The 55184-nt window shown below is 67.5% G+C and carries 55 protein-coding genes (1 of these 55 running past the window's edge); 32 read left to right on the top strand and 23 right to left on the bottom strand.

The window, feature by feature from the left end; translation table 11 throughout:
• Nucleotides 1-80: 80 nt before the first annotated feature.
• The 5 genes from ACSF9G_RS19690 to ACSF9G_RS19670 form a co-directional block, all read right to left on the bottom strand.
• On the bottom strand, nucleotides 81-590 hold the full coding sequence (locus ACSF9G_RS19690) for a GNAT family N-acetyltransferase (RefSeq protein ID WP_436643826.1): 510 nt from the start codon (nucleotides 588-590) through the stop codon (nucleotides 81-83).
• 114 nt (nucleotides 591-704) lie between these two features.
• A complete protein-coding gene (gene typA / locus ACSF9G_RS19685; protein WP_436643825.1) occupies nucleotides 705-2543 on the bottom strand; it encodes a translational GTPase TypA in 1839 nt (612 codons plus the stop codon).
• A gap of 197 nt (nucleotides 2544-2740) precedes the next feature.
• Nucleotides 2741-3880 carry a site-2 protease family protein gene (locus ACSF9G_RS19680; RefSeq protein WP_436643824.1) on the bottom strand — a complete coding sequence of 380 codons (1140 nt, stop codon included), beginning with the start codon at nucleotides 3878-3880 and terminating at the stop codon, nucleotides 2741-2743.
• A 134-nt stretch (nucleotides 3881-4014) separates the two neighbouring features.
• Nucleotides 4015-5625: an FMN-binding glutamate synthase family protein gene (locus ACSF9G_RS19675; protein ID WP_436644044.1), complete on the bottom strand. Its 1611-nt coding sequence runs from the start codon at nucleotides 5623-5625 to the stop codon at nucleotides 4015-4017.
• Between the two features lie 160 nt (nucleotides 5626-5785).
• On the bottom strand, nucleotides 5786-6016 hold the full coding sequence (locus tag ACSF9G_RS19670) for a DUF1127 domain-containing protein (RefSeq protein WP_436643823.1): 231 nt from the start codon (nucleotides 6014-6016) through the stop codon (nucleotides 5786-5788).
• Between the two features lie 148 nt (nucleotides 6017-6164).
• On the opposite strand from ACSF9G_RS19670, the gene ACSF9G_RS19665 reads away from it, so the two are divergent.
• Complete coding sequence (locus tag ACSF9G_RS19665; RefSeq protein ID WP_436643822.1) at nucleotides 6165-8141, top strand: BTAD domain-containing putative transcriptional regulator; 1977 nt, start codon at nucleotides 6165-6167, stop codon at nucleotides 8139-8141.
• Nucleotides 8142-8159: 18 nt separating this feature from the next.
• Here ACSF9G_RS19665 and ACSF9G_RS19660 read toward each other — a convergent pair whose 3' ends face one another.
• Nucleotides 8160-9416: an argininosuccinate synthase gene (locus ACSF9G_RS19660; RefSeq protein WP_436644043.1), complete on the bottom strand. Its 1257-nt coding sequence runs from the start codon at nucleotides 9414-9416 to the stop codon at nucleotides 8160-8162.
• A gap of 204 nt (nucleotides 9417-9620) precedes the next feature.
• On the opposite strand from ACSF9G_RS19660, the gene ACSF9G_RS19655 reads away from it, so the two are divergent.
• Together ACSF9G_RS19655 and ACSF9G_RS19650 are read left to right on the top strand one after the other, a co-directional pair.
• Nucleotides 9621-10232 (top strand): 2-hydroxychromene-2-carboxylate isomerase, encoded by a 612-nt coding sequence (locus tag ACSF9G_RS19655; RefSeq protein ID WP_436643821.1) that lies wholly within the window; start codon nucleotides 9621-9623, stop codon nucleotides 10230-10232.
• A 58-nt stretch (nucleotides 10233-10290) separates the two neighbouring features.
• The gene (locus ACSF9G_RS19650; RefSeq protein ID WP_436643820.1) at nucleotides 10291-10941 is read left to right on the top strand and encodes a LysE family translocator; all 651 of its coding nucleotides are present in this window, start codon (nucleotides 10291-10293) and stop codon (nucleotides 10939-10941) included.
• 38 nt (nucleotides 10942-10979) lie between these two features.
• Here the strand turns inward: ACSF9G_RS19650 and ACSF9G_RS19645 are convergent, their stop codons facing one another.
• From ACSF9G_RS19645 to ACSF9G_RS19635, 3 genes are all read right to left on the bottom strand, one after another.
• Nucleotides 10980-11438 carry a hypothetical protein gene (locus ACSF9G_RS19645; protein ID WP_436643819.1) on the bottom strand — a complete coding sequence of 153 codons (459 nt, stop codon included), beginning with the start codon at nucleotides 11436-11438 and terminating at the stop codon, nucleotides 10980-10982.
• Nucleotides 11435-12721, bottom strand: coding sequence for a dual-specificity RNA methyltransferase RlmN (gene rlmN, locus ACSF9G_RS19640; protein ID WP_436643818.1), 1287 nt, complete (start codon nucleotides 12719-12721; stop codon nucleotides 11435-11437). The genes ACSF9G_RS19645 and rlmN overlap by 4 nt, the downstream gene beginning before the upstream one ends.
• Before the next feature lie 142 nt (nucleotides 12722-12863).
• Nucleotides 12864-13931, bottom strand: a complete 1068-nt coding sequence (locus ACSF9G_RS19635; RefSeq protein WP_436643817.1) for an alpha/beta hydrolase family protein — start codon at nucleotides 13929-13931, stop codon at nucleotides 12864-12866.
• A 145-nt stretch (nucleotides 13932-14076) separates the two neighbouring features.
• On the opposite strand from ACSF9G_RS19635, the gene ACSF9G_RS19630 reads away from it, so the two are divergent.
• Nucleotides 14077-15099, top strand: coding sequence for a helix-turn-helix domain-containing protein (locus ACSF9G_RS19630; RefSeq protein ID WP_436643816.1), 1023 nt, complete (start codon nucleotides 14077-14079; stop codon nucleotides 15097-15099).
• Nucleotides 15100-15121: 22 nt separating this feature from the next.
• Here the strand turns inward: ACSF9G_RS19630 and ACSF9G_RS19625 are convergent, their stop codons facing one another.
• Nucleotides 15122-15628 carry an invasion associated locus B family protein gene (locus ACSF9G_RS19625; protein WP_436643815.1) on the bottom strand — a complete coding sequence of 169 codons (507 nt, stop codon included), beginning with the start codon at nucleotides 15626-15628 and terminating at the stop codon, nucleotides 15122-15124.
• A 333-nt stretch (nucleotides 15629-15961) separates the two neighbouring features.
• Between ACSF9G_RS19625 and ACSF9G_RS19620 the strand changes: the two genes are divergently transcribed.
• Nucleotides 15962-16936 carry an NADPH:quinone oxidoreductase family protein gene (locus ACSF9G_RS19620; RefSeq protein WP_436643814.1) on the top strand — a complete coding sequence of 325 codons (975 nt, stop codon included), beginning with the start codon at nucleotides 15962-15964 and terminating at the stop codon, nucleotides 16934-16936.
• A 23-nt stretch (nucleotides 16937-16959) separates the two neighbouring features.
• On the opposite strand, the gene ACSF9G_RS19615 is transcribed toward ACSF9G_RS19620, so the two are convergent.
• Nucleotides 16960-17337 carry a YkvA family protein gene (locus ACSF9G_RS19615; protein WP_436643813.1) on the bottom strand — a complete coding sequence of 126 codons (378 nt, stop codon included), beginning with the start codon at nucleotides 17335-17337 and terminating at the stop codon, nucleotides 16960-16962.
• Between the two features lie 133 nt (nucleotides 17338-17470).
• Between ACSF9G_RS19615 and ACSF9G_RS19610 the strand changes: the two genes are divergently transcribed.
• Entirely contained in the window at nucleotides 17471-18256 is a 786-nt protein-coding gene (locus tag ACSF9G_RS19610) for an SDR family NAD(P)-dependent oxidoreductase (protein WP_436643812.1), read from the top strand.
• 48 nt (nucleotides 18257-18304) lie between these two features.
• On the opposite strand, the gene ACSF9G_RS19605 is transcribed toward ACSF9G_RS19610, so the two are convergent.
• From ACSF9G_RS19605 to ACSF9G_RS19590, 4 genes are read right to left on the bottom strand one after another with little or no spacing between them, the layout of a single operon-like run.
• Nucleotides 18305-18607 carry a 4a-hydroxytetrahydrobiopterin dehydratase gene (locus ACSF9G_RS19605; protein ID WP_436643811.1) on the bottom strand — a complete coding sequence of 101 codons (303 nt, stop codon included), beginning with the start codon at nucleotides 18605-18607 and terminating at the stop codon, nucleotides 18305-18307.
• The gene (gene thpR / locus ACSF9G_RS19600) at nucleotides 18585-19154 is read right to left on the bottom strand and encodes an RNA 2',3'-cyclic phosphodiesterase (RefSeq protein ID WP_436643810.1); all 570 of its coding nucleotides are present in this window, start codon (nucleotides 19152-19154) and stop codon (nucleotides 18585-18587) included. Before thpR ends, ACSF9G_RS19605 begins: the two co-directional genes overlap by 23 nt.
• Nucleotides 19155-19181: 27 nt before the next feature.
• Nucleotides 19182-20240 carry an NADP(H)-dependent aldo-keto reductase gene (locus ACSF9G_RS19595; protein WP_436643809.1) on the bottom strand — a complete coding sequence of 353 codons (1059 nt, stop codon included), beginning with the start codon at nucleotides 20238-20240 and terminating at the stop codon, nucleotides 19182-19184.
• Nucleotides 20241-20282: 42 nt separating this feature from the next.
• A complete protein-coding gene (locus tag ACSF9G_RS19590) occupies nucleotides 20283-21059 on the bottom strand; it encodes an arylesterase (RefSeq protein WP_436643808.1) in 777 nt (258 codons plus the stop codon).
• On the opposite strand from ACSF9G_RS19590, the gene ACSF9G_RS19585 reads away from it, so the two are divergent.
• The 4 genes from ACSF9G_RS19585 (at nucleotide 21024) to ACSF9G_RS19570 (ending at nucleotide 25866) form a co-directional block, all read left to right on the top strand.
• Nucleotides 21024-21728 carry an ABC transporter ATP-binding protein gene (locus ACSF9G_RS19585; protein ID WP_436643807.1) on the top strand — a complete coding sequence of 235 codons (705 nt, stop codon included), beginning with the start codon at nucleotides 21024-21026 and terminating at the stop codon, nucleotides 21726-21728. The two genes, ACSF9G_RS19590 and ACSF9G_RS19585, sit on opposite strands and share 36 nt — an antisense overlap.
• Complete coding sequence (locus ACSF9G_RS19580) at nucleotides 21725-24295, top strand: ABC transporter permease (RefSeq protein WP_436643806.1); 2571 nt, start codon at nucleotides 21725-21727, stop codon at nucleotides 24293-24295. Before ACSF9G_RS19585 ends, ACSF9G_RS19580 begins: the two co-directional genes overlap by 4 nt.
• Nucleotides 24296-24505: 210 nt before the next feature.
• Complete coding sequence (locus ACSF9G_RS19575; RefSeq protein WP_436643805.1) at nucleotides 24506-25255, top strand: Bax inhibitor-1/YccA family protein; 750 nt, start codon at nucleotides 24506-24508, stop codon at nucleotides 25253-25255.
• Nucleotides 25256-25326: 71 nt separating this feature from the next.
• On the top strand, nucleotides 25327-25866 hold the full coding sequence (locus ACSF9G_RS19570) for a GNAT family N-acetyltransferase (RefSeq protein ID WP_436643804.1): 540 nt from the start codon (nucleotides 25327-25329) through the stop codon (nucleotides 25864-25866).
• Between the two features lie 410 nt (nucleotides 25867-26276).
• On the opposite strand, the gene ACSF9G_RS19565 is transcribed toward ACSF9G_RS19570, so the two are convergent.
• Nucleotides 26277-26615, bottom strand: coding sequence for a DUF2794 domain-containing protein (locus ACSF9G_RS19565; protein WP_436644042.1), 339 nt, complete (start codon nucleotides 26613-26615; stop codon nucleotides 26277-26279).
• 490 nt (nucleotides 26616-27105) lie between these two features.
• Here ACSF9G_RS19565 and htpG point away from each other — a divergent pair, with 490 nt between their 5' ends.
• On the top strand, nucleotides 27106-29022 hold the full coding sequence (gene htpG / locus ACSF9G_RS19560) for a molecular chaperone HtpG (protein WP_436643803.1): 1917 nt from the start codon (nucleotides 27106-27108) through the stop codon (nucleotides 29020-29022).
• An 84-nt stretch (nucleotides 29023-29106) separates the two neighbouring features.
• Here htpG and ACSF9G_RS19555 read toward each other — a convergent pair whose 3' ends face one another.
• Both ACSF9G_RS19555 and acnA read right to left on the bottom strand, forming a co-directional pair.
• Nucleotides 29107-29877, bottom strand: coding sequence for a DUF1223 domain-containing protein (locus ACSF9G_RS19555; RefSeq protein ID WP_436643802.1), 771 nt, complete (start codon nucleotides 29875-29877; stop codon nucleotides 29107-29109).
• Between the two features lie 214 nt (nucleotides 29878-30091).
• Nucleotides 30092-32806, bottom strand: coding sequence for an aconitate hydratase AcnA (gene acnA / locus ACSF9G_RS19550; RefSeq protein ID WP_436643801.1), 2715 nt, complete (start codon nucleotides 32804-32806; stop codon nucleotides 30092-30094).
• 217 nt (nucleotides 32807-33023) lie between these two features.
• On the opposite strand from acnA, the gene ccmA reads away from it, so the two are divergent.
• The 7 genes from ccmA to ACSF9G_RS19515 all read left to right on the top strand — a co-directional run bounded on the left by ccmA (nucleotide 33024) and on the right by ACSF9G_RS19515 (nucleotide 38750).
• A complete protein-coding gene (gene ccmA, locus ACSF9G_RS19545; RefSeq protein ID WP_436643800.1) occupies nucleotides 33024-33695 on the top strand; it encodes a heme ABC exporter ATP-binding protein CcmA in 672 nt (223 codons plus the stop codon).
• Nucleotides 33692-34363, top strand: coding sequence for a heme exporter protein CcmB (gene ccmB, locus ACSF9G_RS19540; protein ID WP_436643799.1), 672 nt, complete (start codon nucleotides 33692-33694; stop codon nucleotides 34361-34363). The genes ccmA and ccmB overlap by 4 nt, the downstream gene beginning before the upstream one ends.
• 164 nt (nucleotides 34364-34527) lie before the next feature.
• Nucleotides 34528-36561, top strand: a complete 2034-nt coding sequence (locus ACSF9G_RS19535; protein WP_436643798.1) for an acyltransferase family protein — start codon at nucleotides 34528-34530, stop codon at nucleotides 36559-36561.
• A 13-nt stretch (nucleotides 36562-36574) separates the two neighbouring features.
• Complete coding sequence (locus ACSF9G_RS19530; RefSeq protein ID WP_436643797.1) at nucleotides 36575-37306, top strand: heme ABC transporter permease; 732 nt, start codon at nucleotides 36575-36577, stop codon at nucleotides 37304-37306.
• A 21-nt stretch (nucleotides 37307-37327) separates the two neighbouring features.
• Entirely contained in the window at nucleotides 37328-37486 is a 159-nt protein-coding gene (ccmD, locus tag ACSF9G_RS19525) for a heme exporter protein CcmD (protein ID WP_436643796.1), read from the top strand.
• Entirely contained in the window at nucleotides 37483-38121 is a 639-nt protein-coding gene (locus ACSF9G_RS19520) for a DsbE family thiol:disulfide interchange protein (protein WP_436643795.1), read from the top strand. Before ccmD ends, ACSF9G_RS19520 begins: the two co-directional genes overlap by 4 nt.
• Before the next feature lie 71 nt (nucleotides 38122-38192).
• On the top strand, nucleotides 38193-38750 hold the full coding sequence (locus ACSF9G_RS19515) for an NUDIX domain-containing protein (protein WP_436643794.1): 558 nt from the start codon (nucleotides 38193-38195) through the stop codon (nucleotides 38748-38750).
• 5 nt (nucleotides 38751-38755) lie between these two features.
• Here the strand turns inward: ACSF9G_RS19515 and ACSF9G_RS19510 are convergent, their stop codons facing one another.
• The 5 genes from ACSF9G_RS19510 to ACSF9G_RS19490 form a co-directional block, all read right to left on the bottom strand.
• A complete protein-coding gene (locus tag ACSF9G_RS19510) occupies nucleotides 38756-39349 on the bottom strand; it encodes a septation protein A (RefSeq protein ID WP_436643793.1) in 594 nt (197 codons plus the stop codon).
• A gap of 90 nt (nucleotides 39350-39439) precedes the next feature.
• Nucleotides 39440-40615, bottom strand: coding sequence for a signal recognition particle-docking protein FtsY (gene ftsY / locus ACSF9G_RS19505; protein WP_436643792.1), 1176 nt, complete (start codon nucleotides 40613-40615; stop codon nucleotides 39440-39442).
• Complete coding sequence (gene mtaB / locus ACSF9G_RS19500) at nucleotides 40612-41895, bottom strand: tRNA (N(6)-L-threonylcarbamoyladenosine(37)-C(2))-methylthiotransferase MtaB (RefSeq protein WP_436643791.1); 1284 nt, start codon at nucleotides 41893-41895, stop codon at nucleotides 40612-40614. Before mtaB ends, ftsY begins: the two co-directional genes overlap by 4 nt.
• 14 nt (nucleotides 41896-41909) lie before the next feature.
• Nucleotides 41910-42776, bottom strand: coding sequence for a diaminopimelate epimerase (gene dapF, locus ACSF9G_RS19495; protein ID WP_436643790.1), 867 nt, complete (start codon nucleotides 42774-42776; stop codon nucleotides 41910-41912).
• A gap of 111 nt (nucleotides 42777-42887) precedes the next feature.
• Nucleotides 42888-43538, bottom strand: a complete 651-nt coding sequence (locus ACSF9G_RS19490) for a hypothetical protein (protein WP_436643789.1) — start codon at nucleotides 43536-43538, stop codon at nucleotides 42888-42890.
• A 122-nt stretch (nucleotides 43539-43660) separates the two neighbouring features.
• Between ACSF9G_RS19490 and ACSF9G_RS19485 the strand changes: the two genes are divergently transcribed.
• The 14 genes from ACSF9G_RS19485 to ACSF9G_RS19420 form a co-directional block, all read left to right on the top strand.
• The gene (locus tag ACSF9G_RS19485) at nucleotides 43661-44299 is read left to right on the top strand and encodes a class I SAM-dependent methyltransferase (protein WP_436643788.1); all 639 of its coding nucleotides are present in this window, start codon (nucleotides 43661-43663) and stop codon (nucleotides 44297-44299) included.
• A 210-nt stretch (nucleotides 44300-44509) separates the two neighbouring features.
• On the top strand, nucleotides 44510-46018 hold the full coding sequence (locus ACSF9G_RS19480; RefSeq protein WP_436643787.1) for a DEAD/DEAH box helicase: 1509 nt from the start codon (nucleotides 44510-44512) through the stop codon (nucleotides 46016-46018).
• Between the two features lie 28 nt (nucleotides 46019-46046).
• The gene (gene infA / locus ACSF9G_RS19475; protein ID WP_261615847.1) at nucleotides 46047-46322 is read left to right on the top strand and encodes a translation initiation factor IF-1; all 276 of its coding nucleotides are present in this window, start codon (nucleotides 46047-46049) and stop codon (nucleotides 46320-46322) included.
• Between the two features lie 248 nt (nucleotides 46323-46570).
• A complete protein-coding gene (locus tag ACSF9G_RS19470; protein WP_436643786.1) occupies nucleotides 46571-46768 on the top strand; it encodes a glutathione S-transferase in 198 nt (65 codons plus the stop codon).
• A gap of 14 nt (nucleotides 46769-46782) precedes the next feature.
• On the top strand, nucleotides 46783-48291 hold the full coding sequence (gene ffh, locus ACSF9G_RS19465; protein ID WP_436643785.1) for a signal recognition particle protein: 1509 nt from the start codon (nucleotides 46783-46785) through the stop codon (nucleotides 48289-48291).
• 81 nt (nucleotides 48292-48372) lie between these two features.
• Nucleotides 48373-48825 carry a 30S ribosomal protein S16 gene (gene rpsP, locus ACSF9G_RS19460; protein ID WP_436643784.1) on the top strand — a complete coding sequence of 151 codons (453 nt, stop codon included), beginning with the start codon at nucleotides 48373-48375 and terminating at the stop codon, nucleotides 48823-48825.
• A gap of 54 nt (nucleotides 48826-48879) precedes the next feature.
• Nucleotides 48880-49437 carry a ribosome maturation factor RimM gene (gene rimM, locus ACSF9G_RS19455; protein WP_436643783.1) on the top strand — a complete coding sequence of 186 codons (558 nt, stop codon included), beginning with the start codon at nucleotides 48880-48882 and terminating at the stop codon, nucleotides 49435-49437.
• Nucleotides 49434-50195 (top strand): tRNA (guanosine(37)-N1)-methyltransferase TrmD, encoded by a 762-nt coding sequence (trmD, locus tag ACSF9G_RS19450; protein WP_436643782.1) that lies wholly within the window; start codon nucleotides 49434-49436, stop codon nucleotides 50193-50195. The genes rimM and trmD overlap by 4 nt, the downstream gene beginning before the upstream one ends.
• Nucleotides 50196-50269: 74 nt before the next feature.
• The gene (gene rplS, locus ACSF9G_RS19445) at nucleotides 50270-50974 is read left to right on the top strand and encodes a 50S ribosomal protein L19 (RefSeq protein WP_436643781.1); all 705 of its coding nucleotides are present in this window, start codon (nucleotides 50270-50272) and stop codon (nucleotides 50972-50974) included.
• A 91-nt stretch (nucleotides 50975-51065) separates the two neighbouring features.
• Nucleotides 51066-51884 (top strand): class I SAM-dependent methyltransferase, encoded by an 819-nt coding sequence (locus tag ACSF9G_RS19440; RefSeq protein WP_436643780.1) that lies wholly within the window; start codon nucleotides 51066-51068, stop codon nucleotides 51882-51884.
• A gap of 309 nt (nucleotides 51885-52193) precedes the next feature.
• Entirely contained in the window at nucleotides 52194-53609 is a 1416-nt protein-coding gene (gene leuC, locus ACSF9G_RS19435) for a 3-isopropylmalate dehydratase large subunit (protein ID WP_436643779.1), read from the top strand.
• Nucleotides 53610-53889: 280 nt separating this feature from the next.
• Nucleotides 53890-54459, top strand: coding sequence for a hypothetical protein (locus ACSF9G_RS19430; protein ID WP_436643778.1), 570 nt, complete (start codon nucleotides 53890-53892; stop codon nucleotides 54457-54459).
• A 43-nt stretch (nucleotides 54460-54502) separates the two neighbouring features.
• The gene (locus tag ACSF9G_RS19425) at nucleotides 54503-54760 is read left to right on the top strand and encodes a hypothetical protein (protein WP_436643777.1); all 258 of its coding nucleotides are present in this window, start codon (nucleotides 54503-54505) and stop codon (nucleotides 54758-54760) included.
• Nucleotides 54761-54798: 38 nt separating this feature from the next.
• Nucleotides 54799-55184: the 5' portion of a metallopeptidase family protein gene (locus ACSF9G_RS19420; protein ID WP_436644041.1), read on the top strand. The gene runs 40 nt beyond the window's last position; only the first 386 of its 426 coding nucleotides appear in the window; the start codon lies at nucleotides 54799-54801; its stop codon lies beyond the right edge, outside the window.

Raw genomic sequence — 55184 nt, 5'->3', positions numbered from 1 at the left:
GCCACTTCATTCTCCGCTCATTCCCGCGTAAGCGGGAATCGCCCGCGGAAAGATCCGCGTTACCGGAGAGAACGGCCTGGCTACCGCCAGGCGAACGCGATCTTGGATAGCTTGGCGTCGCCGAAGGGCTCGAAGGTTCGCGCGATTTCTATGCCGCCGAGCGCCGAATAGAAGCGTCGCGCCTGCGTGTTCTCTTCGAGCGCCCAGACGACGAGCCCGTCAAGCCTGCTGGCACTAAGCGCCTTGCGCGCCTCGCGGAACACCCGTCGGCCCAGGCCGATGCCCTGATGGGTCGGCCGCAGATAGAGTTCGTAGATCTCGCCGCCATAGGCCAGTCGCTTGACCCTGTTCGGGCCGAGCGTCGCGTATCCGGCGACCTCGCCGTCGAACGCCAGGACGAGCGTCCCGGCTCCGCCGCGAGACGCCAGGCGGCTCCAGTAGGCCGGACCGCGCCGGGCCATCATCTTTTCCAGCGTCACCGCCGGAATGATGCCGCGATAGGCCGTCGTCCAAGCTTCGTCATGGACCTCCGAGATCCCTACGGCGTCTTTCGCAGTTGCCGGCCGAACATCGATGACGACGGTACTCATGGCTAGAGGGTAGCGCCGCGCCGTACCCCCGGCAATCGGTGACCGCGGTCAAATGGCCCCTCAAGCGGTTTTGTCGCCGAGGCGTTGCCTCAAAGCCGCAATGCCGACCCCACGTCAGGCCACGGCGCCGGCTTCGCGGGCCCGCTCCGCCCTCTTGCGCTCGTGCGGGTCGAGCAGGGCCTTCCGCAGACGGATGGACTCCGGCGTGACCTCGACCAGCTCGTCGTCGTCGATCCAGGCGAGCGCCTTTTCGAGCGTCATCCGGATCGGCGGCGTCAGCCTTACCGCCTCATCCTTCGACGTGGTGCGGATATTGGTGAGCTTCTTGCCCTTGAGCACGTTCACCTCGAGATCGTTCTCACGGGTGTGCTCGCCGACGATCATACCCTGATAGACCTTCCAGCCCGGCTCGATCATCATCGGGCCGCGATCCTCCAGGTTCCACAGCGCATAGGCCACCGCCTCGCCGGCCTCGTTGGCGATCAGCACGCCGTTGCGTCGGCCAGGCAGCTCGCCCTTGTAGGGCGCGTAACCGTGAAACAGCCGGTTCATCACCGCCGTGCCGCGGGTATCGGTCAGCAGCTCGCCCTGGTAGCCGATCAGCCCGCGCGTCGGCGCGTGGAAGACGAGCCGCTGGCGGTTGCCGCCCGACGGGCGCATCTCGATCATGTCGGCCCTGCGCTCGGACAGCTTCTGCACGACGACGCCGGCATGCTCCTCGTCGACGTCGATGACGACCTCCTCGATCGGCTCAAGAAGCTGATTCGAAGTCTCGTCGCGCTGCAGGACGACACGGGGACGCGACACGCCGAGTTCGAAGCCCTCGCGGCGCATCGTTTCGATCAGGATGGCGAGCTGCAATTCGCCGCGGCCCGACACGACGAAGGAATCGCGGTCTTCGGTTTCCTCGATCTTCAGCGCGACGCTGCCTTCGGCTTCCTTCAGCAGGCGGTCACGGATGACGCGGCTCGTCACCTTGTCGCCTTCGGTTCCGGCAAGCGGCGAATCGTTGACGCGGAAGGTCATGGACACGGTCGGCGGATCGATCGGCTGGGCCAGCAGCGGTATCTCGACCTCCGGCGCGCAGAAGGTATCGGCGACGGTGCCTTTTTCCAGTCCGGCGATGGCGATGATGTCGCCGGCCTCGGCGTGGTCGACGGCGGTGCGATCGATTCCGCGGAAGGCGAGGAGCTTGGAGACCCGGCCCTGCTCGATCAGTGTGCCGTCGCGCGACAACACCTTGATCGCCTGGTTCGGCTTGATCGAGCCGGACGTGACGCGGCCGGTGATGATGCGGCCGAGATACGGATTGGCTTCCAGGATCGTTCCGAGCAGGCGGAATGGGCCCTGTTCCACCTGCGGCGGGGCGACGTGCTTCTGCACCAGCTCGAACAGCGGCTGCATCGAGCCCTGCCCCTCGGCCGGCGGCTCCGGGCTATCGGCCATCCAGCCCTGCTTGGCCGAGCCATACAGGATCGGGAAATCGAGCTGTTCGTCGGTCGCGTCCAGCGCCGCGAACAGGTCGAACACCTCGTCGATGACCTCGTTCGGCCGGGCGTCGTGCTTGTCGACCTTGTTGATGGCGACGATCGGCTTAAGGCCGATCTTCAGCGCCTTGCCGACCACGAACTTGGTCTGCGGCATCGGGCCTTCGGCCGCGTCGACCAGAACGATCGCACCGTCCACCATGTTGAGGATGCGCTCGACCTCGCCGCCGAAATCGGCGTGGCCCGGCGTATCGACGATGTTGATGCGGGTATCCTTCCAGACGACCGACGTCGCCTTGGCCAGGATGGTAATGCCGCGCTCGCGTTCCAGGTCGTTGGAATCCATGACGCGCTCGGCGACGCGCTGGTTCTCGCGGAAGGCGCCTGCCTGCTGCAGCAGGCAGTCGACGAGGGTCGTCTTCCCATGGTCAACATGGGCGATAATGGCAATGTTGCGAAGTTGCATGATCTCTAAGCCAAAAAACGGGCAGCGACCATTAAGCCGCGCCCGCGCGTTGTGTTGCGCCGCAATATAGCGACTGTATGAGGAAACGGAAAGGCGAAAGGAAGACCCCGCTTATCTTTCCGACATCGGCGAACGTCGCAGTCGTCGCGGCCGCCTCCTCGTTCTTTCAATCAAACGGACGTCTGACACCCCGGCGATCAGACCGGCGGCACGCGGGGCACTGAGCCGCTTTCGGCGGGTTTGGCCGCCTCGCGTTTGTGCCAGTTGGCTTCGCCGAGCATCATCAGCTCGCCGATATTCTCCTGACTGACGTAGCCGATCAGCCGGTCGTCCCGGTCGGTGACGCCGAAGATCGCCGCGCCGGCCTGCTGCATGGCGTTGAGCGCCCTGTCGAGGCGCATGCCGCTGGTCACGGTCAGCGGCTTTCCCGTGGCCGCCTCCAGCACCGGCGTGCGCGAACCGGTCGCCTTCAGCGCGTGAATCATTTCCGAGCGCGTGAGGAAAGCCCGCAGATGCCCGCCGCCGTCGACGATCGGGAACTCGCTCTGGGTGGTGCGGATCAAGGCCTCGGCGGCATCGTCGACCGTCTCGTCGGGCCGCAACGTCTCGAAGGAGCGGATCATCGCATCGTCCACCCGGATCTTGCGCCCGAGCGCCATCAGCCCCTCGCTGGCGGCCTCCGCGGTCGCCGCGAGATAGACGAAGATCGCGATGAACACGAGGATCGCGTTGCCGCCGATGAGGCCCATGAAGCCGAAGAAGAAGGCGAGCGCCTGGCCGATCGAGGCGGCGACCTCGGTCGCGCGGAACCGGTCGAGCCGATAGGACAGCGCGGCCCGCAGCACCCGTCCGCCATCCATCGGGAAGGCCGGGATCAGGTTGAAGACGACGAGGAAGATGTTCACGGCGGCAAGCCGCTCGAAAAAGCCGATCTGCGGGTTCTCGACCTGCTGCAGCGCGGCGGGATCGGCGGGGAAGCCGAAGATGAGGATCAGGACGACGGCGATCACCACGTTCACCGCCGGCCCCGCCGCGGCGACGACGATCTCCTGCCCCGGCTTTTCCGGAAACCGCTCGAGACGGGCGAGCCCGCCGATCGGCAGCAGCGTGATGTCCTTCGTGCCGATGCCATAGTGGCGGGCGGCCATCGCGTGGCCGAACTCGTGCAGCACCACGCACAGGAACACCGCGGAAATGAAGAGAACACCCTCTATCGCCGCCGCCGCGCCACCCTGGATGTAGTGGGCGACGCCGATCCAGGCGAGCAGCAGCAGGAAGGTCAGATGGATGCGGACGTCGGTACCGGCGATCCGGCCGACGGTGAGGGACCAAGGCATGGGACGATCCTGGCGTTCTCTCTTCACCCCGGGGCGTTACCGGACACCCCGGGCAAAGATGTAGTTTACCTGGCCGCGCACGCAAATGCGCTCCCGTCCCGTCCGGCCGATTGTCACCCCGGGGCGGCCGATTGTCACCCCGGGGCGAAGGAGTCCACGCGCGCTTCGTGCCAGTACTTTCCGAGCGGCGTTTTCCGGCGACCATCGAGCAACGAACCGGGCTCGATGAAGGTGTAGAGCTCGTCTAGGCGCTTCGCCTCGACGGCATTGACGCGGCGGAAGATATGGGCCGGGTTTAGCTGGCCGGGATGGTCCAGCCCGGCGGCGCCGACGACCTCGGCCAGCGCGTGCAACGTCTCGCGCTGGAAATTGCGCACCCGCCGCGCCTTGTCCTCGACGACCAGGCCACGCTGGCGCAACGGATCGTGGGTGGTCACGCCCGTCGGGCACTCGCCGGTATGGCAGCGCATCGACATCACGCAGCCCAGCGAGAACATGAACGCGCGGGCCGCATTGCACCAGTCCGCGCCGACCGCCATGTTGGCCGCCAGGTAGTGGGCGGTCGACACCTTGCCGCTGGCCGCGAGCCTCACCTTGTCCCGCAGCCCGGTGCCGACCAGCGCGTTCCGCGCGAAGATCAGCCCCTCGCGAAGCGGCATGCCGATGTGGTCGGAGAATTCGACGGGCGCGGCGCCGGTGCCGCCCTCCGCCCCGTCGATGACGATGAAGTCGGCGAGGATGCCGGTTTCGTTCATCGCCTTGCAGATCGCCAGCAGCTCGTGCGGCTGGCCGATGCACATCTTGAAGCCGACCGGCTTGCCACCCGACATCTCGCGCAGCGTCGCGATGAACTCCATCATCTCGATCGGCGTCGAAAAGGCCGAATGGGCGGGCGGCGACAGGCAGTCCTGCCCTGTCGGCACCATGCGCGTCCTGGCGATTTCCGCGGTGATCTTCTCCGCCGGCAGCAACCCGCCGTGGCCCGGCTTGGCGCCCTGGCTGAGCTTGATCTCGATCATCTTCACCTGATCGGAGACCGCCTGCTCGGCGAAGCGCTTGGGATCGAAACGGCCGGCCTTGTCGCGACAGCCGAAATAGCCCGAGCCGAGCTCCCAGACGAGATCGCCGCCGTTCTTGCGATGATACGGGCTGATCGAGCCCTCGCCGGTGTCGTGATAGAAGCCGCCGAGCTTGGCGCCGAGATTGAGCGCCTCGATGGCGTTCGCCCCGAGCGCGCCGAAGCTCATCGCCGAGATGTTCAGGAGCGAGGCGGAATAGGGCTTGTCGCATTGCGGCCCGCCAACGTCGACGCGGAACGTTTTCGGATCGACATGGCGCGCGGCGATGGAATGGCTGAGCCACTCGTATTCGTCGCTATAGACGTCCAGCTCGGTGCCGAACGGATGGACGTCGACGTCGTCCTTGGCGCGCTGGTAGATCAGCGAGCGGTGCTCGCGCGAATAGGGGCGGCCTTCGAGATTGCTCTCGACGATGTACTGATGCAGGAACGGACGAAGTTCCTCCGAAACCCACCGCACCAGCGCGATCACCGGATAGTTGCGCATCAGCGAATGGCGGGTCTGGAACAGGCTCCAGATACCGACGCAGGTCAGGACGAGAAGCGGATAGAAGGCCCACCGCACATGCCAGCCCTTCGTCAGCAGGACGAAGGTGACCGCCGTCGCGATCACGATGGCGACAAATGTTCCGTAACGCGTCAGAAGCGTCACGGGATGGATGAGCATTGTCGTTCTGAGTTTCACGGGGCGTCTCCTCCGGCACATGGCGTCGACGTCGGCCGGCATTGCCGATGCGTCACTTTGTACCGGGAGGAAGTTGACTCAATATAAACCGCCCCGGAAGTGGCGCGTCCGGGGCGGTTGGCGTCGGGCGATGCCCGGAGACCTATCGAAGCGTCTCGAGGTAGCGGAGGACCCGCGGATTGGCTGACGATTCCGCGCCACTGGGTGCGGCAAATCCTATGTCCTTGCGGGTCCGCTCGTCGAGACCGGACAGGATCCTGCGGGTCCGGTAGAGGCGCCACCAGGCGAACACGCGCATCGCGGCACCGCGCAGATACCCGGCGACGTCGGCGGAGCGGACAGTCGGTTCGAGGACGGTGTTGGTGGCAGTCATCGCAATCTCCATCGCTTGATCGATGGACCCACTCTCTCCGATGTCCGTGAGCGCGCCGGCCGCCGAGACCCGAAAAAATGTGAAACACGGCCGCTGGCGCGTGAAAAATACGCTAAAAATGACGTTCGCGCTGCGCGGAGCGATCGAAGTGACCGGACGCGAAGACACCCAGTTGCACATCCGTACGTTCGGCGGCCTGGACGTGACGGTCGCCGGCGTGCCCGTGCGCGTGCCCACCCGCAAGGTGCAGCTGCTGCTCGTCGCGGTCGCGATGGCGACGGGAATGACCGCCAGCCGCGAGCGCCTGGTCGGCCTGTTGTGGAGCGACAGAAGCGACGCCCAGGCACGCGGCAGCCTGCGTCACGCGCTCGCCGCCCTGCGCAAGGCGCTGCCGGATCCCTCCGCCCTTCTGGCACCGTCGGGCAGCATCGGCCTCGATCCCGCGAAGACGGAATGTGACGCCGCGCGGTTTCTGGCGCTTGCATCGCGCGAGCCGGCGATGGCGGCGGACCTCTACCGCGGCCCGTTCCTTGCCGACTGCGACTTTCCCGACGTGGCCTTCGAGGAGTGGGCGCTCGCCGAGCGCCGCAGCCTGCACGCCAGGGCCCTCGCGCTCGTCGACGCCTTCGATCCCGCCGGCGCGACAGGCACCGCACGCGAGGCGGTCGCCGGGCTCGCCGGGCGCCTGCTCGAGACCGATCCGGCCTGCGAGGAGGCCCACCGGGCGCTGATCCGCCGCGATATCGCCGAGGGCCGCCGCAATGCGGCGTTGCGCCAGTACGAAGCCTGCCGACACGCAACCCTGGATGCGCTCGGCGCCGAGCCGGAGGAGATGACCCGCGCCCTGATCGAGGCGCCGGATCCGAAGGCGGGAGAGCCGGAAACCGGCCGCTCGGAAATTCGCCCGCCGGAGGGCGGTTCCGAGACATCGACCCATCCCTCGATCGTCGTGCTTCCGTTCAAGAACCTGTCGAGCGACCCCGAACAGGGTTTCTTCGCCGATGGCGTCGTCGAGGAGATCACCTCCGTCCTGTCGCGCATCCGCGACTTCTTCGTGATCGCGCGGCAGACGGCCGAAACGCTGCGCGACTCCACGATGGACACGCGCGAGATCGGCCGCGCGCTCGGCGTGCGCTATATCCTCGAGGGCGCGGTGCGGCGCTCCGGCGATCGGGCCCGCATCACCGTGAGACTGATCGACGCCGGCACCGGCACGCAGATCTGGTCGGACCGGTTCGACGGCGACGCCAAGGACGTCTTCGATTTCCAGGACGAGGTGGCCGCGTCGGTCGCCGGGGCGCTGCATCCCTCGTTGCGACAGGCCGAGATCGAGCGTGCGCTGCGCAAGCGGCCGGAGAACCTGCAGGCCTACGACCTGATCCTGCGTGCCTATCCGCATTTCTGGGCCCATACCAAGGCCGACAACGCGGAAGCCGCGGTCCTGTTCGAGACGGCGCTCGAAATCGAGCCGAGGAACGGCCTCGCCACGGCCATGCTGGCGTGGTGCCGGGTGCAGGACGTCGCCTACATGTGGAGCGAAGACCCGGAAACCGACCGGTCGGAGGGGATCGAACTGGCCCGTCGGGCGGCCGCCATGGCCGACGACGATCCCGCCACGATGGTCGCGGCGGCGGCGGCGCTGACGATCAGCTCGGCCGACTTCGCGCTGGCGCAGACGCTGCTCGAGCGCAGCCTTCGGATCGATCCGAACAACGCGTGGGGCTGGATGCGGCTCGGATGGCTCTATCACTACGACCATCGGACCGACGAGGCGATCGCCGCGTTCGACCGCGCGTTACGGCTGAGCCCCTACGACCCGTTCGCGTTCAACATTCTGGTCGGCAGCGGTGTCGCCCGCCAGATCCGGGGCGACTACAAGGAGGCGGTCGAGTTCGTCGAAGCGGGCCTGCGATCGCGGCCGACCATGCTGTGGGGCTATCGCGGCCTCGCCTCGACCGCCGCCACGGCCGGAGACATGGACAAGGCCAGGGCGGCGATGCGCAAGCTGCTGGAGGCCTATCCGGACCTTACGATTTCCAGCCTCAAGAAGGCCGTTCCGATGACCCTGCAGAAACACGGCGTCTACTGGGAAGGCTTGCGAAAGGCCGGACTTCCCGAGGAATAGCGTCTTCCGGCAACGGGCCTAACCTCGCCGCTTCCGTGCCGCCAGCGTGCGAAGCCGAAGCGCGTTGAGGCGGATGAACCCGGCCGCGTCCTTCTGGTCGTAGGCGCCGCGGTCGTCCTCGAAGGTCACCAGTTCTTCCGAATACAGCGACTGATCGCTCTTCCGGCCGACAATCGCCACGTTGCCCTTGTAGAGCTTCACGCGCACCGTGCCCTCGACGGTTTCCTGGCTCATGTCGCACGCGGCCTGGATCATCTCGCGCTCCGGCGAGAACCAGAAGCCGTTGTAGATGAGCTCGGCGTAGCGCGGCATCAGCTCGTCCTTCAGATGCGCCGCGCCGCGGTCCAGCGTAAGCGATTCAATTGCCCGATGGGCATGATGCAGGATCGTGCCGCCCGGCGTCTCGTAGACGCCACGGTTCTTCATGCCGACGAAACGGTTCTCGACCATATCGAGCCGGCCGATGCCGTTGTCGTGACCGAGCCTGTTCAGTTCGGTCAGAAGGGCCGCCGGGCTCATGGCCTTGCCGTCGATGGAGATGGCGTCGCCCTTCTTGAAGCCGATCTCGATATAGGTCGGCTTGTCGGGGGCCTCCTCGGGGCTGATCGTGCGCTGGTATACGTATTCTGGCGCTTCCTCGAACGGATCCTCGAGCACCTTTCCTTCCGAGGAGGAGTGCAGCAGGTTGGCGTCGACGGAGAACGGCGCCTCGCCGCGCTTGTCCTTCGGCACCACGATCTGATGCTTCTCGGCGAAGTCGATCAGGTCGGTGCGCGACTTGAAGTCCCATTCGCGCCACGGCGCGATCACCCGGATGTCCGGATCCAGCGCATAGGCCGACAGTTCGAAGCGAACCTGGTCGTTGCCCTTGCCCGTCGCGCCATGCGCGATGGCGTCGGCGCCGGTGGCATGGGCGATCTCGACCAGGCGCTTGGAGATCAGCGGCCGGGCAATCGAGGTGCCGAGCAGGTAGACGCCCTCGTAGAGCGCGTTCATGCGGAACATCGGGAAGACGTAGTCGCGCACGAATTCCTCGCGCAGGTCCTCGATGTAGATTTCCTTGATTCCGAGCATCTCGGCCTTGCGGCGCGCCGGCTCCAGCTCCTCGCCCTGACCGAGGTCGGCGGTGAAGGTCACCACCTCGCAGTTGTAGGTTTCATCGAGCCATTTCAGGATGATCGAGGTGTCGAGGCCGCCGGAATAGGCGAGCACCACCTTCTTGACGTCTGTCATAACTGTCCTCGTGACGCACCGGCAGGACCGGTATAGCCGGATTTTCTACAGGCCCGGCTTATAGGACGCCGCCCCCATTTTCCGCAAGCACGGCGCTGGCAGGGCCGCCATCAACGACGTCCGGTGGGACCGTCGCGGTCTGGTAGATCCCCGCGCTTGCCGGCCTGTCCGTTTCCTGCAACGGTCCGGTCGCCCCGACCCTATATCCCCGGTCGGATGTCGAACCCGCCCGTTCGGAGCCCAAAGATGCCGTCGATCGACTTCTGGTACGAGTTCGCCTCCAACTACTCCTATCTTTCGGCGGTACGGATCGAAGACCTGGCGAACAGGACCGGCGTCACCGTGCGCTGGCGGCCGTTCCTGCTCGGCCCCGTCTTCGCGGCGCAGGGCCTGAGCACCTCGCCCTTCAACATCTACCCCGTCAAGGGCCGCCACATGATCCGCGACATGGAGCGCCAGTGCGCGGCGATGGGCCGGCCGTTCCGGCTGCCGGATCCGTTTCCCCAGAACGGTCTGACCGCCGCCCGCATCGCCCTCGTCGCCATTGACGAAGGCTGGGGGCCGGCGTTCACCAACGCGGTCTATACCGTCGAATTCGTCGATGGCCGAGCGATCTCCGACAAGACCGTTCTCGTCGACATCGTGACGGGCCTTGGCCGCGATCCCGACGCCGTCTTCGCCGCCGCCGAGACGCCGGACAACAAGGCCCGGCTGAAGGTCCAAACCGAGGAGGCGCTGCGGATCGGCCTGTTCGGCGCGCCGACGTTCGTCACCGGGGACGGGGAACTGTTCTGGGGCAACGACCGGCTCGAGCAGGCGCTGCATTGGGCCAGGCACGGCTCGCTGTCGGGCTTGTAGAATCCGGTTGGCAGCCCGGTCCGCGCCGCGTTAGAGCTCGGCGATGGAGGGTCCCGCCATGAGCGACTGGTTTCCGAGTCTAGCCGTCCTGGCCGCGTTCACGCCGGCGGTTCTGATCGTCGCGCTGACGCCGGGCCCTGACATGACGCTGTTCCTCGGCAACGCCCTGGCGCAGGGCCGCCGCGCCGGTATCGCCACGCTGGTGGGTACAAACGCCGGGCTCGTCGTCCATGCCCTGTTCGCCGCCTTCGGCCTGTCGGCGTTGCTGGCCGCCTCCGAGACCGCCTTCAGCGTCGTCAGGTTCGCCGGCGCGGCCTATCTACTGTGGCTTGCCGTTCAGGCGATCCGGCACGGCTCATCGCTGACGCTGCAAACCGCCGGCAGGCCCGCAAAGCGCACCCATGACATCGTCCTGACGGCCTTCGGGGTGAACCTGCTCAATCCGAAGATCGTGCTGTTCTTCGTGACCTTCCTGCCGCAGTTCGTCTCTCCGGCCGATCCGCATGCGGCGCACAAGCTTCTGTTCCTGGGGCTGTATTTCATCGCGGTATCGCTGCCGCTGTGCATCGGCCTCGTGCTGGCCGCCGACCGGATCTCGGCCGGGCTGAAGCGCTCGCGCAAAGCGATGCGGGCCTTCGACTATCTGTTTGCCGGGATCATGGGCGCCTTCGCCGTCCGGCTGATCGCCGCGCGCGCCACCAACGGCTGAACGATCAGGCCGCCAGGCCTTTCACGACACTGGCCGCTTCAGGACACGGGGCGTTTCAGGAACCCGGCGAAGCGCCCGCCGAGGACCCAGTAGACAAAGCCGGCGACGAACCCCGCCGCGGCGACAAGCAGGAGATCGGAGCCCAGTTCCGGCGCCCCCTCGATCAGGCCACGGGCATTGAAGCCCGCATAGCCGAGCAGGCCGGCGAGCCCGCCGGCGATCACGTAATAGAGTGCCCGCCGGATGGCGAAGACCTCGGCGACAACGATGGCGAGGATGGCCGGCGCGAAGGCGTAGACGGCGACGAATGTGGCCACGAGCCCGCTGACATAGAGCGTCTCGGCGAAGATCTGGCTCCGCGGGAAATCGACCGGCCCCGCCATGTAGGCCTGGACCACGTAGCTGCCGGCCACGATCAGGCCGGCGGCGACGCAGGCGATCACATAGGAGAAGGTGACCGTGATCAGTCGGCCAAGAATTCGTCCCAGCGTCCTCAACGGGCTTCGCCGCCCACAGGTGCATTGTCCTGGGATACCCGGCCCGGCGCTGCAGGCTCGCCGTCGCGGCGGCGTTTCCACGCCGGCACCCGTTCGGATTCGGACTTGAGCTGGCCGCACGCGGCCATGATGTCGCGGCCGCGCGGCGTCCTGACCGGGCTCGCGTATCCGGCCCGGTTGACCACGTCGGCGAACACCTCGATCTGCTCCCAGTCGGAGCATTCGTAGGGGCTGCCCGGCCACGGATTGAACGGGATCAGGTTGATCTTGGCGGGAATGCCGCGAAGCAGCCGCACCAGCGCCTTGGCGTCCTCGATGGAATCGTTGACGCCCTTCAGCATCACGTATTCGAAGGTGATGCGCCTGGCGTTCGACAGGCCCGGATAGGCGCGGCACGCATCGAGCAATTCGGCGATCGGGTATTTCTTGTTGAGCGGCACCAGTTCGTCGCGAAGGTCGTCGCGCACCGCGTGCAGCGAGATCGCCAGCATAACGCCCATTTCCTCGCCGGCGCGAGGGATCAACGGCACGACGCCGGCCGTCGACAGGGTGATGCGGCGCTTGGACAGCGACAAGCCCTCGCCGTCGGCCGCGATCAGCACCGCGTCGCGCACGTTGTCGAAATTGTAGAGCGGCTCGCCCATGCCCATCAGCACGACGTTGGAGACGGCGCGCTCGGCGTCGGGCACGAATCCGTCGGTCGGCCGGCTGGCGCCGGGCCAGTCGCCGAGCCGGTCGCGGGCGACGAGGATCTGCGCCACGATTTCCTCGGCCGTCAGGTTCCGGACCCACGGCTGCGTACCGGTATGGCAGAACCGGCAGGTCAGCGTGCAGCCGACCTGGCTGGACACGCACAGCGTTCCGCGGTCGTGCTCGGGAATATAGACGCTCTCGACCTCGACCGGGGCTTCGCCCTGCGAACGGGGGGGAAAACGCAACAGCCACTTGCGGGTGCCGTCGCTGGACACCTGCTCGACGACGATCTCCGGCCGCGCGAGGCCGAAATGCTCGGTAAGCTTCGCCCTGAGCTCCTTGCCGATATCGGTCATCATCTCGAAGTCGGCGGCGCCGCGCCCGTAGATCCAGCCCCACAGCTGGCTGACGCGCATACGGAGTTGGCGATCCGGCACGCCGATCCCCGCCAGTGCCTCGGCAAGGCCCGTGCGCGTCAGGCCGACGAGCGAAGGCTTCGCGGCGACGTCCGCGGACTCCGGCTCTATGGCGCCACCGGCAAGCGTCGGTGCATTCGGGTTCTGGCGGGCGATATCGAGCGTCTCGGCCATTTGGTCGATCCGGCGGGGGCCGGCTTCCTTGTCAAAACACGAAGGGCGCGGCGGATGACCGGCCGCGCCTGTGAACTATAGGGCAGAATTCCGCCTACACCTATTCGTCCGGTGCGCGATTGCAAGGGGAATCCCCTGCCCCTCAGTTCGTCCTGTTACCGAGACCGAGCCACGCGGCGACCTCGTCGACGATCTCGGCGTGGATCTTCGCGCGGTCCGTGCCGGCCGGATCGTCGCAGATCGGATCGTCGTTCTCTTCCCTGAGCATCTTCGCGCCGTCCGGCTTGCAGACCTGCAGGAAGGTGAAGTGATGGGCCGGGGAGAGCGTGACATGCGTCGCGTCGGCGATCCGGCCGACGAGGCCGCTGCCGGTTTCGGAGACGTCGGCGGCCGGCCACAGGTTTTCCCGGCCGAGGCTGACGAACAGCACCGGAACGTCGGTCTTCGCGGCGCTGTCGGCCGTCACCGCGTAGCTGAGGCCCGGATCGACGGCGACGACCGAGGAAACGCGGTCATCGCGCATGGCGGCTTCGAAGCCGTCCGGCAGGTCGGAATAGTCGATGCCGCCCTTGGCGAAGAACACGCAATCGGCCGCGTCGGGGCCCAGCCGGTCGCAGTACTGCCCCCAGAGCTCGCGGTCGAATCGCAGGCCGCCGAGGCCGAGCGCGGTCGCCCCGCCGAGCGAGAAGCCGAGCGCATCGATCCGCTCCCGGTCGATGTGATCGGCGAAGACCGGAGTCTCGAGCAGGCGATCCAGCGCGACCGACAGGTCGGCGGCGCGCTCGTCGAGCTTCACCGAGCGGCGCGGCGAGGAATCCCCGGTCGTGCTGCCGGGATGGTTGACGGCGAGCACCATGGCGCCGCGCGCGGCCAGCGCCGAGGACAGCCAGCTCAAGCCGTCCATGTTGCCGCCGGAACCGTGCGACAGCAGGACCACCGGGAAGCGGCCGTCGGCGACCTCGGCGCCGACATAGGCCGGCGTGCCCTCGAACAGGGGATTCTCGCCGATGTTGCCCTTGTAGGTCTTCGTGCCGACCGGATACCAGACGGACGCGCCGACCTTGCCGGCGCGGTGCGGGGCGTCGAAGGCGAACTGGTCGTAGCCGGCGATCTGTTCGGCGTCGGCGGCACTGGCGGCGGAGAGGGTCGATGTCAGCCCGATGGCGAGGGTCAGGGCACCAAGGGCATAGGCAAGTGTGAGACGTTTCATGTCGGAAACTCCGTTGGAGGCAATCGATGTCCTCCAACTGCCTGTTCCCCGGCCACTTTCGCGTCCTGAAACCGGATTCAGGTCGAGCCGAACGGGTTTTTGGACTACGTAGGCCCCCAGTTCCGAGCCAAACCGCTGCACGCCGATGCTTGTCCTGCCCGCCCCGATGATCGTCGCCCTCATCCTGGGCTTCCTGTTCGTCCGCTCGCTCCTTGCGGAGAACCGGCCCGGGCTGTTTTCCGCGCTTCTCGCCCTCTGCGCGCTGCAAAGCGTGCTGATCTCGCTGGCCCAGTACTACGGCATCCATCAGCTCCGGTTCGTCCAGCCGGTCACCGGGTCCTGCATTCCCCCGCTCGCCTGGATCGTCTTCCTGACGACGGCGGTGCGGCCGTTCGACCCGCAGCGCGATCTCCTGCACCTCGCCGTCCCCGCCTTCGTCGCGTTCTGCACACTCTTCGTTCCCGAGGCGCTCGATGTCGTCGTGCCCCTCGTCTTCGCGGTTTACGGGATCGGGGTCCTGTGGGTGTTGCGCGCGGGCGCCGACAGCCTGCCACTCGCCCGGCTCGAGACGGGCAACCTGCCGCGCCTGATCTGGGGCGGCACCGCTATGGCGTTCCTGATCTCGGCGCTCAGCGACGCCCTGATAGGGGTTGCGATGCTGACGGGCTACGGCTGGATCCAGCCGACGCTGATCAGCGTGTTCTCGTCGCTTGTACTTCTGTGGGTGGGGCTCGTCAGCCTGTCGCTGACGCTCGTCGGCGGCCGCGACGTGCAGACGGCGGAAGACCCGCAGCCCTCCCTGGCCGCTACCGATCTAGCCGCCACCGATCCAGCCGAGGACGCCGCCCTGATGGACCGGCTTCAGGCCCTCCTCGAAAGCCAGCAGCTCTATCTCGACCCCGACCTGACGCTGGCCCGCCTGGCGAAGCGCCTCGGCGTCCCCGCCAAGCAGCTCTCCGCGACCATCAACCGGTCAACGGGCGACAACGTCTCGCGCTACATCAACGGCAATCGGATCCGCGCCGCCTGCGCGCGCATATCGGCCGGCGACAGCATCACGGTCGCCATGCTGGAGAGCGGCTTCAACACGAAGTCGAACTTCAATCGCGAATTCCTGCGCGTCGCCGGCATGACGCCGAGCGCGTGGCAGGTGGCAAACCGGGCCTAACGCGCCGGGCGGTCTGCGTGCGTCACTTGCATTCCTGGGCGATGCGATCGAGCGCCGCGGAGATGCCGGACAGCGAATAGTTGTCGACCGTGGCGGTGCCGCGCGCGGACGTGCCCTTTATCACCATCGTCGCACCCCTTCGCATGGCACCAACGAGATTCGACTCCTCGGCCGCGTTTTCGACCCACGCCCCGTCGTCCTTGGTGAACAGCGTGAAGGTTGTGTCGCCGATCTCCACAGTCGCGGTGGTATCCGGCTTGTAGGGATAGCCGATGATGATCGAGACCTCGTTCTTCACGCCCGAGCCGGGCCGCGAGGTGACGAAGAAATAGACCGGATCTCGATTGACGTTCGACGGCTCGGACGACTTCGGCTGCGACAGCGCATAGCAGACCTTGCCGCCGCCGGATTCAGCCACATAGGCGCCCCAGTCCTTGAACTGGCCGAGCGGCGTCGCGCTCTGGGCGAATGCCGCACCGCTCGCCAGCGTCATCGCCGCGGCGAAGGTCAGGGTGAAAATCTTGTTCATCATCGTTGCCTACCACGCAATCAGGTCCGTCGCCGGAATTCGCGACAGGAATTTACAGGGAATCGGCGCGATTCGCCGCGTTACGTCAAACAGCCCCCGTTCACCGCAACATGCCTCACCGCAACATACCTCCCCGCACCGCTTCTTCGCGGAGAGCACGCCGTCATTTCCTATCGGTTGCCGATCAATGGCGGCAATTTTTTGACGAATTGTAACAATTCGTGAAGGCAAGTCCCCCACGCCGGCCCGGGTTGCCGCACCGATCGGGCTCCGATATGTCCGCTCTCGGACAGTCGCATCCGCCCCGAACGTGTCACCAAGGAACCCGATCCGATGAAAGCCGTCCTCTGCGAAACCCTCGGTCCTCCTGAGACGCTGGTCGTGCGCGATCTGCCCGATCCGGCGCCCGGCCCCGGCGAGGTGGCGGTGACGGTCGCGGCAGCGGCGCTCAACTTCTTCGACTCGCTGATCATCCGGGGCAAATATCAGTTCAAGCCGGACCTGCCGTTTTCGCCGGGCGCGGAATTTTCCGGCACGGTCAGCGCCGTCGGCGAGGGCGTGAGCGGTTTCTCCGCCGGCGACAAGGTCATCGGCTACGGCGGCTGGGGCGCCTGCCGCGAGATCGTCGTCGCGCCGGCCGGGAAGCTCGTCCGCGTACCCGACACGATCGACCTGGAACAGGCCGCCGGCCTGATCGTCACCTACGGCACCACGCTGCACGCGCTCGCCGACCGGGCGAAGCTCAGGCCCGGCGAGACGCTCGCCGTGCTGGGAGCGGCCGGCGGCGCCGGTGCGGCGGCAGTGGAGATCGGCAAGATCATGGGCGCGCGCGTCATCGCGGTGGCCTCGTCGCCCGAAAAGCTCGCGTTCTGCCGCTCGATCGGGGCCGACGAGACGATCGACTATTCCAGGGAAGACCTGAAAACGCGGCTCAAGGAGCTGACCGGCGGGAAGGGTGTCGACGTCGTCTACGATCCCGTCGGCGGCGAACACGCCGAGGCCGCCCTGCGCGCGACCGCCTGGGAAGGACGCTATCTGGTCATCGGCTTCGCCGCCGGCGAGATCCCGAAGATCCCGCTCAATCTCGTGCTGCTGAAAGGTTGCGACGTGCTCGGCGTTTTCTGGGGGAAGTTCACGGAGGTGGATCCGGAGGGCGACCGCGCCAACACCCGCCAACTGCTCGACTGGATGGCCGAGGGCAAGCTGTCGGTTGCGGTACATGCGCGCTATGCGATGGAAGAGACCGCCGAGGCGCTCGGCGCCATCGAGCGGCGCGAGGTCAAGGGCAAGGTGCTGATCGTCCCGTAGACACGGCCCGTCAGGCCAGCTTGTCAGCGGTCGAGTTTGCTCAGCGCCTCCGCCGCCTTGCGCCTGTGCTCGGGGCGGATATGGACGGCCACCGCCGTGATCGCGGCCAGCAGCACCGAGGCGTCGTCGGTGAAACCGGCGACCACAAGGAAATCCGGGATCACGTCGACCGGCATGACGAAATAGGCGAGCGCGCCGAACAGAGTGGCGCGCGCCCTGAACGGCGTCGCCGGATCGACGGCGCAGAACCAGGCGGCGGCGAGATCCTGGGCGAACGGCAGCTTGCTCGCCACGCGCCTGAACTTTCGCCAGAATCCGTCTCGCGCGCGGGCCTGGTTGACCGCGAAAACGGCGGGCAGCTGTGCCTCTTCGCCGATCCAGGTTGCGGTTCTGTCGTTCATCCGTCTTTCCTCTCCTCGGAGAGCCGATCCCATATGAAATGGGGCCCGCGACATTTTACGCAAGCTTCCGCGTTTCCTGCCGGTGCCGGATCGGGTAAGAAATCGTCGGAAAAGAGGACGAGGGAGAGACTGCATGGAACTCGGCAAGGACATCGTCGCCGTCGTCACGGGCGGCGCCTCGGGCTTGGGCGAAGCAACCGCGCGCATGCTGGCCGACGCCGGCTGCCGGGTCGCCGTTTTTGACATGAACGGCGAGCGCGGCGAGAAGGTCGCCGGGGAAATCGGCGGCCTGTTCTGCAATTGCGACGTAACGGATCCGGCCAGCGTTTCCGAGGCGTTTTCGAAGGCACGCGAGGCGCACGGCCAGGAGCGGATCACGGTCAATTGCGCCGGCATCGCCATCGGCATGAAGACGGCGAGCCGCAAGCGCGATTCCGGAGAGGTCGTCGCCCACGATCCGGGCGCCTTCGCCAAGGTGATCACCGTCAACCTGATCGGCACCTTCAACGTCGCCTCGAAATCGGCCGCCGGCATGCTCGAGGCCTCCCCGCTCGGCAAGGATGGCGAGCGCGGCCTCATCGTGATGACCTCCTCGGTCGCGGCCCAGGACGGCCAGATCGGCCAGGTCGCCTATGCCGCCTCCAAGGGCGGTGTTCTGTCGTTGACGCTGCCGATGGCGCGCGATCTCTCCAAGGACGGCATCCGCGTGATGACCATCATGCCGGGCCTGTTCTACACGCCGATGTTCGACGGCCTGTCGGAAGAGGTGCGCCAGTCGCTGGCCGCCAGCGTTCCGTTCCCGCAGCGGCTCGGCGATCCGTCCGAATATTCCCAGCTGGTCCGCTCGATCGTCGAGAATCCGATGCTCAACGGCTTCGGCATCCGCCTCGACGGCGCCCTGCGCATGGCGCCGCGCTGAGCCCGCGTCGCGCCGCTCTTTTTCGCGGGAATGGCTAGGGCACAGCCGCTACATCGGAAAATCCGCCGCGATCCTGTCCATCGCGGCGGCAAGCTTGATGTCGCGTTCGGTCACCCCGCCGGCGTCGTGGCTCATCAACACGACGTCGACCTTGCCGTAGACGTTCGTCCACTCGGGGTGATGGTCCATCTTTTCGGCGACGAGCGCGACCCGCGCCATGAAGCCGAAGGCCTCGTTGAAATTCTGGAATGTGAAGGACCTGGCGATGGCGTCGCGGCCATCGACCGCGCGCCAGTCGGGAAGCTCTGCCAGCGCCGTCGCGCGGTCCTCACGCGTCAATGTCTTCGCCATGATCGAAGTCTCCTCCTTCGAGCGGATAGGCCTCCTCGACCACATAGGGTCCGCCGCCCTGTCCGGAGCGGGAGGAGAACAGCACGAAACGGCCAATCTCGATCGGCCCCCAGTGGAAGCCGCCGCGCGACTCGATATAGGTCGCGACCGCGGACGCCGAAACGCCCCTCAGCCGCGCCACGGTGACGTGCGGAGAGAATTTTCGCTGGTCGGGCGGCAGGCCAAGCATCTGCATCATCCGTTCCTGCTCGGCCTGCAGCGCTGTTAGGGGCGGCGAGGTGGCCACGCTGGCGAACACGGAGTGGGGCTTGCGCCCACCGAAGACACCGACGCCGTCAAGCATGATCGAGAAAACCGGCCGGCGCACGCGGTCGAGCATTTCCGCCACCGAATGGGCGGTCCGATTGTCGACATCGCCGATGAAACGCAGCGTCAGATGATAGTTTTCCGGATCGATCCAGCGTGCGCCGTGTATCCCGCCGCGCAAGCCCGTGAGAACGGAAACGGCGTCGGCGGGCATCTCCAGACCGGTGAACAATCGGGGCATCGGCGGCGAGGCCTTTTCTTGTATTGGTCAGGGACAGGGATTCTGATGCAATAAATGGATCGCGTCGATGCGCTCTTCGAGTTCGGGGGACAGTTCGATGTCGATCGCATCGATATCGGTCTGCAGCTGCGCCATCGTCGTCGCCCCGATGAGGACCGAGGTGACGAACGGACGCGACACCGCGAAACCGATCGCCATTTGCGCCGGATCGAGCCCGAAGTCCCCGGCAAGCGCCACATAGGCCGCCACGGCGATGTCGGCGCCGGGCGTTTCGTAGCGCTGCATGCGGTTGAACAAGGTCTTGCGGGCGCCGGCCGGCAGCGCGCCCTCCAGGTATTTGCCGGTCAGGCTGCCCTGGGCGAGGGGCGAGTAGGCGAGAAGGCCGGTATTCTCGCGCATGGCGATTTCGGCAAGCCCGGTCTCGAAGGTCCGGTTAACGAGGCTGTAGGCATTTTGGATCGACTGGACGCGCGGCAGCCCCCTGGTCTCGGAAAGCGCGAGAAAGGTCATCGTGCCCCAGGGCGACTCGTTGGAAAGGCCGATATGGCGCACCTTTCCGGCCTTCACCACGTCGTCGAGCGCCGCCAGCGTCTCCTCGATGGGCACTTCCGGCGGCAAGTCAGGGTCGGCGACGGGGCGGGACACGGTCGGCACCGAGCCGAAACCGCTGACTGCCCGGTCGGGCCAATGGATCTGGTAGAGATCGATATAGTCCGTGCCGAGCCGTCTCAGGCTCTTGTCGACGGCCTCGAACACCTGTGCCCGAGACAGATCGGTGGTCTTGCCGCCGTCGCGGAACCAGTCGTTCCCCGACCGGCCAACGATTTTGCTGGCGACGATCACCGTATCGCGGTTCCCGCGCGCCTTGAGCCACGATCCGATGATCTCCTCGGTGCGTCCCTGGGTCTCGGCCTTCGGCGGGATCGGATAGAGCTCGGCGGCGTCGAGAAGGTTGATGCCCCGGTCGACGGCATGGTCCATCTGCGCGTGGGCCTCGGCCTCGGAGTTCTGCTCGCCCCAGGTCAGGGTGCCCAGCCCGATCGCGCTGACGTGCAGATCGGTTCGTCCGAGCCGTCGATAGTCCATTGATAGTCCCTTGCCGTGCCGTGTTGGAATGGAGACCGAGGTTCAGCCGCCCGACGGGCCCGACCCGTTTTCGATCCGAGCGATCAGCCGTTCGACATAGGGCAGGATCCGCTCGACGATGACGTTGACCCCCTCCGGTGTGGGATGCAGTCCGTCGTCGAGATTGAGGGAGGGATCGGCGGCGACACCGTCGAGGAAGAAGGGGTAGAGAACCAGATCGTAGCGTTGGGCCAGGTCGGGGAAGATCGCGTTGAAGTCCTTGGCGTAGCCGTCGCCCATGTTTGGCGGCGCCAGCATGCCGGCGACCAGCACGTCGATGCCGCGTTCGCGAAGTTTCGCCGCGATCCCGTCCAGGGCCTCGCGGGTCACCGTGACGTCGACGCCGCGCAGCGCATCGTTGGCGCCGAGTTCGAGGATCACCCCGTCGGTGTCGTCGGGCACCGACCAGTCGACGCGGGCAAGTCCCGCACTGGCGGTGTCTCCGGAAACCCCGGCATTGGCCACCACCACGTCGTGGCCGCGCGCCTGCAGCGCCTTTTCGAGCTGCACCGGAAACGCGGCCTCGGGCGCCAGGTTGAAGCCAGCCGACAGGCTGTCGCCGAGCGCGACGAGCCGGATCGGCCCCTTGTCCGCGATCGCTCCGGTGGGCCCGAATGAGAACCAGAGCGCCAGAATCGTCGTAAATGTGATCAGGCCGCCGGCCAGGGCGGCTTTGAGCTTGGCCGCGAATGCCCCATATGTCGGGGACCGCCGCCTGCTTCCCCTGCCGAGGAGTTTCGTTCCGTGCCGCATGATGCCATCCGTCTCGAGAACGTTCATTTAAGTCTTGGCAGCGGAGCCGCCAGGGTCCACGTGCTAAAAGGTATTAGCCTCAGTATAGGCGCCGGTGAAGCGATCGGCATCGTCGGGCCGTCCGGATCGGGCAAATCGACGCTGCTGATGGTGATGGCGGGCCTCGAGCCGCCCGGTTCCGGAGATGTCGTCGTCGCCGGCGTGAGCCTCGCCGGCCTTGACGAGGACGCGCTTGCCCGGTTTCGCGGCGACAATGTCGGCATCGTCTTCCAGTCCTTCCACCTGATCCAGAACATGACGGCGCTCGAGAACGTCGCCGTGCCGCTGGAACTCGCCGGCCGCGCCGATGCCTTCGAGCGGGCCGAGGCCGAGCTGGCACAGGTCGGGCTCGCCGACCGAATCGCCCACTATCCAGCCGAACTATCCGGCGGCGAGCAGCAGCGCGTCGCGCTCGCCCGCGCCCTCGTCGTCGAGCCGGCGATCCTGTTCGCCGACGAGCCGACCGGCAATCTCGATGCGACCACCGGCGCCCAGATCGTCGACCTGATGTTCGACCTCCACAGGAAGCGGGATACCACGCTGATCCTCGTCACCCACGACACCGCGCTCGCCGCGCGCTGCGGCCGCACCATCGCCATGCGCGACGGCGATATCGACCTCGACGCCGATCGCGCCGCCCGGGTTGCCGCGCAATGAGGCCCGCCGGGACGCCGCTCGCCCGCCGCCTTCCGGTTCCCCTGCGTTTCGCCCTGCGCGAGCTGCGCGGCGGCCTCAAGGGGTTCTACGTCTTCATCGCCTGCATCGCCCTTGGCGTCGCCGCGATCGCCTCGGTGGGGTCGGTGTCGCGCTCGCTCGTCGAGGGCATCTCCGAGGAAGGCCAGGCGATCCTCGGCGGTGATCTGAGCTTTTCGCTGATCCACCGCCAGGCGCAGGACAACGAGCGCGAATTCCTGGCCTCGCTCGGCCGCGTCTCGGAGATCGCGACGCTTAGGGCGATGGCCCGCAGCGAGGGTAACGACACCCAGACGCTGGTCGAGCTGAAGGCGGTCGACGGCGCCTATCCGCTGTTCGGCGAGGTCGCAATCGACGGTGTCGGCTCGCTGCACGACCTGGTCGCCGAAACGTCGGGACAGGTCGGCCTGGTCGCCGAGGCCGGCCTCGCCGACCGGCTCGGCGTCCAAATCGGCAATCCCGTCTCGATCGGCAACGCGACCTTCATCCTCACCGGCCTGATCGCCGCCGAGCCGGACCGCCTGTCGGGCGGGCTCGGCTGGGGCCCCCGGGTGATCATTTCCACCGAGGCGCTGGAGGCCACCGGCCTGATCCAGCCGGGCAGCCTGGTGCGCTGGCGCTACCGCGTGGCGCTGCCCGAGCCGGCCTCGCCGGCCGATGTCGAGGCGGCGAAGAGACGTGCCGAGACCGAGATGGGCGAGGCCGGCTGGCGGATCCGCGACCGCAACGACGCCGCGCCGGGCCTGCGGGACCAGATCGACCGCTTCACCATGTTCCTGACGCTGGTGGGCCTCACCGCGCTGATCGTCGGCGGGGTGGGGGTGGCCAACGCGGTGACCGCCTATCTCGACGGCCGGCGGGCGACGATCGCCACGCTGAAGAGCCTCGGCGCCGGCGGCGGTCTCATTTTCCGCAGCTATCTCGTCGAGATCCTGATGCTCGCCGTCGTCGCGATGGCGATCGGCCTCGTATTCGGCGCGCTGACGCCGTGGTTCGCCGGGTCCGCGCTCGCCACCGTCCTGCCCGTCGCCGACGCGGTGCCGGGCCTCTACGGAACCGAGTTGGTGCTGGCGCTCGCCTACGGCATCCTGACCGCTCTCGCCTTCGCGCTGTGGCCGCTGGGGCGGGCCCGCGAGGTGCCGGCGACGGCGCTCTACCGCGAATATGTCGGCCGCGCGCGGGCCTGGCCCCGGCCGGTCTATCTCGTCGCCCTTGCGGTGATCGTCCTGGCGCTGGCCGGGCTCGCCATCGCGCTTGCCTACGAGCCGTTCATCGCGACGATCTTCGTCATCGGCACGCTCGCCGCCTTCATCGTCCTGCGGCTCGTCGGTGTCGTCATCATGCGGGTGGCCAGACGCCTGCCGCACAGCCGCTTCATTGCCCTGCGGCTCGCCGTCGGCGCGATCCACCGTCCCGGTGCCGTCACCCCCAGCATCGTCCTGTCGCTGGGGCTCGGCCTGACCCTGCTCGTCACCATCGCGCTGATCGACGGCAACCTGACGCGCCAGCTCACCCTGTCGATCCCCGACAAGGCGCCGAGCTTCTTCTTCCTCGACATCCCCCGCGCCGACGCCGAACGCTTCGTCTCCCTCGTCGACGAGGCCGCGCCCGACGGGGTCACCGAGGAGGTGCCGATGCTACGCGGCCGCTTCGTCGCGCTGAAGGGCATTCCGGTCGCCGACTATCCGCGCCCGGCCGAAGCCGAATGGGTGCTGCGCGGCGACCGCGGCATCACCTATGCGGCAACGCCGCCGGACAACGGCAAGCTGACCGAAGGCGACTGGTGGTCCGAGGAGTACGACGGCCCGCCGCTGGTCTCCTTCGCCGCTGAGGTCGCCGGCGAGCTCGGCCTCGCCGTCGGCGACGAGATCACCGTCAACGTCCTCGGCCGCACCATCACCGCGACGATCGCCAATCTGCGAACCGTCGACTGGACCAGCCTGTCGATCAACTTCGTCATGGTGTTCTCGCCGAACACCTTCGCCGGCGCGCCGCACATGGTGCTGGCCACCGTAACCCTGCCCGAGGCCGCCGGCGCCGACAGCGAACTCGGCCTGATGCGCGCGGTCACCGGAGCGTTTCCCACCGTCACCTCGGTGCGGGTCAAGGAGGCGCTCGACACGGTCAACAGCCTCGTGCGCCGGCTCGCCTGGGCGGTCCGGGCGGCAAGCGGGATCACCATCGCCGCGGGCATCCTCGTGCTCGCCGGCGCGCTCGCGGCGAGCCACCGCCACCGCATCCACGACGCCGTGGTGCTGAAGACGCTGGGCGCGACCCGCCGCCGGCTGATCGGCGCCTATGTCATCGAATTCGCGCTATTGGGCACGATTACCGCCATTTTCGCGCTCGCCGCTGGCACCCTGGCCGGTTTTGTCGTCGTCGAGCAGGTCATGGAGCTCGACTTCGCCTTCCTGCCGGCCGTCGCGTTCGCGGCGATCGGCAGCGCGCTGGTGCTGACCGTCGGCCTCGGCCTGATCGGCACGTGGCGCGTCCTCGGCCGCCGGCCGGCGGCCTATCTGCGCGATCTGTGAGCACGGTGGCGTGGGTCGGAGCGGTTGCGACAGCGATCGTGACCGGGGGCCGCAAGGGTGGCATGGCGGGGCCGGTCACGCGCCGCCATCGGGGCGATTTCTAAACATTTTGTAAGGTTTCTCGCGCGCAAATTCGGAGCGCGAGCACTTGCCTCACGCACGCGAGACACCCATATTCGCTCGGTGATTTGAAAACCCGAGGGGAATCCCATGGCGGAATTCGACAAACAGGCTGCCCGCGGCTACGGCATGGGCACCTCCCACGCCGGAGTCGGCGTAATCGACGAGGGCCTGCGCGCCTACATGCTGCAGGTCTACAACTATATGGCGATCGGCCTCGCCGTGACCGGCGTGGTCGCGTTCGGCGCGTTCACGATGGCGGTCAGCGGCGGCCAGCTCACCGGCTTCGGCCAGGCGATCTACGCCAGCCCACTGAAGTGGCTGATCATGCTCGCCCCGCTGGGCATGGTGTTCTTCCTGTCCGCGCGGCTCAATTCGCTGAGCCTCGGCGGCGCGCAGATGGCGTTCTGGGTCTTCGCCGCCCTGATGGGCCTGTCGCTGTCCTCGATCTTCCTGGTCTATACGGGCAACTCGATCGCGCGCGTGTTCTTCATCACCGCGGCGTCCTTCGGCGGTCTGAGCCTCTACGGCTACACGACGAAGAAGGACCTCAGCGGCTGGGGTTCGTTCCTGTTCATGGGCCTGATCGGCATCATCATCGCGTCGGTCGTGAACATTTTCCTGGCGTCCTCGGCGCTGCAGTTCGCGGTGTCGGTGATCGGCGTGCTGGTCTTCGCCGGCCTGACCGCCTACGACACCCAGCAGATCAAGGAAATGTACTCGGCCCAGGACGACGGCACGACTGCCGGCCGCAAGGCGATCATGGGCGCGCTCCGGCTGTACCTCGACTTCATCAACCTGTTCGTGATGCTGTTGAGCCTGTTCGGCAATCGCGAGTAGGAACACCGAAACGTCGGTTTTCGGAAGGCCCCGGCTGCGCAGCCGGGGCCTTTTTCGTTGGGGACTACCTGTTGCAACGCGACCTGACCGTCCGCCCGGCCACGCCGGACGACACTGCGGCGATCGCCGCCATCTACGCCGATGCCGTCAGGACCGGCACGGCGAGCTTCGAGCTGACCCCGCCCGACGACGCGGAGATGGGACGGCGCCTGGCCGCGCTTCTCGACGGCGGCTTTCCCTATCTCGTCGCGGTATCGGACGGCACGATCGTCGGCTACGCCTATGCCGGCGCCTACCGGCCGCGGCCCGCCTACCGCTTCACGGTGGAGGATTCGGTCTATGTCGCCCGCGCCGCGCAAGGCAGGGGCGTCGGCCGGACGCTGCTCGCCGCGCTGATCGCCGAGGCCGAGACACGCGGCTTCCGCCAGATGATCGCGGTGATCGGCGACGAGGCCAGCGCCGGCTCGATCGCACTGCACAAGGCGATGGGGTTCGATCTCGTCGGCACCTTCAAGGCGGTCGGCTGGAAGTTTGGCCAGTGGCGGGCCACCGTCCTGATGCAGCGCGCGCTGGGCCCGGGCGAGACCGAACCGCCACCGGAGCGGCGCTAGCTGGCCGGCCCACACGGCCGCCATGGCCGCCGCGTCGCAAAGATCCAGCGTTCCCGCGCTGCCAGTCCCCATGGGTCCCGGATCAGGTCCAGGACACGCGGCCGGTGGGTGGTCCCGGGCCGTGCCCAAACGAAAACTCGTGCTCCGGACCTGATCCGGAGCCCATGAGGCGGCAGCCGCACGGCAGGAACGACGCGGCGAGAGGGAAAAACGGCTTCGCGTGCGGTGGTTGCCCGGGTTTTCTACACGGGGAATTGGGGCGACGCTGGCAAATCGCTGATTCGGCGAACGATTCGGCAGATTTTATTGGAAGAAAGCGCCGTCCGCGGCGCAGATGCTCAAACTTCAACGCGGCCGCGCCGCCAACGACGAGCGCGCAGAAGGACAGGTGGCCCCCAGCCTAGGCCGGGCTACGCCTCCACCAGCTTCAGGCGCTTGTCGATCGCCCGCAGGACCCGCGACAGGTCGTGGCCGCGCTTGAGGATCAGGCCAGTCGTGGTGACGACGGAATAGGCGCCCTGGCGGCGCGCGAGCTTCGGATTTTTCTCGATCCGGTAGAGCGGCGCCTCGCAGGCGCGCCGGAAGACGGAAAAGACCGCTTTTTCCTTCAGCGCGTCGATGGCGTAGTCACGCCATTCGCCGGCGGCCACCATGCGCCCGTAGACATTGAGGATTTCGCCCAGTTCGCGGCGATCGAAGGAAACCCGGGCCGCGGCCCCATTGCGGGCTTCGGGAACGGCGGCGCGCATCGCAAGTCCGCGGCCGCCGGGGAACGCTATGGGGTCCGTTTCACTCAACGGCGCCTCCCTCTCTCGCGCCTCGCTGTCATATGATCGTCAGAGGAACGGGGCCGCGTCAAGGACGCTTCCGGCCCGCATTGGTGTCAGCATTGACGAACCGTGGAAGCAGCTCTGCGTAATACGCCGAAATTATCACATTTCCGCCCCATTCGCGCCCTTCACACGCCAGATTGCTCGAACAAATTGCCATCGTTGCCTCGAGGCCCGGTTCTAGGAGGCTCCGGAACACCCAGCCCCCCAGCCCCCCGGGGTCGTTCTTGAACCGGGCCCGTTTTACCTTTTCTGAGTACTGCTGGTTAAATCCCCGACAGTCACTTCCGCGGGCCGGTCCCACCGGCCCGATTTGTTTTTGATCCTCCCCGCCCCTTGAAAAAGTCGTCCGGCTCTTCCTATCTCGCCGCATGAACGCTTCGTTCGTTGCGGAAATCCGGGATAGTCGATGAGCACCAAGACGAAAAAGACCGAAAAATCCGAGGCGCCGGCCGCCGGATCCTATGCTTTCGAGGCCGAAGTCGGCCGCCTCCTCGACCTGATGGTGCACGCGGTCTATTCCGACCGCGACGTGTTCCTGCGCGAGCTGATCTCCAACGGCGCCGATGCCTGCGAGAAGCTCCGCTACGCCGCGCGCCAGGACGATTCGCTGCTGAAAGGCGATCCGGCGCTCGCCGTCACCGTCACCCCCGACGCCGACGCCGGCACGCTGACCATCGCGGACAACGGCATCGGCATGGACCGGGACGAACTCGTCGCCAATCTCGGCACCATCGCCCGCTCCGGCACCCAGGCCTTCGTCGAGGCGCTGAACGAGAGTGGCGGGGACGGCGCCGAGTCCTCCAGCCTGATCGGCCGCTTCGGCATCGGCTTCTATTCCGCCTTCATGGTCGCCGACCGGGTCGACGTCGTCAGCCGCAAGGCCGGCGCGACGGAGGGCTATCGCTGGTCGTCCGACGGCCGCGGCACCTACGAGATCGAGCCCGACGACAGCGCGCCGGAACGCGGCACCCGCATCGTCCTGCACATGAAGGACGACGCCAGGGATTTCCTCGAGCCGCACCGGCTGGAGCAGATCGTCCACGCCCATTCCGCCCATGTTCCCGTGCCGATCCGGCTGAAGGAGGGCGAGACGGCCCGCGAGATCGCCGACGGCGGCGCGCTGTGGCTGAAGCCGAAGTCGGAGCTTTCCGAGGACGACTACCGCGAGTTCTACCGCCATGTCGCCGGCGCCTGGGACGAGCCGGCGCTGACCGTCCACTACGCCGCCGAGGGCCGGCAGGCCTATCGCGTGCTGCTGTTCGTGCCCACCGAGAAGCCCTTCGACATGTTCGATCCGGCCCGCAAGGGCCGCACCCGGCTCTATGTGCGCCGGGTCTTCATCACCGACGACGCCGAGCTGATGCCGGGCTACCTGCGCTTCGTGCGCGGCCTCGTCGATTCCGACGACCTGCCGCTCAACATCTCGCGCGAGATGTTGCAGGAAAGCCCGCTGCTCGGCCAGATCCGCAAGGCCGTCGCCAACCGCGTGCTGAGCGAGCTGGCCAAGCTCGCCGACAAGGAGCCGGAGCGCTATACGCAGATCTGGTCGGCCTTCGGCCCGGTTCTCAAGGAAGGGCTCTACGAGGACATCGAGCGCCGCGACACCCTGCTCGGCCTCGCCCGCTTCCACACCACCGGGGATCCCGACGGCTGGCGCTCGCTGAAGGACTATGTCGCCGACATGCGGGAGAACCAGACCGCGATCTACTACGTCACCGGCGACAGCGCCGCGCAGGCCGCCGCCAGCCCGCATCTGGAAGGCTTCCGCGCCCGTGGCATCGAGGTGCTGCTGCTGACCGATCCGGTCGACCATTTCTGGGTGCGCGTCGCCACCGGCTTCGACGGCAAGCCACTGAAGTCGGTGAGCCAGGGCGACGCCGACATCGCCAACATCGCGCTGCTCGACGAAAACGCCGCGGACGAGGACAACGAGGCCGGCCCAGCGGTCGCCACGCTGGCCGCCTTCGTCAAGCAGACGCTCGGCGACGCGGTTCAGGACGTGCGCGCCTCCACCCGCCTCGCCGAAAGCCCGGTCTGCCTGGTGGCGACCGAAGGCGCGCTCGACCGCCGGCTCGAACGCATGCTCGCCAAACAGGAGGGCGCGCCCGAGCGCGCGGCCCCGGTCCTCGAGCTCAATCCGCGCCACGCGCTGATAAAGCATCTTGCCGCCCAGGCCGCCGGCGACGACGACAAGGCGCTGCTGGCCGACGCCGCCTGGCTGCTCTACGACGAGGCCTGCATCCTCGACGGCGAGACGCCGGCGGACCCGGCCGCCTTCGCCGGCCGGCTGACGCGGTTGCTGCTGGGAAGAGCCGACGGCTAAGGCGCCGAGGGGTAGGGCCCGCATCGCGGGCGGCTACACATTAAGAGCTGGAACGTTGGCGCAGGCCGCTCCCAGCGGAACGCGCTAGAGCTTCGCCGCCGCCAGGATCGCGCCGGGCGCGCGGCCGTCGCCCTCCTGCAGGATGACGGCGCATTTCGCGTCGCCGTCGGCGGGCAGCGGCACCGTCAGCGTCACGGCGTCGCCGGTCCAGGTGCCGATCGGCTCGATGCGGCGCACGACGTTGGAATAGGTGACCGTCTTGCCGCGGTTCTCGCCGCGCTCGATCTTCACCGTCCTGGCGTCGTCGAAGACGACCATCCACAGCGTCGCCGGCTTCGGCCGCGAGAGAAGGCCGCGCGCCTTTCCCGTCTCGATCACCATCGCGCCGCCCTCGCGGCGCAAGGCGAGGTTCACCGCCTTGGTGTCGAGCAGGTCGCCGGTCGACTGCATGGCGTTCTTCAGGTCCGTCCGGTCGGAGCCGACCGCGTGCATCATGCCGTTGACGACGGCCTGCGGCGTGTAGACGGCGCGATCGCCGCGCGCGTGGGCATAGGCCTTCTGGCGCGCGGTGAAGTCGGGGCTGGCGAGCGTGTCCTTCCAGCCCAGATAGTCCCAGTAGTCGACGTTGAAGCTGAGCGCGAGCACGTCGCCGCGGTTCGCCATCTCGCCGAGCACCGCGTCGGCGGGCGGACAGGACGAGCAGCCCTGGCTGGTGAACAGTTCGACGACGTCGAGCCGCGCTCCCGCCTTAGCCGCCCCCATGCCTAGGGGGGCCATGACGAGCGGCGAAAAAGAAAGCGCCAGCGCCGCCGCGGCAAGGCGCGCAGATCGTCGTGGAAACCGTAGCCAATTCATCGCGAAACTGCCCGAAAGCCTTGTCGTGCCGGCGGCACCGTCCGTTTCGGGATACGCGGTCGCGGCTTCAAACGCCAGTCACATTGGGGTGACGTCCGTGCCCGGACGGGTGCCCCGCGCGGGAAAATCACGCAGGAAAAATCGGGCGGAAGATTCGCGGGCAGACGAAGCGGCCCCGATCGCGCGGATCGGGGCCGCCGGTCATGGGACTCGCTCAGGCGGCGAGGTTGCGCAGCACGTACTGCAGGATGCCGCCGTTCTTGAAGTAGTCGAGCTCGTCGAGCGTATCGATACGGCACAGGAGCGGCACCGACTTGGTCTTGCCGTCGGCGAAGGTGATTTTCGCCGTCAGCGTCGCGCCCGGCTTCAGCGTCTCCTGCAGCCCGTCGATGGTGACGGTCTCGTCGCCGGTCAGGCCCAGCGTCTGCCAGGACTGATCGTCGGCGAACTGCAGCGGCAGCACGCCCATGCCGATCAGGTTGGAGCGGTGGATGCGCTCGAACGACTGGGCGATGACCGCGCGCACGCCGAGCAGGCGGGTACCCTTGGCCGCCCAGTCGCGCGACGATCCGGTGCCGTATTCCTTGCCGGCGAACACCACCAGCGGCACCTTCTCGCCGCGATACTTCATCGCCGCGTCGTAGATCGACATCTCCTTGCCGTCGGGATGATGGATCGTCACGCCGCCTTCGACGCCCGGCACCATCTGGTTCTTGATGCGGATGTTGGCGAAGGTGCCCCGCATCATCACCTCGTGATTGCCGCGCCGCGTGCCGTACTGGTTGAAGTCGATCGGTTTCACCTTGTTGCCGATCAGGTACTCGCCGGCCGGGCTTTCCGCCTTGATCGAGCCGGCGGGCGAGATGTGGTCGGTGGTGATCGAGTCGAGGAACAGGCCGAGCACGCGAGCGTTCTCGATGTCGGTCACCGCCTCGGGCTCGCGCTCCATGTCGACGAAGTAGGGCGGGTTCTGCACGTAGGTGGACTTCGACTCCCAGCCGTAGGTCAGGCCGCCCTCGACGGCGATCTTGCGCCAGTGGCGGTCGCCCTTGAACACGTCGGCATACTTCTCGCGGAACATCGACCGGGTGATCGTCTTGTGGACGACGTCGGCGACCTCCTCGGACGACGGCCAGATGTCCTTCAGGTACACCGGATTGCCCTTGCGGTCGGTGCCGATCGCATCCTTGGTGATGTCGATCTGCATCGAGCCGGCGAGCGCGTAGACGACGACCAGCGGCGGCGAGGCCAGGTAGTTGGCGCGCACGTCCGGATTGACCCGGCCCTCGAAGTTGCGGTTGCCCGACAGGACCGAGCAGGCGACGAGGTCGGCCGAGTTGACCGTCTTCGACACCGGCTCGGGCAGCGGCCCGGAATTGCCGATGCAGGTGGTGCAGCCGAAGCCGACCAGGTTGAAGCCGACCTTGTTGAGCTCCTTCTGCAGCCCCGACTTCTCCAGGTACTCGGCGACCACCTGGCTGCCGGGCGCCAGCGACGTCTTCACCCACGGCTTGGGCTTGAGCCCGAGCGCGGCGGCGTTGCGGGCGACCAGGCCGGCGGCCATCATCACGTAGGGGTTGGAGGTATTGGTGCACGAGGTGATCGCCGCGATCACCACGTCGCCGTGGCCCAGATCGTAGCTCTCGCCGTCGACCTCGGCGCGCCGGTCGATCTCCTCGCCCTTGCCGAACTCGGTCTTCAGCGCCTCGACGAATTTCGGCTTGGCCTCGGACAACAGCACCCGGTCCTGCGGCCGCTTCGGGCCGGCGATCGACGGCTCGACGTCGCCGAGCTCGAGCTCGAGCGTGTCGGTGAAGACCGGATCCTTCGCCCGCGCCGTGCGGTACATGCCCTGCGCCTTGGCGTAGGCCTCCACCAGTTCGACGCGCCCCTTGGCGCGGCCGGTCTGGTGCAGGTAGCGCATCGTGTCCTCGTCGATGGGGAAGAAGCCGCAGGTGGCGCCGTATTCCGGCGCCATGTTGGCGATCGTCGCCCGGTCCTCGAGCGGCAGGTGGTTGAGGCCGGCGCCGTAGAACTCGACGAACTTGCCGACCACGCCCTTCGAGCGCAGCATCTGGGTGACGGTCAGCACCAGGTCGGTCGCCGTCACGCCCTCCTTCAGCTTGCCCGTCAACTTGAAGCCGATCACCTCGGGGATCAGCATCGAGATCGGCTGGCCGAGCATCGCGGCCTCCGCCTCGATGCCGCCGACGCCCCAGCCGAGCACCGACAGGCCGTTGACCATCGTCGTGTGGCTGTCCGTGCCCACCAGCGTGTCCGGGAAGGCCTGCTCGACGGTCTTGGTCTTGCCCTTGGCGTCCTTGGTCTTGTGCTTCTTGGTCCAGACGGTCTGGCCGAGATATTCCAGGTTCACCTGGTGGCAGATGCCGGTTCCGGGCGGCACCACGCGGAAGTTGTCGAACGCTTCCTGACCCCAGCGCAGGAAGCGGTAGCGCTCGCCGTTGCGCTCGTATTCACGCTCGACGTTGACCTTGAAGGCGCGCTGGTTGCCGAACGCGTCGACGATCACCGAGTGGTCGATGACGAGATCGACCGGCACCAGCGGATTGATCTTCTTGGGATCGCCGCCGAGCGCGGTCATGGCGTCGCGCATCGCGGCAAGGTCGACGATCGCCGGCACGCCGGTAAAGTCCTGCATCAGCACGCGCGCCGGGCGGAAGGCGATCTCGCGATCGGACGACCGCTTGCGCAGCCAGCTCGCCATCGCCTTGATGTCGGCCTTCTTGACGGTGCGCCCGTCCTCGTTGCGCAACAGGTTCTCCAGAAGGACCTTGAGCGAATAGGGGAGCGTGGAAATGCCCTTGAGACCGTTCTTCTCGGCCGCCTTGAGGCTGAAATACTCGTAAGACTTGTTGCCGACCTTGAGGGTCTTGCGGGCTTTGAAACTGTCGAGGGAGGTGGAGGTCACTGCGTCGGCCTCTTGCGTTCGGGGGTTCAGGGCGAGATGGGGCAGCGTCCGCGGTGCGCAATATGACCGCGACTTACGTCGCAGGCGCCGGCCCGACTTGCCGCGTATATAGAGAATTTCTAAGAGTGGTGCCAATACGACGTGACAAAGGCGAGGCCCGTCCCGCACATGGCGACCCGATCGCGCGCCGGACACAGATCCGCATGAGGCCTTCACCATGAAGCTGGTGGGGGACGATCTCGCCTGCGTGCGCGGCGGCCGCGAGGTGTTTTCCGGCCTCGGATTCGCCGTCGATTCCGGCGAGCTGCTGGTGCTGCGCGGCCCCAACGGCGCCGGCAAGTCGTCGCTGTTGCGCCTCGTCGCCGGACTGGTGCCCATGAGCGCGGGCCGGCTGCGCCTGGACGGCGCCGCCGAGGACGTGCCGGTCGGCGAGTACGCCCACTATGTCGGCCATCTCGACGCGCTGAAGCCCGCCCTCACGGTCGCCGAGAACCTCGGCTTCTGGGCCGGAATGCTCGGCCGGCGCAAGGCCGACACCGGCGCGGCGCTCGCGGAGGTCGGCCTTGCCGCGCTCGCCGACTTTCCCGCCGGCATCCTGTCGGCCGGCCAGCGCCGGCGCCTGGCGCTCGCCCGCCTGATCGCCTGCGAGCGGCCGCTGTGGCTGCTGGACGAGCCGACGACGGCGATCGACGCGCAGGCGCGTATGCGCCTGTTCGACCTGATTCGCGCCCATCTCGCCGGCGGCGGCCTGGCGCTCGTGGCGACCCATGACGCGCTGCCCTTCGAGACGCGGGTGCTGGCGATGGGCGGGACGGCGGGAGTCCCGGCCGGGGATTACGCCCAAACTGAATCCGGGGCCGAAACCGAAACCGGAGACAGCGCGACATGACCGGCGCCGTCGCCGCCCTGTTCCGCCGCGAGATCCGCCTGTCGCTGCGCGTCGGCGGAGGCGCCATGATGGGCGCGGTGTTCTTTCTGATCGTCGTCGCGCTGATGCCCTTCGCCGTCGGCCCCGACCTGAACTTGCTGAAGCGGGTAGGCCCGGCGGTCCTCTGGATCGGCGCGCTGCTGGCCACCCTGATCGGCCTCGACCGGCTGTTCCAGGCCGATCACGAGGACGGCTCGCTCGACCTTCTGACCATGACCGAGACGCCGCTCGTCGTCATCGTCGCGGTCAAGGCCATCGCCCACTGGGTGACGACCGGCCTGCCGCTGGTCCTCGCCGCGCCGCTGCTCGGGCTGATGCTCAACGTCGATCCCGCCGCGCTCGGCGCCGTCGCGCTGACGCTTCTGGTCGGCACGCCGGCGCTGACCTTCCTGGGCGCCATCGGCGCGGCGCTGACGGTGGCGCTGCGCCGCGGCGGCCTGCTGGTTCCGGTGACGGTCTTGCCGCTGACGGTGCCCGTGCTCATCTTCGGCGTCGGCGCGACGGACGCGGCGATCACCGGCCCGATGCCGATGTCGACGCCGCTTCTGGTCCTCGCCGGGCTGACGCTTCTGAGCCTGGTTCTCGCCCCCATCGCCGCCGCGGCGGCGCTGAAACTGGCGCTGGAGTAATGACGGGGTGAGCTATTCTCAGGTTCAGGATTGCTGCAAATCCACCGCTCAGCGATTTCTCTTGCGGCAGAGGGAGGGGCGCAAGACCAAGCCGGATCGGGCCTGTTCCCGGCCAGAACACCGAACCGACTTTTAATCCAATATGACCTCAAGTAATTGACCGCATGAATGCTCGCGTAATTCACCCGACGAAACACCGCCTGGATGACCTGCAAGGCCTTCGGGCAATTGCCGTCATTTCTGTCGTATTGTTTCACTTGTGGCCATCGGTTTTTCCCGGCGGATATGTCGGTGTAGACATATTCTTCGTGATATCCGGCTTCCTGATGACCTCCCTTTTGCTTAAGGAAGTGGAGGCGTTCGGGCGGATAAACCTGTTCGATTTTTTCATTCGCCGCATTCGGCGGCTCGTACCGGCGGCGGCAGCCGTCATAGTCGTCGTCGCACTGGCCAGCCCGCTGTTGCCGAGCACAAAGCTGTCGCTGACGGCGCAGGAAATCGTAGCCAGCGCCTTGTTTGTCGAGAACTGGCTCCTGCTGAGTCGGGCGGTGGATTATTCGGCGAGCGACCAGGCGGCCGGCGTACTCCAGCATTACTGGTCGTTGGGAGTCGAAGGGCAGTTCTATGTGATCTGGCCGCTCGTCCTTATGGCCGCGACCTACATATCGACGAGCCGGAAGGTTCTGACGCGGATCCTCCTTGTCCTGCTCGTCGTCGGTTTTGCGCTGTCAGTTTGGCTCAGCTATCGAGATCCGCCTGCGGCGTACTTCGCCACGCACGTCAGATTTTGGGAGTTTGTTGTCGGCGGGGTCGTTGCCGCCGCCCACCTTCGAAACAAACTGCCACACCTGTTGGCGTCGATCCTCGCCTGGGGTTCTCTTCTGGCAATCGCGGCAACGGTCATGTTGCTCACCCGAGATGTCCCGTTCCCCGGATGGGTTGCCCTGATCCCGTGCCTGGCGGCAGCGCTCCTGATCGCGACGGGATCCGCTCCATCGCTCGCGCCTGTATTGACGTTTCGCCCTGTCACCTACATCGGCGATATTTCCTATTCGGTTTACCTCTGGCACTGGCCTCTGATCGTTTTCTGGCAGTCCGCCTCGCCCACCACGTTCGGCCTGACCGCCAAGGTCGCGATAATCTTGCTCTCCGTGGCGCTGGCCGCCGCTTCGAAAGTGCTGGTTGAGGACCCGTTCAGACGACCGTGGAACCTCTCCGCCAAAGCGCAGAGCGCCATTGCCGGAGCCGGGATCACGTTCTTTACGATCGGAACGGCAATTGTACCGCTTGGCCTGTTGCTCGCTGACAGAAACGCTACGACCGCCGAGACGACCACCGGGTCCCAGTCCAACAGCAATTATCCCGGAGCACTCGCCCTGACCGACGGGGCCACAGTTCCGTACCCGGCGCCGCCGCCGAGACCGAGTCCGGAATTCGCCATGAGGGACATGCCGATCGCCAACCGCGATGGCTGCCAGGTGTTCGATTCAGAATTGCGATCCTGTGACTACGGCCGCCTGGACGGCCCGTTCCACATTGTGGTTGTCGGCGATTCTCATGCCGCTCAGTTCAGCGACGCGTTCGAGATGCTGGCGAGACAACGCGGATGGCGTTATACGCACATGTCAAAGGCTCAGTGCCCGTTCATCGGCGAAACAATAATACATCCGCGTAAGCGGCAACCTTTCGTTGAGTGCGATCGCTGGAACGAACAAGCGCTCGGCCTGATCCTTGATCTGCAACCTGATCTCGTGGTGCCTATACAATCCTGGAAATATCCCCTCGCATCCGGGAAAGAGGGAAATTTTGAAAGGAGGGTCTCGGCGCTCGCATCGCGGTGGGAAATTCTTAGACAGCAAGGAATAGGGGTTATTCCAATTCGCGATACGCCTACATTCGGTCATTCCGCTCCTGAATGCATCGCTCAGGGGCGCGATGACTGTGATCGCGACAGAAACAAGGTTACTCATCCAGCCAGCAAGGAAGAGGTCGTCGTCGCGGCAAAGCGTCTCGGCCTACCCGTCATCGATGTCACGGACGGTATTTGCGATTCTTCGACATGTCGGGCTGTTGTCGGAAATATCATTGCCTGGCGGGACGCGAGTCACCTGACTGCGACTTATGTCCGCACCCTAGCCCCCTACCTTGGGCGTCTTCTGGACGATGCTATGAAGCAGACACCCAAGGAGGAACGCTGAGGACCGTTCCGTGATGATCGAACTCGCCAACCCGACCCGTTTCATGGCGGTCTCCGAGCGCCTGCTGCCCTGGCTGTGGGCCGCGGCCGCGCTTGTCTGCGCGCTTGGCCTGGTCCTGGCCTTCCGGGCGCCGGCCGACTACCAGCAGGGCGAGACGGTGCTGATCATGTACATCCACGTGCCGGCCGCCTGGCTGGCGATGATGTGCTATTCGATCGTCGCCGTGTCCGCGCTGGGCACGCTGGTCTGGCGCCATCCGCTCGCCGACGTCTCGGCCAAGGCCGCAGCCCCGATCGGCGCCGCCTTCACCTTCCTGGCGCTGGTCACCGGTTCGCTGTGGGGCAAGCCGATGTGGGGCACCTGGTGGGTGTGGGACGCGCGCCTGACCTCGGTGCTGATCCTGTTCCTGATGTATCTCGGCCTGATCGCGCTGTGGCGCGCCTTCGACGATCCCGCCCGGGCCGCGCGGCCCGTTGCGATCCTGGCGCTGGTCGGCTTCGTCAACATCCCGATCATCAAGTTCTCGGTCGACTGGTGGAACACCCTGCACCAGCCCGCCAGCGTCTTCCGCCTCGACGGGCCGACGATCGATTCGTCGATGCTGTATCCGCTTTTGACCATGGGCGTCGGCTACACGTTTCTGTTCTTCGCCCTACATACCGCCGCGATGCGCAACGAGGTGATGCGCCGCCGGGTCCGGGCGCTGCGCGTCAGGGCGGCCGGTGCGCTGGCGCCCGCGGAATGACCGGACTGAGGAGCTGATCCAATGGTCGACCATCTCGGATTCATCGTCGCCGCCTATGCCCTGACCGCCACCGTGCTGCTCGGCCTCGTCGTCTGGGTGGTCGCCGACGGCCGCGCCCAGAAGGCGGCGCTGGCCGAACTCGACAGACGCGGCGTGCGCCGCGCGGGTGGCGGCCGATGACCGCCGAGGACACCGCGCCCGGGAAATCGGCCCCCGGGAAATCGGCCAGACCGAAGCGCTCGCTGCTCGGCCGTATCGTCGTCGCCACGCCGCTGGTGGTGTTCGCGGGCCTCGCCGGGCTGTTCCTGTTCCGCCTCTATGCCGGCGACCCGAGCGTCGTGCCCTCCGCCCTGATTGGCCGCGAGGTGCCGCAGTTCAGTCTCCCCGCCCTCGACGGCCTGGTGGAGAACGGCGCGCCCGTGCCGGGCTTCTCGACCGACGATCTCAAGGGAAAGGGCGTGACCGTGGTCAATGTCTGGGCGTCGTGGTGCGTGCCCTGCCGCGAGGAGCATCCCTTCATCGAGGCCCTGGGCAAGGACGACCGCTTTCGCGTCTTCGGCCTCAACTACAAGGACGGCGCCGACAATGCCCGCCGCTTCCTCGGCCGCTACGGCAATCCGTTCGATGCCGTCGGCGCCGACGAGAATGGCCGCGTCGGCATCGACTGGGGCGTCTACGGCGTGCCCGAGACCTTCGTCGTCGACAATGACGGCCGCATCGTCTTCAAGCATGTCGGCCCGCTCAACGCGCGCTCGCTGGCCGAGCGACTGATGCCCGAAATCGAGAAGGTGCTGCCGCCGAAGCCATCATCGTAAAGAAGCACTCGTCCTGACGCGGCGCCGGACGGATTGATTTTGCCGCGCGCTTGACGGCACCATTTCGCGTCATGAGCGATCTCGAGCCCGACTTCCACCACACCGTCCCGCCCGGCGACACGCTGGAGCGGCGCGTGTGCACGCGCTGCGGCTTCGTCCACTACGACAATCCCAAGGTCGTCGTCGGCTCGGTCGTCCGGTCGCGGGGCGGGATCCTGCTCTGCCGCCGCGCGATCTTCCCCCGCCGCGGCTTCTGGACGATTCCCGCCGGCTATCTGGAACTGAACGAGGCCCCCGATGCCGGCGCCCGCCGCGAGGCCTTCGAGGAAGCCAACGCCGAGATCGCCATTTCCGGCATCCTCGCCGTCTATTCGGTGCCGCGGCTGTCGCAGGTGCAGGTGATCTTCCAGGCGACGCTCGCCGGCGGTTTCTCGCCGGGCGAGGAAAGCCTGGAGGTAAAGCTGTTCGACTGGGCCGACATCCCCTGGGACGAGCTCGCCTTCCCGTCGGTGCACTGGGCGCTCGGCCACGACCGGGCGAGCGAACTCGGCGAGGCCGCCCCGCCCTTCGTCAACCCGCAAGGCCAGACCGGCGACCTGTTCCCCGGCGGCAAGCCGCTGACCCGGTAGGCGGCTCAGGCCGCCTCGCCGGTTTCCTCATCCGGCGCGTACTTCTTCAGCAGCGGCAGCTGCGCCACGGCGAACAGCATGGTGATCGGCATGATACCGAACACCTTGAAGCTGACCCAGAAGTCGGTGGAGAAGTTGCGCCAGACGACCTCGTTCAGCACCGCCAGGAAGACGAAGAAGACCGCCCAGCGCCAGGTGATGACGCGCCAGCCCTCCTCGCTGAGCTGGAACACGGTGCCGAAGGCGTATTTGAGCAGCGTGCGGCGGAAATAGAGCCCGGCGACCAGGATTCCCGCGAAGGCGAGGTTCACGATGGTCGGCTTCATCTTGATGAAGACGTCGTCCTGCAGCCACAGCGTCAGCCCGCCGAAAACGGTGACGAAGACCGCGGTGACCAGCGGCATCACCGGCACGTTGCGCAGGATGATCCACGAGATCGCGACCGAGATCAGCGTCGCCGGGATGAACAGGCCGGTCGCCCAGAAGATGCCGAGCTTCCAGTTGCCGATGAAGAAGATGACGAGCGGGCCGAGCTCCAGCGCCGGGCGCACCCATTCCGGCGGGCCGGGATGGCGTTCGACGGTTTCGGGACGGGTCATGGCAGGAAACTCCCGATGCGTCCTTTGGAGGAAACAGGCAGAGCGGCGGCGCGCTCTGCCAACAAGGGCAGGCGCCGGCGCGGCGTCACGTCACGGTTCCCGGCCGGCATCGCCGCCCTCCGTCGCGTCGCCGTTACCGGTGTCGCCGTCGATCGCCTCTCCGACGATCGCGCGGGCGAACTCGCTCGCCGTGAACGGGTGCAGGTCGTCGACACCCTCGCCGACGCCGATGACGTGGACCGGCAGGCCGTGCTTGGCGGCGATGGCGACCAGGATGCCGCCGCGCGCGGTGCCGTCGAGCTTGGTCATCGCCAGCCCGGTGACGCCGCAGACCTGGCGGAAGATCTCCGTCTGGTTCATGGCGTTCTGGCCCGTCGTCGCGTCGAGCACCAGCAGGACGTCGTGCGGCGCGGTCTCGTCCTGCTTCCTGATGACACGGACGATCTTTTCCAGCTCCGCCATCAGCTCGGTGCGGTTCTGAAGCCGCCCGGCGGTGTCGATCATCACCACGTCGGCCTGCGCCGCGCGCGCCTGCTGCAACGCCTCGAAGGCGAGCGCGGAGGCGTCCGAGCCCTGCTCGCGGGCGACCACGGTCGCGCCGGTGCGCTCGCCCCAGATCTTGAGCTGCTCGATCGCCGCGGCGCGGAACGTGTCGCCGGCGCCGAGCACCACCGACTTGCCCTCGCGGCGGAACTGCGCGGCGAGCTTGCCGATGGTCGTGGTCTTGCCGGCGCCGTTGACGCCGACGACGAGGATCACGTGCGGTTTCTTATCCGGATCGATCGCCAGCGGCTCGGCCACCGGCTCCAGCACCGCCTCGATCTCCTGGGCGAGCACGGTGCGCAGCTCGACGTCGTCGATTTCCTTGTCGTAGCGTTCCTTGGCCAGCCGCTCGGTGATGCGCACCGCCGTTTCCACGCCGAGATCGGCCTGGATCAGGATGTCTTCCAGATCCTGCAGCGTCTCGTCGTCGAGCTTGCGCTTGCGGATCAGCGCGGTGAGGTTCTGCCCCAACGCCGAGGACGAGCGCGACAACCCGGCGCGCAGCCGTTGCAGCCACGATCGCGGCTTCTCGGGCCCGGGCTTCTCAGCTCCGGACGCGTCCGCCCCGGATGCCTCCGCGACGGAGGCGTCCGTTGCGGGCTCTTCCGTCCCGGGCTTGTCCGTCCCGGGCTTGTCCGTCCCGGTGGCGACGGCCTGGTCTTCCGGAGCCTTGCGGCCGAGCAGCCGGTCCATCAGGCTCGGGCCGGACTTCTCTTCGCTCATGCTGCCGCCATTCCGATCGGGGGGTCTACGCGGGTCTCGAGACGGCGACCGTCATGGCCGGTGACGCGCGCCCTGACGACCGAACCGGACGGCAACGCCCGGTCGAGCCGGGCGACGGTGAACTGCTCGGTGCGCCCGCTCGTCTCGGTCTCCACCAGCACCAGCCGGTCGCGGCCGATCTCGGCGTCGAGATGGCGCATCAATGCGACTTCGCCTTCCGCCCTGAGCCGCGCCGCGCGCTCCTTGACGAGCCGCCGGTCGACCTGCGGCATGCGCGCCGCCGGGGTGCCGGTGCGTGGCGAGAACGGGAAGACGTGCAGATGCGTCAGGCCGCAATCGGCGACGATCCTCAGCGTGTTCTCGAACATCGCGTCGGTCTCGGTCGGGAAGCCGGCGATCAGGTCGGCGCCGAACACCATGTCCGGCCTGAGCCGGCGCACCGCGTCGCAGAACGCCACCGACTGGGCGCGCGAATGCCGCCGCTTCATCCGCTTCAGGATCATGTCGTCGCCGGCCTGCAGCGACAGATGCAGATGCGGCATCAGCCGCTCCTCCTCGGCGATCGCCCGCAGCAGGTCGTCGTCGGCCTCCACCGAATCGATCGAGGAAATACGCAGCCGCCCCAGCTCGGGGACATGGCGCAGGATGGCGCGGACCAGCGTGCCGAAGCGGGGGTGGCCCGGCAAGTCGCCGCCATAGGAGGTGAGGTCGACGCCGGTCAGCACCACCTCGGCGTAGCCCGCCTCGACCAGACGGCGCACCTGATCGACGACGGCGCCCATCGGCACCGAGCGCGACGGACCGCGACCATAGGGGATGATGCAGAAGGTGCAGCGATGGTCGCAGCCGTTCTGCACCTGCACGAAGGCGCGCGCCCGGCCCTCGAACCCTTCGATCAGGTGGGCGCCGGTCTCGGTCAGCTCCATAATGTCGTTGACGCGCACCTTTTCGGCCTGGTCGGCCCCGAACGGCAGCGCGCGATAGCTTTCCGGCTTCAGCTTCTCGGCATTGCCGAGCACCAGGTCGACCTCCGCCATGTCGGCGAAGGTCCGCGGCTCGGTCTGCGCCGCGCAGCCGGTGACGACGATGCGGGCGGCCGGATTCTCGCGCCGCGCCTTACGGATCGCCTGGCGCGCCTGGCGCACGGCCTCGCCGGTCACGGCGCAGGTGTTGACGACGATGGTGTCGGCGAGGTCGGCCTCGTCGGCCAGCTCGCGGATCGCCTCGGATTCCGCCGCGTTGAGGCGGCAGCCGAAGGTCAGGATATCGGGCCGGGACATTGCGTTTCTCCCGGTCAGGCCGCCGGAGCGGCGGTCTCGACGGAGACCGCGCCCTCGTATTCGAGTTCCCACGGCCCGGTCATCAGCACGTGATCGTCGGACTCGCGCCAGTCGATACGCAGCGGCCCGCCCGGCAGCGTCACCGTGACGGCGCGCTCCGTCAGCTTCTTGCGCGCGGCCGCCACCGCGGCGGCGCAGGCCGCCGAGCCGCAGGCCCGCGTAAGCCCGGCGCCGCGCTCCCAGACCTTCAGCGTGATCGCCTCGCGGCTCGCCACCTGGGCGAGGCTGATATTGGCGCGCTCGGGAAAGACCGGATGGTTCTCCAGAAGCGGCCCGATCTTCGACAGATCGTAGGCCTCGATGTCGTCGACCCAGAAGATCGCGTGCGGGTTGCCCATCGACAGCGCGCTGGGTGAATGCAGGATCGGATCGTCGATCGGGCCGATCTGCAGTTCGATCGCGCGGGTGTCGCGGAACTCCTCGGCGAGCGGGATGGTCTCCCAGTTGAAGTCCGGCGGCCCCATGTCGACGGTGATCAGGCCGTCGCCGGCGTCCCAGGCGTTCAGCAGCCCCGCCGCCGTCTCGAAGGTCGCGGCGGACCGGCCGGTCTCCTGCATGACGAGCGCGGCGATGCAGCGCGCGCCGTTGCCGCAGGCACCCGACAGCGAACCGTCGTTGTTATAGATGCGCACGGTCGCGTCGATCCCCTGCGCGCGCGGCGGCAGCAGCACCATCATCTGGTCGAAGCCGCTGCGCGGCGCGGCGGCGACGGCACGCACCATCTCGGGCGTCAGCGCGAGGCGATCCGCGCGCAGATCGACGACCAGGATCTCGTTGCCGAGCCCGTTCATCTTCTTGTAGCGGATCGTAGGCGCACTCATCGGGAAACTCCGTGCCGGCGACCACGGGCCGGCTGGCCCGTTATATGGCGTTTTTTCGCCCGTCGCGCCACCCTCGCCGCCGATCCGATGTCGCGCAGGTGTCGGATGCGATCAGATGGCGGCCGCCTCGATGGTTTCATAGCCCTTGTCCAGGTCGACCCGCACCAGCGCCGCGACCAGCCGCGCGAAGTCGGCGCGATCGACCAGGTTCGCCAGGCCGGCGGGATCGTCGGCGAGCCCGAGCCTGGCCGCCGCCTTCAGGGCGCGCCTGTCGGCGAAGGGATACAGTTCGGGCCAGACCGGCTGGACCTCGCGGAAGAACAGGTCGACGCCGACCTCGCCGATCCCCTTGAACGCCTTCAGCAAGTCGCGCTCCGCGGCGGGATCGCGGTTTGCCGCCGCGCGCAGGTTGCCGAGATCCCCGCCGTAGCGCTCGATCAGCAGCGCGCAGGTCTCGCCGAGCATGCGTGACGTGCTCTCGTCATAACGCGCATAGCCTGAGCGGTTCAGCACCCGCACCCTGGCCTCCCAGCCGGCGGCCAGCATCGCCTCCGGCGTCGTCCAGCCGGCCGCGAACAACGCCCCGGCCGCCGACAGCGCCGCGTCCGCCCGGATGCGCGCGCTGAACAGCAGCGCGGCGACCAGCCAGCAGAACAACGCCGACGGCGTGTCCGCCGCGATATCGATCCCGAGCTCGTCGCAGTAGGTACGCCCGTAGATATCGAGCAGGGCCCGGACGCGTTTCGTCTTTACCGGTTTCACCAGGACGCGCCTCCCCGCGCGCCACTTTACCGCAACCGGCAACGCGATCGACACCTTGCCGGACGGCAGGCGGATCCGTAGCGTCGCCCCGGACCTTAAGGACACACGCTAAGGAGACCGGTATGCATCCCGGCCCCAAGTTACCGTCACCCTGGGTGACCCGCTTTCTGTCGGGCACCAGGGCCGGCGGCACGATGCTCGATGTCGCCTGCGGATCGGGCCGGCACCTGCGCCATGGGCTCGACCAGGGCCTTGTCGTCACCGGCATCGACCGCGATCTGTCCGACGCCGAGGATCTGGGCGAGCGCGGCGACGTCGCCCTGATCGAGGCCGACCTGGAGACCGGCCGTCCGTTTCCGCTGAGGGACCTGCGGTTCGACGCCGTGGTCGTCACCCACTACCTGTGGCGGCCGATCCTGCCCGACATCGTCGGCTGCGTCGCCGAAGACGGCGTCTTCATCTACGAAACCTTCGCCCTCGGCCACCACCGCGAGGGCAGGCCGATGCGGCCGGACTTCCTGCTGAAGCCCAACGAGCTGCTGGAGGTCGCGCTGCCCCGCCTCGTGGTCATCGCCTATGAGCAAGGCGAACTGCCCGGCGACGATGCTCACGCCGGGCACGCCCGCGTCGTCCAGCGCATCGCCGCCTGCGGACCGAAGCACCGCTGGGCCGGCGACAGCCCCTTTGTTTTCGCCGACGACCGCCCCGTTAGCGAGGCCCGCGAACCGCCCGCGGATCGCGAAACCCACGTGACACCTTGATAAACTGACGATTGTCGGCCATATAGCGACGATCCGAGACTCGCGGGCCGCGTTGCTCGAATATCCGCACAAGATATTTTGCCCGCTGGAATTGACCTCGTTTATTCATTCGACAGCCCAGGCCGCGCGGGGTGTCTTCGCCCCAGAACCGCGTGAGCGCGGGCGCTTTTGCATTGGCGCCGCGATCCGCGACCACGAAAGCATTCCTACTTGAACACCTTCTCTGAACTGAATCTGTCAGCCTCCGTGCTGCGCGCCCTTTCCGACGCCGGCCACGAGATGCCGACCCCCATCCAGGCCCAGGCGATCCCGCATCTCCTGAACGGCCGCGACCTCATCGGCATCGCCCAGACCGGCACCGGCAAGACCGCCGCCTTCGCCCTGCCGATTCTCGACCGTCTCGAGCGCCGCCATCAAACCCATAAAGGCGAAAGGCCCGCGCCCAAGTCGTGCCGCGTGCTGATCCTGAGCCCGACGCGGGAGCTGTCCGGCCAGATCGTCGACTCCTTCCGCAGCTACGGACGCCATCTTCCCCTCAAGGTCGAACTCGTCATCGGCGGCGTGCCGATGAACCGGCAGATCCGGGCGCTCCAGCCCGGCGTCGACGTCCTCGTCGCCACCCCCGGCCGCCTGCTCGATCTGGTCGAGCAGAGGGCGCTGCGTCTCGACAAGGTCGAGGTGCTGGTGCTGGACGAGGCCGACCAGATGCTCGACATGGGCTTCATCCACGCGATCCGCGCGACCGTGAAGTTTCTGCCCGCCGAGCGCCAGACGCTGCTGTTCTCCGCCACCATGCCGCAGACCATCGCCGATCTGTCGCGCCAGTTCCTGCGCGACCCCGTCCGCGTGTCGGTAACGCCGGTCGCCAAGACCGCCGACAAGATCGACCAGACGGTGATCCACGTGAACCGCGCCGACAAGTCCAACCGGCTCGCCTCGGTGCTGAGCGATCCGGCGATCGACCGGGCGCTCGTGTTCACCCGCACCAAGCACGGCGCCGACAAGGTGGTCCGCCATCTCGCCAAGACCGGCATCTCGGCCGCCGCGATCCACGGCAACAAGTCGCAGAACCAGCGCGAGCGCACGCTCGCCGCGTTCCGCTCCGGCAACGTCCGCGCGCTGATCGCCACCGACATCGCCGCCCGCGGCCTCGACATCCCCGGCGTCAGCCATGTGGTCAACTACGACCTGCCGAATATCCCGGAATCCTATGTGCATCGCATCGGCCGCACCGCGCGCGCCGGCGCCGACGGCATCGCGGTGTCGTTCTGCGACGCCGAGGAACGGCCCTTTCTGCGCGACATCGAGCGGCTGATCCGCATGTCGATTCCCGTCGATGGCGCCGCGCCGCGTCCGGTGGTAGCCTCCGCCCCGGTTGCGGGGGGAACGCCGGACCGCACGGAAGCTGACGCGGATAAGCCGCACCGCAACGGCCGCAAGCGCCGCCGCCCGGGCAGGGGTAGCCGGAGCCCGGAACGTCAGGGTCAGGAACGTCAGGGTCAGGAACGTCAGGGTCAGGGACAGCGGGACCAGGCCCGGAAGGATCAGGGCCAGGAGAATTCCCGTGCCCGTCCGGCGGAGGCGCAGGCGTCGAACCGTGCGAACCGGCATGCGCCCGCGAACGCCGCGAGCGGCTCCGGCCAGGACCTGGCCGGGATGTCGTTCCTGAAACGCAAGACCGGCGACCGGCGCTCGGCCGCCGCGACGGTCAAGCACTGATCGTCGGTTTCGAGAGAAGGAGACCTGGATGGCAAAGGAAGAAATGCTCGAATTCGAAGGGACCGTCACGGAAGTGCTTCCGGACGGTAACTTCCGGGTGAAGCTCGACAACGATCACGAGATCCTGGCCTACGCGGCCGGCAAGATGCGCAAGCATCGCATCCGCACCATCGCCGGCGACCGCGTGACGGTCGAGATGAGCCCGTACGATCTGGAGCGCGGCCGCATCAATTTCCGGCATCGCACCGGCGGCCCGGTACCCGGCCAGCCCCGGCGCGGCGGCGGCAATTTCCGCCGACGCTGAGCGGTCCGCCCCGCTCTCGCCGTCGGCCGACAGGACGGCGGCAAATGGAGAAGACGGGCCCAACGGCCCTCTTTCCTTGACTCTTCGGTGCCTCGCGCGTATCACGCGCCATCTCTTGTGAAGAGACTTGCGATCGACACGGCCGTTGCGCACATGAGGCGTAGGGGTCGACACCCGCCAGCGAAGATTCGCCCGCGGGTGCCGTTTTCGTTTGGAAACATGGTTTCGTTTGGAAGCATGGTGCCGCAATGGCCGACGAACTGAGGATCGAGGACTGCGTCAACGAGGTCTGCCCGTGGTCGGGCGATCCCGTGAGCGCGGATTCGCTGACCCTCTATCGGGGCAGGGTCGTCGGCTTCTGCAACACCGGCTGCCGCGACAAGTTCGCCAAGGCCACCGCCCTGTTCGACGAAAGCATCGGCTCCGACGGCAAGATCGACAGATAAGGCAGGTCTCTCACATGTTCGATTCTCTCCAGGAACGGCTTTCCGGCATTCTCGACGCGCTGACCAGGCGCGGCGCGCTGACCGAGGCGGATGTCGCCGCGGCGCTGCGCGAGGTACGCCGGGCGCTGCTGGAGGCCGACGTCGCCCTCGACGTCGTGCGCGACTTCGTCGAGAAGGTGCGCGAGCGCGCCATCGGCGCCGACGTCGTCAAGTCGGTCACGCCCGGCCAGATGGTCGTCAAGATCGTCCACGACGTCCTCGTCGAGACGCTCGGCGCCAACGCCCAGACCATCGACCTGAACGCCCCGGCCCCGGTCGCCATCATGATGGTCGGCCTGCAGGGCTCGGGTAAGACCACCACCACCGCCAAGATCGCCAGGCGCCTGTCGGAGAGGCAGAAGCGCAAGGTGCTGATGGCCTCGCTTGACACCCGCCGCCCCGCCGCCCAGGAGCAGCTCAAGGTGCTCGGCGAGCAGATCGGCGTCGACAGCCTGCCCATCGTCGCCGGCCAGACCCCGGTGCAGATCGCCCAGCGCGCCATGCAGGCCGCCCGTCTCGGCGGCTACGACGTGGTGATGCTCGACACCGCCGGCCGCCAGTTCGTCGACGAGGCGCTGATGGTCGAGATGGCGGAGATCGAGACGGCCGCAAGCCCGCACGAGGTGCTGCTGGTCGCCGACGCGCTGACCGGCCAGGACGCCGTCAATCTCGCCCGCGCCTTCGACGAGCGCCTGGCGCTGACCGGCATCGTGCTGACGCGCCTGGACGGCGACGGCCGCGGCGGCGCGGCGCTGTCGATGCGCGCGGTCACCGGCAAGCCGATCAAGCTCGCCGGCGTCGGCGAGAAGATGGACGCGCTCGAGGACTTCCATCCCGAGCGCATCGCCGGCCGCATCCTCGGCATGGGCGACATCGTCTCGCTCGTCGAGAAGGCGGCCGAGACCATAGACGCCGAAAAGGCCAAGGCGATCGCCGACAAGATGCGCAAGGGCGCATTCGACCTTGACGATCTCGCCGAGCAGCTCAAGCAGATGCAGAAGATCGGCGGCATGCAGGGCGTGCTCGGCATGATGCCCGGCATCGGCAAGATGAAGAAGCAGCTCGAGGGCGCCAATCTCGACGACCGCGTGATCAAGCGCCAGGCCGCGATCATCTCCTCGATGACGCGCCAGGAACGGCGCAAGCCCGACATCCTCAAGGCCAGCCGCAAGAAGCGCATCGCCGCCGGCTCCGGCACCCGGGTCGAGGACGTCAACCGCCTGCTCAAGATGCACCGCCAGATGGCCGACATGATGAAGGCCATGGGCAAGGGCAAGGGCGGCCTTGCCAAGCTGTTCGGAATGGGCGGCGGCATGCCGGCCCCCTCGCCGGAAGAGCTCGCCGCCATTCAGGAAGGCGGCATGCCGAAGCTGCCGCCGATGCCCGGCGGTCTGCCCGGCCTTGGCGCGGGTGGCCTGCCGCCGGGATTCGGTGGACCGGGCGGCCTGCCGGGCCTGCCAAAGGGTTTCATCAAGAAGAAATGACCGGGGCACGCCCCGGAACGCGGCGATCGGGACCTGTCCCGACCGCCAACACCAGGACAATGAAAGCGAAAAGGACCTGAAATGTCTCTGAAGATCAGACTGGCCCGCGGCGGTGCCAAGAAGCGCCCGTTCTACCGCATCGTCGTCGCCGATTCGCGCAGCCCGCGCGACGGCCGCTTCATCGAGAAGCTCGGCACCTTCAACCCGCTGCTGCCGAAGGACCACGCCGAGCGCATCGTCCTCGACGTCGAGAAGGCCAAGGGCTGGCTCGCCAAGGGCGCCACGCCGACCGACCGCGTGCTGCGCTTCCTCGATGCCGCCGGCGTCATGACGCGCCCGGCCCGCAGCAACCCGAACAAGGGCAAGCCGGGCCAGAAGGCGCTCGAGCGCATCGAGTTGAGGCGTCAGGCCGAGGAAGAGGCCAAGGCCGCCGCCGCGGCCCCTGCCGAGACCCCTGCCGAAGCCCCCGCGGAAGAGGCTCCCGCTGAGGAAGCCGCCGCCGAGGCTCCGGCCGAAGAAGCGAAGGCCGAGTGATCGGCCTTTCGGCCGGTTCGGCTCCGATCGGGCTTTGAGGCGAGGCGTCGGGCGGTGGCAGCGGACGGCAAACGGGTCTGCGTCGGCGTGGTCGGCGCGCCACACGGCGTCCGCGGCGAGGTTCGGATCAAGAGCTACACCGCCGAGCCGCTCGATATCGCCGCCTACGGTCCGCTGACGACCGAGAACGGACGGACGGTCGAGATCCTGGGCGCGCGGCTTGCCAAGACCATGGTGATCGCCGCGCTGAAGGGTGTGAACGACCGCTCTGCGGTGGAGGCGCTGAAGAACCAGCGCCTCTATGTCGACCGGGACCGGATGCCGGCCCCGGAAGAGGACGAGTGGTACCACACCGATCTGATCGGGCTCGAGGTCCGCGATCTTGGCGGCGAGACGGTCGGAACGGTGACGACGGTGCAGGATTTCGGCGGCGGTGATCTTCTCGAGATCCGCCTGAAGGGAACCCCGCGGACGGTGTTCGCGCCCTTCACCAGGGCCGTCGTCCCGACCGTCGACGTGGCCGCGGGCTTTTTGACGATCGACCCTCCCGAAGGTCTTTTCGACCAGGAAACGGGGCCGTCGGACGAGGACGAGGACAGGAACGCGCAATGAGCGGATGGCACGCCACCGTGCTGACCATCTATCCGGGAATGTTTCCCGGACCGCTGGGCCATGCCCTGGCGGGCCGCGCGCTCGGGTCCGGCCTGTGGCAGCTCGACGTTCTCGACATCCGCGACTTCGCCACCGACCGCCACCGCACCGTCGACGACACCCCGGCGGGCGGCGGCCCGGGCATGGTGATGAAGGCCGACATCGTCGCCGCCGCGCTCGACGAGGCGGTCGTCACGGGGCCGAAACGGCCGCGCATCCTGTTGTCGCCGCGCGGCAGGCCGCTGACCCAGGCCCGGGTGCGCGACCTGAGCGAAGGCCCCGGCGCGATCCTGCTCTGCGGCCGCTTCGAGGGCGTCGACGAGCGCGTCATCGAGGCCCGCGAGCTGGAAGAGGTCTCGCTCGGCGACTTCGTGCTGTCGGGCGGCGAGATCGCCGCGCTCGCCCTGATCGACGCCTGCGTGCGCCTGCTTCCCGGCGTCATGGGCGCCGAGGACTCCGCGTCCGAGGAAAGCTTCGAGCAGGGCCTGCTCGAATACCCCCACTACACCCGGCCCCAGGTCTGGGAAAACCGGGCGATCCCCGAGGTGCTTCTGTCCGGCGATCACGGCCGCGTCGCCAAGTGGCGGCGGGCCGAGGCAGAGCGGATCACCCGGGAGCGCCGTCCGGACCTGTGGACGGCCTACCGGGCCGTTCAACGTGATGGCGGTAAGGGCCCGGACCGCCCGGCAAGTATCGACAAGTCAACCGGTTTCAAGTAGACGAACGCCAACCCAAGCGCAGGCGGCGGCCCCAAGTGCCCGCGACGCGCGAAGACTTTGAAGGAAGTAATCCGATGAATATCCTGCAGGAACTCGAAAAAGAGCATGCCGCCGCGCTCGCAACCGCCCGCGAGGTACCGGAATTCCAGCCCGGCGACACGCTGCGCGTGAACGTGCGCATCGTCGAGGGCGAGCGCACCCGCGTGCAGGCCTACGAGGGCGTCTGCATCGCCCGCGGCGGCCAGGGCATCAACGAGAGCTTCACCGTCCGCAAGATCTCCTACGGCGAGGGCGTCGAGCGCGTCTTCCCGGTCCACTCGCCGAACATCGAGTCGATCGAGGTGAAGCGGCGCGGCAAGGTACGTCGCGCCAAGCTGTATTACCTGCGCGAGCGCCGCGGCAAGTCTGCCCGCATTCCCGAGCGCGTCGACACCCGCGCCGGCGCCCGGGGCAGCAAGACCCAGGCCAAGCCGGCCGAGCTGACCGCGCTGTTCACGAAGCCGAAGGGCGCCCCCGACGACCTGACCAAGATCAACGGCGTCGGCGAGGTGCTGGTCGAGAAGCTGCACAAGCTCGGCATCACCAAGTTCGACCAGATCGCCAACTTCTCCGACGACGACATCGCCAAGGTCGACGACGTGCTGGATTTCAAGGGGCGCATCGAGCGCGAGGACTGGATCGGCCAGGCCCGCGCGATGATCGCCGAGGCGACCGCTGACGAGGTCAAGGTCGACGAGGCGCCGGCCGCGGACGCCGCCGAGGACGAAAAGAAGGGCTGAGCCCCTTCTCCTGGCGCGACGTTTTGATCGGGCGGCCTTCGGGTCGCCCGTTTCGTTTTGAGCCCCCTTTCGCAGACGACAGGCCCGCGCCATGAGCGATCCGTACACCGAGGCCAACCGCAGGAACTGGGACGAGCGCGTCGGCATCCACCTGCGCGACGCCGGTGCGATCTATCCGATTGAGGCCTTCCGCGCGGGCGCCGATACGCTGATGCCGATCGAGGTCGCCGAGATCGGCGACGTCGGCGGCCGGCGGATCGCCCATCTGCAGTGCCATTTCGGCCTCGACACGCTGAGCCTCGCCCGGCGCGGCGGCGCGGTGACGGGCCTAGACTTCTCGCCGGCGGCCATCGCCGCGGCCCGCAAGCTTGCCGCCGAGACCGGAATTCCGGCGGATTTCGTGGAAGGGGACGTCTACGAGGCCCGCGCGCTGCTGACGGGCGATTTCGACCTGGTCTACGTCTCCTGGGGCACGATCATCTGGTTGCCCGATATCCGCCGCTGGGCAAACGTGGTCGCAAGCCTGCTCAGGCCCGGCGGACGGCTGTACCTGGCCGAGGGCCACCCGTTCCTCTCCCAGTTCGAGGAGGTCGGCGGCAGGCTGGTCCTCGCCTGGGACTGGAAGACGCCGGTCGACCGGCCGCTGGCCTTCGACGACGCCGAAACCTATGCCGGCGACGGCACGGCGCTGAAGACCCCGCGCAGCTACGAGTGGATCCATCCGATCTCCGCCATCGTCACGGCGCTGGTCGATGCCGGGCTGCGGCTCGACTTCCTGCACGAGCACGACGCCGTGCCCTGGGCCGCCGTGCCGATGATGCGGCAGGGCGCGGACCGGCTGTTCCGCTTGCCCGAAGAAAGCGCCGGTCCGCCGCTGGCGTTTTCGCTTGGCGCGACCAGGACCGTTTGACGACGCAAATCATTGCCGTTTGCCCCTATCGACAGTATCTTCCGGCCATGCGCGCGACTGAAACGCACTTGCGGAGACCGAGCGTCCCCGGCCGGGCCATCCGTGGCCGCGGGTCTCGCGGCCTCGTGCCCGGCTGTCCGGGCGCGGCGCCGCTGCACGACCATGCGTTGCTGCCGTGGCGTTTCCACGCGCTGCTGCGCGCCGCCGACAGCATCCTCTGAACCGGGTTTCACGGCCGCTCCCCGGCCGTATCCAACGCCTGCTCGTCAACCTGCGGGCACCCCTGATTTGCGACGGAACGAGAAAACCATGTCCAAGCCGAGAACCCTCTACGACAAGATCTGGGACGACCATCTGGTCGACGAGCAGGAAGACGGCACCTGCCTGCTCTATATCGACCGCCACCTGGTTCACGAGGTGACGAGCCCGCAGGCCTTCGAGGGCCTGCGCCTGAACGCCCGCCAGGTGCGCGCGCCGCAGAAGACGCTGGCCGTGGTCGACCACAACGTGCCGACCACCGACCGGAGCCACGGCATCGACGATCCGGAATCGGCGCTGCAGGTCGAGACCCTGGCCAAGAACGCCAGCCAGTTCGGTGTCACCTATTTCGACGAGAACGATATCCGCCAGGGCATCGTCCACGTGATCGGCCCCGAGCAGGGCTTCACCCTGCCCGGCACCACCATCGTCTGCGGCGATTCCCACACCTCGACGCACGGTGCCTTCGGCGCGCTCGCCCACGGTATCGGCACCTCGGAGGTCGAGCACGTGCTCGCCACCCAGACGCTGATGCAGCGCAAGGCGCACAACATGAAGGTGCAGGTCGACGGCACGCTGCCGGACGGCGTCACGCCGAAGGACGTGATCCTCGCCATCATCGGCGAGATCGGCACCGCCGGCGGCACCGGCCACGTCATCGAATATGCCGGCGACGTGTTCCGCGACATGTCGGTCGAGGGCCGCATGACGGTGTGCAACATGTCGATCGAGGGCGGCGCGCGCGCCGGCATGATCGCCCCCGACGAGAAGACCTACGCCTATATCGAGGGCCGGCCGATGGCCCCGAAGGGCCAGGCCTGGGACATGGCGCGCGCCTACTGGGACACGCTGCCGAGCGACGAGGGCGCCGAGTTCGACCGCATCGTCCGCCTCGACGGCAACGCGCTGCCGCCGATCGTCACCTGGGGCACCAGCCCGGAGGACGTGATCTCGGTCACCGGCGCCGTGCCCGATCCCGAGGAGATCGCCGACGAGCACCGCCGCGAGGCCAAGCGCCGGGCGCTCGCCTATATGGGTCTGACGCCGGGCACGAAGATCACCGACATCCGCCCCCAGCGCGTCTTCATCGGCTCCTGCACCAACTCGCGCATCGAGGACCTGCGGGCGGCGGCGAAGATTATCGAGGGCCACACGATCCATCCCGACGTGAACGGCATGGTCGTGCCGGGCTCCGGCCTCGTTAAGGAACAGGCGGAATCCGAGGGCCTCGACAAAATCTTCAGGGCCGCCGGCTTTGACTGGCGCGAGCCGGGCTGCTCCATGTGCCTGGCGATGAACGCCGACAAGTTGGCCCCGGAAGAGCGCTGCGCCTCGACCTCGAACCGCAACTTCGAGGGCCGCCAGGGGTTCAAGGGCCGCACCCACCTGGTTTCGCCGGAAATGGCGGCCGCCGCGGCGATCGCCGGCCATTTCGTCGACGTGCGCGCGTGGCCGAAGGCGGTCTGAGGTCTATATGCGATACGCCCGCGGAGCCGCGCAGCGATAACTCGCGGCTCCGCGGGCAACACTGCCCCCACCATCGGCGCGCATTGCCGAGGGCCAACCGAGCCGAGACACCGCAGCGCGGTGAAACGGCGACGGTGACGCGACAAATTTGTAACATCCCGTGTCAAACCCGTCGCGCCGACACATTTGGCGGCGAATTGACCCCGATCTGTCCACATTTTCGCTTCGATTCGCTTTCATTGCGGCCGGCATCGTTTTCTCGTGACCGGAGACCGACGCGATGCGCGCTGCCGCACTTCTCCTTGCCTTCGCCCTGACGGCCATCGTCCCGGTCGGCGTGCGCGCCGAACCGATGCACGACCTCGCCGACGGCGGGCGCTATCAGCTCATGGAAGTCAACGACAAGGTCGTCCGGCTCGACACCGAGACCGGCGCCTTCGAGCTCTGCCGCATGGAAGCGGACGCATGGTCGTGCACGGTCACCCGTGACCAGCGCGCCGCGCTCGAGGCCCGCATCGCCGAGCTGACCCGCCGGATCGAGGACCTCGAGGCCACGGCCCTTGAAACGAACCGCGCGGCTCGGGTCAGCGCCACGGCGAGCCCGGCGACGCCGGCCCCGGTCGTCGTCGAGCAATTGCCGCTGCTCGCGCAGGCTGCCCCCCAGTCCGCGCCGCAAACCGCGCCTGTCACCGCGACCACCGAGTTCAGCAAGGTCGCCGACATCGTCCCGCCGGTCGAGGTCGGACGCAGCGCGGGCCACCCGATGGTGATCGCGCCGGCGGCACCGGCGCCTCAGAAGCCCGGCCTCGTCGAGCGCCTCGGCAACCTGCTGCCGAATTTCGGCTGGTAGCCGTGGGCTTGCCGCCCCGGCGCCGACACCGTAGCGTCGCCGCATGACCGGTGATCGTCACGACCGCGAGGATGCGCGCCGCGAGAAGGCGCTGAAGGATCTGGAGGACGCCGCCGCCGGGTCGGAGGTGTTCGGCACGTCGGCCTTCGTGCGTCAGGCCGAGAAGGCCAAGGCGCATTTCTCCGGCGCCGACGCGGAGACCGACGACTGGACCGAGATCTGGGGCCGTCGCATTGGCCGCGGCCTGTCGCTGATCGCTTTTTTCGGCCTCCTCATCTACCTTGCCGTCACCTATCTGTAGGCCTGCATATGGACGTCGAAAGAAGCGAGAACACCGGCATGGCGCGCGCGAATCCCTTTTCGGTCTGGCAGGACCGGCAGGCGCCGACGCTGGACGACTTCCAGCGCATGGCCGCCGACGCCTTCGCCAATCTGCCGGGTGCGTTGCGCCAGCTGTGCGGCGACATCGTCATCCAGGTTGCCGAGTTCCCCGACGACGAGGTGCTCGACGATATGGGGCTCGAGACCGCCTACGACCTGCTCGGCCTGTTCCAGGGCACCGGCCTGGCCCATCGCGGCCTGCCGCATACGGGCGAGATGCCCAACATGATCTGGCTCTATCGCCGGCCGCTGATCGATTACTGGGCGGAATCCGAGGAAACCCTCGGCCATCTGGTCACCCATGTGCTCGTTCACGAGATCGGCCACCATTTCGGCCTGTCGGA

It is taken from the genome of Microbaculum mangrovi, assembly GCF_051390635.1.
In the GTDB taxonomy this organism is placed as follows: Bacteria; Pseudomonadota; Alphaproteobacteria; order Rhizobiales; family Tepidamorphaceae; genus Microbaculum.
The sequence above is the reverse complement of the archived record's forward strand: the minus strand, read 5'-3'. Positions and strand labels throughout refer to the sequence as shown.

Bases quoted from the DNA above. Each gene is read 5' to 3' on its own strand.
- trmD (WP_436643782.1), top strand. From the start codon at position 49,434: ATGAGCGGATGGCACGCCACCGTGCTGACCATCTATCCGGGAATGTTT.
- ACSF9G_RS19535 (WP_436643798.1), top strand. From the start codon at position 34,528: ATGAATGCTCGCGTAATTCACCCGACGAAACACCGCCTGGATGACCTG.
- ACSF9G_RS19515 (WP_436643794.1), top strand. From the start codon at position 38,193: ATGAGCGATCTCGAGCCCGACTTCCACCACACCGTCCCGCCCGGCGAC.
- ACSF9G_RS19510 (WP_436643793.1), bottom strand. From the start codon at position 39,349: ATGACCCGTCCCGAAACCGTCGAACGCCATCCCGGCCCGCCGGAATGG.
- ACSF9G_RS19425 (WP_436643777.1), top strand. From the start codon at position 54,503: ATGACCGGTGATCGTCACGACCGCGAGGATGCGCGCCGCGAGAAGGCG.
- typA (WP_436643825.1), bottom strand. From the start codon at position 2,543: ATGCAACTTCGCAACATTGCCATTATCGCCCATGTTGACCATGGGAAG.
- ftsY (WP_436643792.1), bottom strand. From the start codon at position 40,615: ATGAGCGAAGAGAAGTCCGGCCCGAGCCTGATGGACCGGCTGCTCGGC.
- ACSF9G_RS19470 (WP_436643786.1), top strand. From the start codon at position 46,571: ATGGCCGACGAACTGAGGATCGAGGACTGCGTCAACGAGGTCTGCCCG.
- ACSF9G_RS19620 (WP_436643814.1), top strand. From the start codon at position 15,962: ATGAAAGCCGTCCTCTGCGAAACCCTCGGTCCTCCTGAGACGCTGGTC.
- ACSF9G_RS19670 (WP_436643823.1), bottom strand. From the start codon at position 6,016: ATGACTGCCACCAACACCGTCCTCGAACCGACTGTCCGCTCCGCCGAC.
- ACSF9G_RS19650 (WP_436643820.1), top strand. From the start codon at position 10,291: ATGAGCGACTGGTTTCCGAGTCTAGCCGTCCTGGCCGCGTTCACGCCG.
- ACSF9G_RS19580 (WP_436643806.1), top strand. From the start codon at position 21,725: ATGAGGCCCGCCGGGACGCCGCTCGCCCGCCGCCTTCCGGTTCCCCTG.
- htpG (WP_436643803.1), top strand. From the start codon at position 27,106: ATGAGCACCAAGACGAAAAAGACCGAAAAATCCGAGGCGCCGGCCGCC.
- ACSF9G_RS19520 (WP_436643795.1), top strand. From the start codon at position 37,483: ATGACCGCCGAGGACACCGCGCCCGGGAAATCGGCCCCCGGGAAATCG.
- ACSF9G_RS19625 (WP_436643815.1), bottom strand. From the start codon at position 15,628: ATGAACAAGATTTTCACCCTGACCTTCGCCGCGGCGATGACGCTGGCG.
- ACSF9G_RS19690 (WP_436643826.1), bottom strand. From the start codon at position 590: ATGAGTACCGTCGTCATCGATGTTCGGCCGGCAACTGCGAAAGACGCC.
- ACSF9G_RS19590 (WP_436643808.1), bottom strand. From the start codon at position 21,059: ATGAACGTTCTCGAGACGGATGGCATCATGCGGCACGGAACGAAACTC.
- ACSF9G_RS19630 (WP_436643816.1), top strand. From the start codon at position 14,077: ATGCTTGTCCTGCCCGCCCCGATGATCGTCGCCCTCATCCTGGGCTTC.
- ACSF9G_RS19575 (WP_436643805.1), top strand. From the start codon at position 24,506: ATGGCGGAATTCGACAAACAGGCTGCCCGCGGCTACGGCATGGGCACC.
- ACSF9G_RS19440 (WP_436643780.1), top strand. From the start codon at position 51,066: ATGAGCGATCCGTACACCGAGGCCAACCGCAGGAACTGGGACGAGCGC.
- ccmA (WP_436643800.1), top strand. From the start codon at position 33,024: ATGAAGCTGGTGGGGGACGATCTCGCCTGCGTGCGCGGCGGCCGCGAG.
- ACSF9G_RS19655 (WP_436643821.1), top strand. From the start codon at position 9,621: ATGCCGTCGATCGACTTCTGGTACGAGTTCGCCTCCAACTACTCCTAT.
- ccmB (WP_436643799.1), top strand. From the start codon at position 33,692: ATGACCGGCGCCGTCGCCGCCCTGTTCCGCCGCGAGATCCGCCTGTCG.
- ACSF9G_RS19430 (WP_436643778.1), top strand. From the start codon at position 53,890: ATGCGCGCTGCCGCACTTCTCCTTGCCTTCGCCCTGACGGCCATCGTC.
- ACSF9G_RS19605 (WP_436643811.1), bottom strand. From the start codon at position 18,607: ATGGCGAAGACATTGACGCGTGAGGACCGCGCGACGGCGCTGGCAGAG.
- dapF (WP_436643790.1), bottom strand. From the start codon at position 42,776: ATGAGTGCGCCTACGATCCGCTACAAGAAGATGAACGGGCTCGGCAAC.
- ffh (WP_436643785.1), top strand. From the start codon at position 46,783: ATGTTCGATTCTCTCCAGGAACGGCTTTCCGGCATTCTCGACGCGCTG.
- ACSF9G_RS19565 (WP_436644042.1), bottom strand. From the start codon at position 26,615: ATGCGCGCCGCCGTTCCCGAAGCCCGCAATGGGGCCGCGGCCCGGGTT.
- ACSF9G_RS19635 (WP_436643817.1), bottom strand. From the start codon at position 13,931: ATGAAACGTCTCACACTTGCCTATGCCCTTGGTGCCCTGACCCTCGCC.
- thpR (WP_436643810.1), bottom strand. From the start codon at position 19,154: ATGCCCCGATTGTTCACCGGTCTGGAGATGCCCGCCGACGCCGTTTCC.
- ACSF9G_RS19610 (WP_436643812.1), top strand. From the start codon at position 17,471: ATGGAACTCGGCAAGGACATCGTCGCCGTCGTCACGGGCGGCGCCTCG.
- rplS (WP_436643781.1), top strand. From the start codon at position 50,270: ATGAATATCCTGCAGGAACTCGAAAAAGAGCATGCCGCCGCGCTCGCA.
- mtaB (WP_436643791.1), bottom strand. From the start codon at position 41,895: ATGTCCCGGCCCGATATCCTGACCTTCGGCTGCCGCCTCAACGCGGCG.
- infA (WP_261615847.1), top strand. From the start codon at position 46,047: ATGGCAAAGGAAGAAATGCTCGAATTCGAAGGGACCGTCACGGAAGTG.
- ACSF9G_RS19485 (WP_436643788.1), top strand. From the start codon at position 43,661: ATGCATCCCGGCCCCAAGTTACCGTCACCCTGGGTGACCCGCTTTCTG.
- ccmD (WP_436643796.1), top strand. From the start codon at position 37,328: ATGGTCGACCATCTCGGATTCATCGTCGCCGCCTATGCCCTGACCGCC.
- rlmN (WP_436643818.1), bottom strand. From the start codon at position 12,721: ATGGCCGAGACGCTCGATATCGCCCGCCAGAACCCGAATGCACCGACG.
- leuC (WP_436643779.1), top strand. From the start codon at position 52,194: ATGTCCAAGCCGAGAACCCTCTACGACAAGATCTGGGACGACCATCTG.
- ACSF9G_RS19615 (WP_436643813.1), bottom strand. From the start codon at position 17,337: ATGAACGACAGAACCGCAACCTGGATCGGCGAAGAGGCACAGCTGCCC.
- ACSF9G_RS19675 (WP_436644044.1), bottom strand. From the start codon at position 5,625: ATGCTCATCCATCCCGTGACGCTTCTGACGCGTTACGGAACATTTGTC.
- rpsP (WP_436643784.1), top strand. From the start codon at position 48,373: ATGTCTCTGAAGATCAGACTGGCCCGCGGCGGTGCCAAGAAGCGCCCG.
- ACSF9G_RS19555 (WP_436643802.1), bottom strand. From the start codon at position 29,877: ATGAATTGGCTACGGTTTCCACGACGATCTGCGCGCCTTGCCGCGGCG.
- ACSF9G_RS19530 (WP_436643797.1), top strand. From the start codon at position 36,575: ATGATCGAACTCGCCAACCCGACCCGTTTCATGGCGGTCTCCGAGCGC.
- ACSF9G_RS19595 (WP_436643809.1), bottom strand. From the start codon at position 20,240: ATGGACTATCGACGGCTCGGACGAACCGATCTGCACGTCAGCGCGATC.
- ACSF9G_RS19680 (WP_436643824.1), bottom strand. From the start codon at position 3,880: ATGCCTTGGTCCCTCACCGTCGGCCGGATCGCCGGTACCGACGTCCGC.